This window comes from Pseudarthrobacter sp. AG30, from assembly GCF_003116525.1.
Lineage (GTDB): Bacteria > Actinomycetota > Actinomycetes > Actinomycetales > Micrococcaceae > Arthrobacter.
This window is the reverse complement of record NZ_QEHL01000009.1, coordinates 157,816-215,207: the sequence shown is the minus strand read 5'-3', so window position 1 is coordinate 215,207 and position 57,392 is coordinate 157,816. Positions and strand designations below refer to the sequence as shown.

The following is a 57,392-nucleotide window of genomic DNA, read 5'->3' as shown; positions in this document are numbered from 1 at the left end:
CCCCCAACACCGTTAGCCCGAAGGAGAACCACCATGGCTGAAATCACCATCACCGAAGCCGACCAGCGCCGCCACGCCGCCCGAATCCTCGATGTCCGCGAGGACTTCGAAGTCGCCGAAGGCATGATCCCCGGGGCCCTGCACATCCCCATGGGCCAGCTGCAAGCCCGCCTGCGCGAGCTCGACCCGGCCGTCCCGGTCATCGCGGTCTGCCGCAGCGGCAACCGCAGCGCCGCGGTCGCCGACGCCCTCAACGGGGCCGGCTACACAGCGGACACCATGGCCGGCGGCATGACCGCCTGGACCCGCGCCCGACTTCCCACCACCTGACATTCCGGGGGATATCTCTAGTTGTTGTATACCCCCCCTGGTATCTAAAATTGGTCCCAGGATTTCATATCTTTTCCCTTCGAAGGAGTACCAGATGCTGCTTGAACGCATATACGACGAAGACCTGGCCCAGGCCAGCTACCTGATCGGCTGCCAAGCCAAGGGCGAGGCAATCGTGGTGGACGGCCGCCGGGACATCGCTGTCTACCAGGACCTTGCCGCCAAGAACGGCATGAAGATCGTGGCCGTCACCGAGACCCACGTCCACGCCGACTACCTCTCCGGCACGCGCGAACTGGCCGCCGCCACCGGCGCGAAGATCTACGTGTCCGGCGAGGGCGGACCCGACTGGCAGTACGGGTTCGACGGCGAGCGGCTGCACGACGGCGACACCATCACCCTGGGCAACATCACCATCAGGGCAGTCCACACCCCCGGCCACACCCCGGAGCACCTGTCCTTCCTGGTGACCGACGGTGCGTTCAGTAAAAAGCCCGGCTACCTGCTCTCCGGAGACTTCGTGTTCTCCGGCGATTTGGGCCGGCCGGACCTGCTGGACGAGGCCGCCGGCGGCATCGACACCCGCTTCGAGGGCGCCAAGCAGCTGTTCGCCAGCCTCCGCGACAAATTCCTTGCCCTGCCGGACTACGTCCAGGTCCACCCGGGCCACGGCGCCGGCAGCGCCTGCGGCAAGGCCCTGGGCGCCATCCCTTCCTCCACGGTGGGCTACGAACGCCTGTACGCCTGGTGGGGCCCCTACCTGGCCACCAACGACGAACAGGGCTTCATCAACGAACTGCTCGACGGCCAGCCCGACGCCCACGCCTACTTCGCCCGCATGAAGCGCGAAAACCGGGAAGGCCCCGCCGTCATGGGCGAACGCGCCCCGCTGCAGGAACTGGACACGGACACCGTCGCCAAGGGCCTGGCCGGGGATACCCTGACCTTCATCGACACCCGCTCCAGCAGCGAAGTCCACCAGGGCACGGTGGTCCGGTCCCTGAACGTACCGGCCGGCAAGTCCGTTGCCAGCTACGGCGCCTGGGTGGTCAACCCGGAAACGGACACGAACCCGCTGGTGCTCCTGGCCAAAGACCAGGAACAGGCCCAGGACCTGTGGGACCATCTGGTCCGCGTGGGCATCGACAACGTGGCCGGCTACCTCACCGACATCAAGGGGTTGCCCACCTTCACGCCGAGCCTGATCCAGCCTGAGGAACTCGAGGGTTTCGAAGCGGCCATGGTCCTGGACGTCCGCAACAAGACCGAGCACAAGGCAGGACACATCCCCGGCTCCCACCAGCTCAGCGGCGGCCGCGTGATGTGGCACCTGGATGAGCTGCCCGCCGGCGGCACCATCGTGTCCTACTGCCAGTCCGGCGTGCGCAACTCCGTGGCCGCCAGCGCCCTGCGCCGTGCCGGGTACGACGTCGTCGAACTCGACGGCAGCTACGCCGCCTGGAACGCCCGGCGGAACAGCGTCCCCGCAGCCTGAGCAGGCAATTCCCCCCAGACCACCCGGGCAGGACCCCCCTCCTGCCCGGGCCCGGCCCGGACGCGTCCCCCGCGCGTCCGGGCCACCTTTCGCCTCCCCAGAACGGAGCCACCAGAACGGAGCCACCATGCAGGGCACCACCCTCCGCAGCACCAGGGGATCCACCCCGGCGGTGCCGGGCCTGCGGCAGAACCTGGCCCAGTTCATGCTGCTGGTGGCCGTGAACGCACTGGTGGGCGGCACCTTGGGCCAGGAGCGCACCGTCCTTCCCCTGCTTGCCGCCCGGGAATTCCACCTCGACCTGTACACGGGCGCACTGACCTACATCCTCGCCTTCGGCCTGTCCAAGGCCGCCATGAACTATTTCGCCGGAACCCTCTCGGACCGGTACGGCCGGAAACCGGTCCTCATCGCCGGCTGGCTGGCCGCGGTCCCCGTCCCGCTGATGCTCATGCTCGCTCCGTCCTGGGGCTGGATCGTGGCGGCCAACGTGCTGCTCGGCGTCAGCCAGGGCCTCACCTGGTCCACCGCCGTGATCATGAAAATGGACCTCGTGGGTCCTAAGCAGCGCGGCCTGGCCATGGGCTTCAACGAGGCCGCGGGCTATCTCGGGGTCGCCGTGACGGCGCTGGCCACCGGCTACCTCGCCACCGCCCACGGCCTGCGCCCGGCCCCGTTCCTGCTGGGAGCGGCGTACATCGCCCTGGGTCTGGGCCTCACGGTCCTGGCCGTCCGCGAAACCCACCACCATGCCCGGACCGAGGCCGCGCAGCATGCCACAGGCCGGGATACCGCCCGTGCCGGCCTCACCACCGGGCAGGTATTCACCCTCACCAGCTTCAGGGACCGCTCACTCTCCGCGGCCAGCCAGGCCGGACTGGTGAACAACCTCAACGACGGCCTGGCATGGGGCCTCTTCCCCGTCCTGTTCGCCGGCGCCGGGCTTGGCCTGGGCCAGATCGGCATCCTGGCCGCCGCCTACCCGGCGGCCTGGGGCGCGGCCCAACTGGTGACCGGAGCAGCCTCCGACCGTTGGGGACGCAAGTGGTTCATCGCCACCGGAATGCTGGTGCAAGCCGGCGCCTTGGCGACCATTGCTTCCGCGCACGGCTTCGCACCGTGGCTCGCCGCCGCCGTCGTGCTGGGCCTCGGTACCGCCATGGTCTACCCCACACTGCTGGCCGCCATCGGCGACGTCGCCCACCCGGCCTGGCGCGCCCGCTCCGTGGGCGTGTACCGGCTGTGGCGCGACGCCGGATTCGCCGTGGGTGCCCTGCTCTCCGGAGTTCTCGCGGACCTCTACGGCATCCCCGCGGCCATCGGCGCCGTCGCGGTCCTCACCGCACTCTCGGGCCTGGTGGTTGTGGTGCGGATGCGCGGGAATGACCACGCTGCGGGATAGCCCCCTTTATCCGTGCCCGGCCAGGTACTCCACCAGCCCGCCCACCGTGGCCACCGCCGGATAGTCGGCTTCCGGGATGTCGACGCCCGTGGACTCGGCGATGACCTCCACCAGGCGGAGGAAATCCAGCGAGTCCAGTTCCAGGTCCTGGCGCAGCCTGGCAGTGCCGTCCAGGTCGCCGGGCTCGACGTCGGGCGCTACTTTGCCGACCGCCGCCTCCACGGCCTGGCGCGCGTCCTCTTGGTTCACGGTTCCTCCTCGGTCACACGGGTCCGGATCACAGGTCCTCCGGCGTTTGCAGCAGTTCGTCGATCCTGGTTAGGAAGCGGCCGCCGCGCAGACCGTCGCTGACCCGGTGGTCCGCGGACAGGGTGGCGGTGGCGGCGTGCCGGATGCCGAGCATCCCGTTGTGCGCCCACGGCTGTTCGAGGACCTTGCCGAAGCCCACCATGGCCACCTGCGGCGGATAGATCACGCCGTAGACGCTTTCGACGCCGAGGTCGCCAAGGTTGGTGACGGTGATGGTGGGGTCTGCCATCTCCGCGCGCTGCAGCCGGCCGGCCCTGGCCCTGCTGACCAGGCCGCGCAGCTGCTCCATGAGGTCGTCCAGCGTCAGGGTGTCTGCGTCGTGCACGGCTGGGGCCACGATCCCGCCATGCCGCAGGGCCACCGCGACGCCCAGGTGCACCGCGCTGCTGGGCTGGAACGCGCCCCTGGTGAAGAAGCCGTTCATGTCCGGCACCTCTTTCGCCGCGAGGGCGGTGGCCTTGAGCAGCAGGGCGGAGGGCACCAGGCGGGCGGTGACGGGCCGCTGCTGGTTGGCCGCCTGCATCCACGCCATGGCCGCCGCAAGATCCAGGGTGGTGGCGAGGTAGTAGTGCGGGATTTCCTTCTTGGACCGGGACATCAGCGCGCCGATTGCCTGCCGCAGGCTCTCCGCCTTGCTGCCGGCTGCAGCCCGCTCCTGCCGGGGTGCTGCGGGCAGCGCCTTTTCCGGTGCGTTCCCTGGCGCCGTTGGCTGCGCGGGCGCCGGCGGGCGGGCTTCCGACGGCGGTGCTTCCGCCGGCTTGTCCGCGCCGGGTTCCCTGGCCGGCCGCCCCCGGGGCGGGACGGCGGCGAGCACGTCCTCCTCAGTGACGGCACCGCCCGGGCCCGTGCCCGTGACGGCCGGCAGGTCCACCCCTAGTTCCGCCGCCAGCCGCCGGGCCAGCGGCGAGGACCGCACGCGGTGCGCTTCGGGTGCTGTTGCCGGCTCCGGCGCCCGGGTGCCGGACGCCGCAGCGGCGCGTTCGACGTCGGCCCGGGTCACCTCTCCGCCGGCTCCGCTCCCGCTGAGGCGTCCGACGTCGACCCCCAGCGTGTGCGCCAGGTGCCGGACCGGCGGCGGAACCTTGGCGCCGGGTTCCGGGTGGCCGCCCGTGGCACCCGGGTGAGCGGGCGTTGCCTCTTTTGCTGTCAAAGGTGAGCGGGCGTCGGGGGGAATGCTGCCGGAAGTGAGCGGGGGTTGGGGCGCGGGTGGCGGCGGGAGTTCGGCGGGGGTGGCCGTGATCCGGGCGATGGGGGTCCCCACCTGCACGGTGTCTCCGATGTCCACCAGGAACTCGGCGACCACGCCGTCCTCGAAAGACTCGATGTCCATCACGGTCTTGTCTGTGTCCACGGCCGCCACGAGGTCCCCCTTGTGGACGTAGTCTCCCGGCTTGACCAGCCACTCCACCACCTTGCCGTGCTCCATGTCTGCGCCCAGGGACGGCATCCGGAATTCAGCCATGGGTCCCCACGGCCCTCCGGGCGGCCGCCATGACCCGCTCCACCGACGGCAGGGCTGACTGTTCCAGGTGCTTGGCGTACGGGACGGGCACCTCCAGGCTGCACACCCGTTCCACCGGGGCGTCCAGGTCGAAGAAGGCCTGCTCGCAGATCCTGGCGGCAATCTCCGCCGAGAGGCTGCCGCTGCGCCAGCCCTCGTCCACCACCACGGCCCGGTGGCTCCGGGCCACGCTGTCCATGATGGTGGGCGCATCCAGCGGCCGAAGGGTCCGGAGGTCGATCACGTCGGCCTCGATGCCTTCGGCGGCCAGCAGGTCCGCGGCCTCCAGCACCATCGGCAGCGTGCCGCCGTAGGTGATAAGCGTCAGGCCGTCCCCGTGGCGCACCACCGCCGCCTTGTCGATGTCCACGGCGCCGGCGTCGTCGTCGAGCTCGCCGGCCACGTTGTACAGCGAGCCGTGCTCGAAGACCAGCACCGGGTCCGGGTCCTGCAGCGCGGTCCAGAGCATGCCCCGGGCGTCGGCCAGAGTGGCGGGGGCCAGGATGCGCAGCCCGGGAATGTGCGCGTACCAGCCTTCCAGGCTGTGCGAGTGCTGGGCACCGAGCTGCCGCCCGGCGCCGGTGGTCATCCGGATGACGATGGGCACGTTGAACTGGCCGCCGGACATGTGCAGCAACGTGGCGGCGTTGTTGATGATCTGGTCCAGCGCCAGCAGGCTGAAGTTCACTGTCATGATTTCGACGACGGGCCGCATCCCGCCCAGCGCCGCACCGATCCCCGCCCCGACGAACCCGGACTCGGACAGCGGCGTGTCACGGATCCGTTCGGGCCCGAACTCCTCCAGCAGCCCCAGGCTCACGGCGAAGCTGCCGCCGTACCTGCCCACGTCCTCGCCCATGAGGAACACCCGCTCGTCGCGCTGCATCGCGTCACGGAGGGCCGCCCGCATCGCTTCCCGGTACGTGGTTTTCATCCTGCCGCCCCTTCTTTCCCGGCGCCGCCGCCGGCGGTGGCAACGCCGCTGCCGGCCTCCGGCGGGTCGCTGTACACAAACCGCATGAGTTCGGACACCGGTTCCGGCGTGCCGTTCTCGGCGAACCCGACCGCGGTGCTGATCTCGGCGTCCACGTCCGCCGCCAGCGCCGCCCAGGTCTCCTCCGGCAGCTGGCCCGCGGCCTGCATGGTTCCCTGCAACAGGCTGATCGGGTCCCGTTCCATCCAGCGGGACACCTCCGTTTTCTCCCGGTACAGCTCCGGATCGAACATGGAGTGGGCGCGGAAGCGGTAGGTGCGCAGTTCCAGGAAGTGCGGTCCGCCGCCGGACCGGACGGCATCCACCGCCCGCCGGGCAGCTTCCTCGACTGCGAGCACGTCCATCCCGTCCACGGCCCACGCGGAGATTTCGTACCCGGCGGCCTTGAGCGCGATGTCCGTCTGGGATTCGGAACGGCCCAGCGCGGTGCCCATGGCGTAGAGGTTGTTCTCGCAGCAGAACAGCACCGGGAGCTGCCACAGTGCGGCCAGGTTCATGCTTTCGTGGAACTCGCCTTCGGCCACGGCGCCTTCGCCGAAGAAGCAGGCGGTCACGCGCTGGCGCCCGGCCATCCGGTCCGCGAGGGCCAGCCCGACGGCCAGCGGCAGCCCCCCGGCGACGATCGCGTTCCCGCCGAAGAACCGGGTGGCGGCGTCAAACAGGTGCATGGACCCGCCGCGGCCGCGGCAGCAGCCCTCGGCGTGGCCGTACATTTCGGCGAGGATGGCACCGGCGGAGACGCCGCGGAGCAGGGCGTGGCCGTGCTCCCGGTAGGTGGCCACCACCGCGTCGTCCGGTGCCAGCGTTTCCATTACCCCGGCGGCCACGGCTTCCTCGCCGATATACACGTGCAGGAAGCCGCGGATCTTGGCCGCGCTGTACAGCTCAATGCATTTTTCTTCGAGCCGGCGGACCCGCAGCATCTGCCGCAACAAGTGCAGGGCGTGTTCCTGGTCGCGGATGGCCTGGTTCCGCAGGGTGCTCATGGCTGCTCCTTGCCGAGGCCCGGCGCAGGTCCGGCCGCCGCCTCCAGGGTTGAGGTGTCGCCTTCGGGCAGTCCCAGCTCGCGGGCTTTCAGGAGCCGGCGCAGGATCTTTCCGCTCCGGGTCTTGGGCAGCGTGCTGGTGAAGTCGAGCAGCCGGGGTGCGACGGCGGCGCCCAGCCGTTTCCGGGCGAAGCCGATGATCTCCAGTTGCAGGTCCTGGCTGGGCTGGTGGCCCGGCTTGAGTTCCACGAAGGCCTTGACCACCTCGCCGGCCACGGGGTCGGGTACTCCGATCACCCCGGCTTCGGCCACCGCAGGGTGCTCCATCAGGCAGCTTTCCACCTCGAACGGGCCGATCAGGTGGCCTGAGGACTTGATGACGTCGTCGCCACGGCCGACGAACCAGAAGTAGCCGTCGGCGTCCCGTTTCGCCAGGTCGCCGGTGAGGTACCAGCCGCCGGCGAAGCACCGCCGGTACCGCTCCTCCTCGTTGAGGTAGCCACGGAACATGGATGGCCACCCGGGGCGCAGCGCCAGCTCACCCATGGTGTCCGGTTCCGTGACCAGGACCGCCTGGCCGTCCGTAATGACCGCTTTACCGTTGGCGTCCCGTGCCACGAGCGCAGCCTCGATGCCGGGGAGCGGACGGCCCATGGACCCGGGGCGGACGTCCATGGCGGGATAGTTGGCGATCATGATCCCGCCGGTCTCGGTCTGCCACCAGTTGTCGTGCACCGGCAGGCCCAGGACCTCCTGGCCCCACACCACCGCCTCGGGGTTCAGCGGCTCCCCCACGCTGGCGACGAAGCGCAGCGCCGAAAGGTCATGCCCGGCTGCCCGTTCGGCCCCGGCCTTCATGAGCATCCGCAGTGCCGTGGGGGCGGTGTACCAGACGCTGACGTGCTGGTCCGCAAGGATCCGGTACCAGCGGTCGGCGTCCAGCTCCTCCTCGTCCACGATGGCGGTGACGCCGTGCACCAGCGGCGCGATGATGCCGTAGGACATGCCGGTCACCCAGCCGGGATCGGCGGTGCACCAGTAGACGTCCTGCGGGTGCAGGTCCAGGGCGAAGCGGCCGGTGGCGTAATGGGCGGCCACGGCGCCATGGACGTGGATGGCGCCCTTGGGCGTGCCGGTGGTGCCGCTGGTGAAGTGCAGCAGGGCCATGTCCTCCGGCTGGGTGCCTGCGACCTCCCCGATCGGGTCCGCCCGGGACAGGAGTTCGGCCAGGTCAAGGGTCCCGGGTTCGGGGGTGCCGTCCGCGTCCGCCAGCAGGATGTGGCGGAGTTCGGGAAGGCTGTCCCGCACCGGTGCCACCTTCTTGCGGTACAAAGCCCTGGTGGTGACCAGGGCCCGTCCGGCGCCGAGGTGCAGCCGCTGCCTGACCGGTTCGGGGCCGAACGCGGAGAAGAGCGGGCAGAAGACGCTGCCGTTCTTGAAGGTTCCCAGCACCGCGGCATACAGCTCCGGGCTGCGGCCCAGGAGGGAGAAGACCCGCTCACCGCGCCCCACCCCCAAGGTCCGGAGCACTGCCGCGAACCTGCCGGACTGCTCCGCAAGGTCACCGTAGCCAAGGGACCGGGTGCCGCCGTCGGCCCTGATGAAGCGCAGGGCTTCCTTGCCGCCGCGGCCTTCGGCCACGTGGCGGTCAACGGCCTCGTAGGCGATGTTCAGCCCCCGGCCCCCGGGCAGCCCGGCCAGTGCCTGCCGGGCTTGGTCCCAGCTGAAGTCGCGCCGGGCGGCGTCGTAGTCCGGCATGTTGGGCGGCACCGGGAAGGCAGCCACGTCCTTGATGATGGCGGGCCAGCGCGTGGAACCCTGGACGTCGGAGGCCGCGGTGCTCGGCTGGTCCATCATGCTCCTTTGGTTTGGCCTAGAACCCGCTGGGTTCGGTCTCGAGCTCAGGTTCGCCGGGCTGGTCCTCATGGTGCAGCGGGCGCAGCGCTTCAGTCCGTGGATGCCAGAACAACGCGTCGTAGCGATCCCCCATCCGGGTGGGCACGTAGTTGCCCCATTCCCGCCGCGGGTTGTAAACAACACCTATGGCCCGGTGCCCGCGCCAGGCCGCCAGCCAGGGACCGGTCCGGTCTGCCCCGAACACCAGCAGGGACCGTTCCCCCAGCACCTCGTTCAGCAGGTCCTCGTGACTGCCCGGCACAGCGGCCGGAACGTCCATCACCCGCTCCGGAGAGCCCCACGACTCGGCCGCCGTGACGGACCCTGAGTAGGACGCAAACCCCGCCAGCACCACTTGTCCCGCGTGGCGTTGGCGGAGCAGCTGTCCGACGTTGACCATCCCGCCATGCGCCATATCCGTAGCCCGGGCGTCGCCCACATGCGTGTTGTGCGCCCACACCAGCCCCTTGGATGCGGGCCCGTGGTGGCGTGCGATGCGGTCGGCGGTGTCGCTCATGTGAAGGGCGCGGATATTCCAGGACTGCTGGTCGCCGCGCACCATGGTCCGGTAGTAATGCTCGGCGTTGGCAGCGACGACGGCGTTCTGGAATGCGTCAAAAGCGGCGGGATCGTCCTGCATCCGGCCAAGTGCGCGCCGCCGGACTTCAGCCAGCAATGCCACCACGTCCGCTTCGCAGGACTGCGGAACCAGGCGGTTCCCCACGGCGTAGCGCTGGGGATCCTCACGGAAGGGAATGAAGCAATGCCAGGCCCGCAAGGCAGCCGGCAGGGCATCCGGGGCGTTGTTGTCCAGCCATGCGAAGATCTCCCGCAGGGAGTCCCACAGGGAGTAGACATCCAGGCCGTAGAAGCCCGTCCGCTGGTCTGCGGGGAGCCGGAGGTTCCACTCACGCAGCCACGTCAGGAAGTCGGCAACCTCATGGTTGGCCCACATCCAGGTGGGCCAGCGTTCAAAACCGGCCAGCAACCGCCGCGCATCGAGGTCCTGCCCGGATTCTCCCCTGACCCAACGGTTGATGCGCCAGCAGTCGGGCCAGTCGCCTTCCACGCCAACCCAGGTGAAGCCGTATTCTTCGATCAGCCGGCGGCTGAGAAGCGCCCGCCAGTGGTAGTACTCCTGGGTGCCGTGGGACGCCTCGCCGAGGCACACGAATCGGGCCGGAGCTGCGAGGCGGACCAACGGTTCAAGCCCGTCGGCGGTGGCCAGGGGGTGCGCGAGCCGGCGGATTTCTGCGGCCTCCGCCGCATGTTCCGGCTCGCGTTCCAGCGGCCGGCCTGCGTCGGCGGTCATTCCCTGGCCTCCGGTACGGTACGGCCCACCGGTGACGGCAGCAGGTAGTGGTGGAACCAGTCGGCAGCCAGGTTCGCGGCCAATGCCAGGGTTCCGGGCTCCTCGAACAGGTGGGTGGCCCCCGGGACAATCTCGAGCCGGGTGGGCGCCTGCATGCGTGCCATTGCCTGGCGGTTGAGTGCGAGGACCTGGGTGTCGGCACTGCCAACGATCAGGAGGGTGGGGGCCCTGACGGCGTCGAGCCGCGGACCGGCAAGGTCAGGCCGTCCGCCCCGGGACACGACGGCGGCAACTTCGGCGCCGGGCTCGGCAGCGGCCCACAGCGCTGCTCCGGCACCGGTGCTCGCGCCGAAGTAGCCGATCCGTCCGGCCGAGCCGTCATGCCGGACCTCCAGCCAGTGGGTGGCGGCCGAGAGGCGCCGGGCCAGGAGCGCGACATCGAAGACATTGGCACGGTTGACTTCCTCCTCGGGGGTCAGCAGGTCCAGGAGCAAGGTGCCCAGGCCCACCCCGTGCAGGACGGAGGCCACGAAACGGTTGCGCGGGCTGTGCCGGCTGCTGCCGCTGCCGTGGGCGAAGATCACCGTGCCGTCGCACACGGCCGGCAGGTAGAGGCTGCCCCGCAGCACGGCCATCCCGTCCGGGATCTCGACCTCGTCCACCAGGCTTCCGTCGCTCCCTTCGACGCCACCATGGGACGGCGGGGATGCGGCTGCATCCAGCAACTGCACCACCTCGCCATCCTCGGTGGGGGAAAAGTCGTGGTAGTAGTAGCCCACGGCCTGGAAGTCCTGGGGCGAGAGCAGGCAGACGACGTCGTCCGGTTCCTTGAGCTCCACGATGGCCCGGGCAGGGGCCACGGGCACGGCAAGGATGACTTTCGCGGCTCCCAGGTGCCGCGCCACCTGGCAGGCGGCCTTGGCAGTGGAGCCGGTGGCGATGCCGTCGTCCACGATCACCGCGGTGCGGCCGGTGAGGTCGAGCCTGGGGCGCCCCTGCCGGAACCGTGCCACCCTGCTCTCCAGCAGGGTGCGCTCCCGCCGTTCCACCTGCTGCAGGTCCTCCTGGGAGACGCGGGCCATGGAGATGGTGCGTGGATCCAAGACCCGGACGTTGCCCTCCCCGATGGCTCCCATGGCCACCTCAGGCTGGAACGGGACGCCCAGTTTCCGGACCACGATCACGTCCAGTGGCGCCTCGAGGGCCTTGGCGACCTCGAACGCCACGGGCACGCCGCCTCGGGGCAGGCCCAGCACCACCACGTTCTGTCCCCGGAGTCCGGTGAGCCGCTTGCCCAGCCGCCGCCCGGCGTCGGCCCTGTTCAGGAATGCAACCATCACGCTCACCCGCCATGTGGGAGTTCTTCCGCGGGGAGGATCGCCGCGGCCGCGGGGGTCCAGGACATCCGGAGGACGAAATGGGCCTCGGAACTGCTCCTGGCTATCATCGCCCCCGCGTCTCCCGCCAGATTCACGCCAAATTCGATTTCGATCTGTTCCGGGTACAGCTCCGCCATGGCCTCAAGTGCGGCGTGGGCCGCCGGTCGGACGCTGGCGAGTGCATCTTCCAGCCTCCTGCCGGTGTCCAGGATCCCCTGCTCGTTGCGCGCGGGGTGGTCCACCCCATAGCTGTTGTCGGCAGCCTCAACGAGCACGGTCCCGGATCCCACCTCATACCGCATCACTTCAGTCATGGCGGATGCTCCCCTGTCTAGTGCGAGATGCGCAGGTTGTGCTGGGCATCCGTGCTCGGCTTGATGGCCACCGCGGTGACCACCAGCGCCACTGCCCCCGCAATCCACGACGTCCACGCTGCGCCCGTCGCGCCCGTGTAGGACCCCAGCCACGGCGAGAGGATCAAGACTGCGGCAATGACAGCCTGGGCGTATTCCATGACCGGTGTTCCGGGCATGGCCAGGTTGATGATGCCGCTGACCACCAGGAGCCCGCCGAAGACGAGCATGAGGGTGGTGGACATGTTTTGCTGCTGCGTAAACAAGACCGCCACGGCGGTGAAGAGTCCAGCGGCAGCCGCTACATAGTCCTGCCACCGATACCACTTTTTCACTGATCTTTCCTTTCTGGTGTGGGCGGTACGCCAGTACGTCTCCGCCCTATGGGCCTCTGCTGCCCATGGTTCAAGTCAACGCCTGCGCTCATGCACCCAATAGGGCAGAAAGACCTGCCCAGGGGGTTGCGCGCCGACTACTCAGTGATACTATCTACTAGTAGTCAGCAACACTAGGTACCAAGGGGATTCCATGGGCAAGCAAATGACCGAAATGCTCAAGGGCACGCTGGAGGGCATTGTCCTGGCGCTCCTGGCCGTCCAGCCGGCATACGGCTACGAAATCACCGCCCGGCTGCGTGAACAGGGCTTTTCGGACATCGCCGAGGGCACGGTCTACGCACTGCTGGTCCGCATCGAACAGCGCGGCCTGGTGGACGTCGCCAAAGTCCCCTCGGAAAAAGGACCTCCCCGGAAGGTCTATTCGCTGAACGCCTCCGGCAGCGGTTACCTGGACGAGTTCTGGACTTCCTGGAGCTTCCTCGCCGAACGGATCGAGCAGCTCCACCACACCAACCACCAGCAGGAAAAAGGAGAATGACCATGACGCAGGGATGGCTCGAAAAAGTCACCGGATCCTTCGACGACAAGAAGCGCTGGCGCCAATACAAGGCCCGCAAAGAACAGCTCCCCGGCAGCTACCGGACCACCATCGACGCTCTGGAACGCTACTTCACGTATGCGGGTGCCATCGTCAAAGGCGACATCCTCATGCAGATGCTCGAGGACCTGGCCGACCTCATCGAGGGGGCCGCAGCGGACGGAACCCCGATCCGCGACATCGTTGGCGATGACCCCGTGGAGTTTGCCGAAACCTTCATCAGCAACTACTCGGACGGCCAGTGGATCAACAAGGAGCGCAAGCGCCTCACCGACACCATCAACCAGGCCGCTTCCGGCGAAGCCTGAGAAATCCCACAACGGAAGGACCAGCCGTGACCACAGACCAAGCCCTGCAACCCGCCATCCGGGTCCAGGGCATCGAAAAGTCGTTCAAGGACCTGCACGTGCTGCGGGGCGTCGACTTTGACGTGACGCCGGGAAGCATCTTTGCGCTGCTGGGATCCAACGGCGCCGGAAAAACCACGCTGGTGAAGATCCTGTCCACCCTGCTGAAGCCGGATGCCGGCACGGCCACGGTGAACGGTTTCGACACCGGCACGGACCCCGCGCACGTCCGGGAATCCATCAGCCTGACCGGCCAGTTCACAGCTGTGGACGACGTCCTCACGGGCCGGGAAAACCTGGTGCTGGTGGCCCGGCTGCGCCACCTGGCCAGCCCGGACGCGGTTGCCGGCGCCCTGCTGGACCGGTTCGACCTGGCCGAGGCCGCACACCGCAGGGCAGGCACCTACTCCGGCGGGATGCGGCGGCGCCTGGACATCGCCATGAGCCTGATCGGAAACCCCAGTCTCCTCTTCCTCGACGAACCCACCACCGGGCTGGATCCGCAGGCACGCAACGAGGTATGGCGGACCATCCGGCAACTCGCGGGCCAAGGCACCACCGTGCTGCTCACCACCCAGTACCTCGATGAGGCAGAACAACTCGCGGACCGCATCGCCATCCTGCACCAAGGCACCATCATCCAAAACGGGACGCTGGCCGAACTCAAGCAACTCCTGCCTGCCGCCACGGTGGAATACGTGGAGAAACAGCCTTCGCTCGAGGACGTCTTCCTGGCCCTGGTGGGTACCGCCCCGGACAACCGTCGCAGCGGCGCCTCGGCGCAAGGAAAGGACCACCGATGAGCACCCACGCCTTGCGGGATACCGGCGTTCTGACCGGCCGCTCGCTGCGGCACATCCTGCGCAGCCCGGACACCATCATCACCACCGCGGTGACGCCCGTGGCCATGATGCTGCTGTTCGTCTATGTGTTCGGCGGTGCCATCACCACCGGCTCAGGAGGCTCGTATGTGAACTACCTCCTGCCCGGCATCCTCCTGATCACCGTCGCCTCGGGCGTGGCCTACACCGCCTACCGGCTGTTCCTGGACGTCAAGGGCGGGATCGTCGAACGGCTCGGATCCATGCCGATCGCCAGGCCCAGCATCCTGTGGGCCCATGTCCTCACGTCGCTGGCCGCCAACCTCGCGGCGATCGCCATCGTGATCGGCGTTGCGGTCCTCATGGGGTTCCGCAGCGGCGCATCCTTGGCAGCGTGGCTCGCCGTCGCCGGAATCCTGGTCCTGTTCACCCTGGCCCTGACCTGGCTGGCGGTCGTTGCCGGCCTGACCGCCAAGACGGTGGATGGCGCCAGCGGCATGAGTTACCCGCTGATTTTCCTGCCGTTCATCAGTTCGGCGTTCGTTCCCACGGCCACCATGCCCGGCCCGGTCGCCTGGTTTGCCGAGAACCAGCCGGTGACTCCGATCGTGGACACCCTCCGTGCGCTGCTCGCGCAGGAACCCGTGGGCACCGGGATCTGGACGGCGCTTGCCTGGCTGGCCGGGATCCTCGCCGTGGCGTACGCGGCCGCTGCAGCCATTTACCGCCGGAAAGTGGGCTGAGGACGCAACCCGGACAGATTCACTGCGAACTCACAGGAAGTGCCCGTGCAAATCCGGGCCGCGGTATGCAAGAGTGTCCGCAACGCTGGGGAGCCGATACCTGCCGGCCGGGCTGCCACGCAGCCCGGCCGGCAGGCCCGCAGCGAGGAACAAGTGAGGCCGGGCGTGAAAAACAGCACTGAGCGCCACACCGGGGCGGCCCGACGCCGGGCCCCCGGCCTGCTCCTGCTTCCGGCCCTCCTGCTGCCCACCTTGGCGGCATGCACTCCGAATGGCCCCGCGCCCACGCCTGCCCCGTCGGTGTCCAGCAGCACGGCAGGCACCCCGGCACCCAGGCCCAGCGCCACCAAGGACCCTGCAAGCCACATCCAAACGCCCGGCCACGTGTTCGTCATCAACTTGGAAAACAAAGGATACGACTCCGCATGGGGTGACCATTCCCCCGCACCCTACCTCTCCGGAACGCTCCGCAAGAAGGGCGTCCTGCTCAAGAACTACTACGGCATCGCCCACAATTCACTGCCCAACTACCTGGCCCAGATATCAGGCCAGCGGCCCAACGACAGCACCATGGCCGACTGCCACACCTACACCGAGTTCAACGCCACCGGCACCGACTCGGAAGGCACCCTTCAAGGCGACGGCTGCGTCTACCCCCAGGACACCCAAACCCTGGCCGGGCAACTGGCCGCCCAGGGCAAGACGTGGAAGGGCTACATGGAGGACATGCAGGAGCCATGCGAACACCCGCCGCTGGGCGAGCCTGACAACCACATCAAGGCCAGCCCGGAGAGCCAGTACTCCACGCACCACAACCCCTTTATGTACTTCCGCTCCATCACCTCCTCACCGGACTGTGCCAGGAACGTGGTCAACTTCGCAGCGCTCGCGGGCGACCTGAAGTCCGTGGACACCACGCCCACCCTGTCCTACATCACACCCAACCTGTGCCACGACGGCCATGACGCCACGTGTGCCGACGGCACCACCGGCGGCCTGGAAGCGGTGGACGGATGGTTGAAGGAGCAGGTGCCGGCCATCCTGTCCTCACCGGCCTACAAGCAGGACGGGATGCTGGTGATCACCTTCGACGAGGCCGAGGGCGACTCGTCCGGTCCGCCTGAATCAGACACGGCAAGCCCGGCCGGCGGCGCCGCGGGGGGCAAGGTGGGCGCGCTGGTGCTCTCGCCGTTCAGCAACGCGGGCACGTCCTCGGACCGGGCCTACAACCACTACAGCCTGCTGGCCAGCATCGAGGACTTCTTCTTCCTCCCCCGGCTGGGGCTGGCCGGCGATCCCGGGGTCGCCACCTTTGGCGACGACGTATTCCGGAAGGAGTCCTAGGTGAAGCTTCCATGGAACGGCCGACGCCGGACAGTCCTGGCAGGCCTCGTTGCGCTGGCGGTCCTGGTGGTTCTCGCCGTCGTCCTTCCCAACGCGTTGCGCGCCGGCCCGCCGGCACCCACCACACCCTCCTCCGCCCCGGCCCAGGATGCGGGCGCTGCCGCCGGCCATGGCGCCTCTGCGGACGCCGGGATCTCCAAGATCAAGCACGTGGTGATCATCACCCAGGAAAACAGGTCCTTCGACAGCTACTTCGGGACCTACCCCGGCGCAGACGGCATCCCCATGAAGGACGGAAAGCCCGCCGTGTGCCTCCCGGATCCGGCAAATGGCGGCTGCATCGCCCCCTTCTACAACTCCGCGGACAGCAACGCCGGCGGTCCGCACAGCCACGCCGACGCCACCGGGGACATCAACGGCGGCGCCATGGACGGGTTCGTAGCCCAGGCGGAGAAGGGGCTCTCCGGCTGCAGCGCCGCCAGCACCAAGTGCACGTACAGCACCACCATGCCCACCGACGTGATGGGCTACCACGACGGGCGGGACCTGCCCAACTACTGGGCCTACGCGCAGAATTTCACCCTCGAGGACCACCTGTTCGCCTCGGCGGCGTCCTGGAGCCTGCCCGCCCACCTCTACCTGGTCTCGGAATGGTCGGCGAAATGCACCAAAGCCGGGGACCCGTCGTCGTGCGTGAACGCCCTGCAGGACCCGGACCCCGAACCCGAGCCGCAAATCATCAAGGACACCCTGATCGGCAAATGCCAGGCCGGCATGGACCTGGACCCCTGCCGTGAGGCCCTGGAAGCGGCGGGGATCGATCCGGGCCTCGCTGCCCAGATCGACCAGCTGATCGGAACCAGCTGCCAGCCCACCGATTCCTACGCCGTCTGCCAGGCAGCCGTGGACGCCGCCCCGGTGTCCGATGACCTGAAGAAGAAGCTCACCGACGCCGCCAAGAAACTGGAACTGCCCGACTACGCCTGGACGGACCTGACCTTCCTGCTCCACAAGCACCAGGTGTCCTGGGCCTACTACGTCTTCAACGGCACCGAACCGGACTGCCGGAACGACGCCGCCACCTGCGACCCCGTCAAGCAGGACGCCAAGACCCCCGGCCTGTGGAACCCGCTGCTGTACTTCGACACCGTCAAGGAAGACGGCGAGCAAGGCAACATCAAACCCCTCAGCGGGTTCTACGACGCCGCCCGGCAGGGCACCCTGCCGGCGGTCACCTGGGTGGCACCCACCGACAAGGTCAGCGAACACGCCCCCGCCAAGATCAGCACCGGGCAGGCCTACGTGGCCGGCCTCATTAACGCGGTGATGAGCGGTCCGGACTGGGACAGCACCGCCATCTTCCTCACCTGGGACGACTGGGGCGGGTTCTACGACCACGAAAACCCGCCGGTGGTGGACAACAACGGCTACGGCCTGCGCGTGCCCGGCCTGGTGATCAGCCCGTACGCCCGGAAGGGCTACATCGACCACCAGGTGCTGAGCCACGACGCCTACTTCAAGTTCATTGAGGACGACTTCCTGGGCGGCGAACGGATCGATCCTGCCACGGACGGACGGCCCGACGCACGGCCCGACGTCCGTGAAAACAACCCGCAGCTGGGCGACCTCGCCAAGTCCTTCGACTTCACCCAGGCCCCGCTGCCGCCCCTGATTCTGCCGAATGCCACCACCTACTGACGCCCGGCGTTTCCGGGCCGGTTAGGGGATGCAAACCTTTGTGGTAAACGGAACCGGGCGGTGGTTAACTGCCAGCATGTCTGAAACCGTGAAGCTCAGCCACAACGAACCCCACGACAGCAGCGTGGCCGCCCGCCTGAACTGGCTGCGGGCCGGTGTCCTGGGCGCCAACGACGGCATCGTCTCCGTCGCGGCAACCGTAGTGGGCGTCGCGGGCGTGACCAACGACCTCGCCCCGATCCTGGTGGCGGGAACGGCCGCCGTGGTGGGCGGCGCCGTGTCCATGGCCCTGGGCGAATACGTGTCCGTCAGCAGCCAGAGCGACAGCCAGCGGGCATTGATCGAAAAGGAACGCCAGGAGCTCCGGGACGATCCCGACGGCGAGCTGGCCGAGCTCGCGGAGATCTACCAGGCCAAGGGGCTCAGCGAAGCCACGGCCCGGACCGTCGCCGAGGAGCTGACGGCGAAGGACGCGTTGAAGGCGCACCTGTCCGCCGAACTGAACATCGACGAGGAGGAGGTGGTAAGCCCCTGGCATGCCGCGTTCGCCTCCGCGATCGCCTTCACGGTGGGCGCCGTACTGCCGATGCTGGCCATCATTTTCCCGCCGGAGCAGGCGCGCATCCCGGTCACGTTCGTCGCCGTGATCCTGGCGCTCGCCTTGACCGGCACCGTCAGCGCCAGGATCGGCGGAAGCTCCAAGCGCAAGGCAACCCTGCGGCTGGTGGTGGGCGGCGCACTCGCTATGGCTTTCACGTTTGCGGTGGGCAGCCTCCTGGGCACCACGGGCATCGCCTAGCGGGCCGCCGGGGTACCGGCGGGACCTTCGAGGCTAATTAGGCTAATTACGTCACGCCATGTTTGCGTAATTGATGTGAACCTCGTCACTTAAAGCGCTTTCCGGCTTGGAGCTTAGGTTTGCCTACCCTACAGTTTTTGAACATAGGCACCGCCTCCCGGTGCCCGTAAAGACTTAGGTTCACGCAGACTTTTCCCCACGAAAGCAGCCTCAATGAAGATCCGCAACAGCGCGCTGGCAGGCATCGCACTCGCCGCCACCGCAGCTCTCGGCCTGACCGCCTGCGGCGGTGGCACGCCCGCCGGTGACAGCTCCGCTTCCAACGGCGCCCCCTCCGGCGAGATCACTGTCTACAACGCCCAGCACGAGAGCCTGACCAAGGAATGGGTGGACGCCTTCACGGCGGAAACCGGCATCAAGGTGACCCTCCGCCAGGGCGACGACACCGAAATGTCCAACCAGATCATCCAGGAAGGCCAGGCGTCCCCCGCGGACGTGTTCCTCACCGAAAACTCCCCCGCCATGACGCAGGTGGAGAACGCCGGCCTGTTCGCCGACGTCAACAAGGACACCCTGGCCCAGGTTCCCGCCGAGTTCGCGCCGTCCACCGGCAAGTGGACGGGCATCGCCGCCCGCTCCACCGTCCTGGTGTACAACAAGACCAAGCTCACCGAGGACCAGCTGCCCAAGTCCATGCTGGACCTGGCCAAGCCGGAGTGGAAGGGCCGCTGGGCCGCTTCGCCCACCGGCGCCGACTTCCAGGCCATCGTCTCCGCGCTGCTGGAACTCAAGGGTGAAGGCGCCACCGAAGACTGGCTCAAGGCCATGAAGGACAACTCCAAGGCCTACAAGGGGAACAGCACGGCCATGAAGGCGGTCAACGCCGGCGAAGTGGACGCCGCGCTGATCTACCACTACTACTACTATGGCGACCAGGCCAAGACCGGCGAGAACTCCAGCAACGTCACGCCGTACTACTTCAAGAACGAGGACCCGGGCGCGTTCCTTTCCGTCTCCGGCGGCGGCGTGCTCAAGTCCTCCAAGAATGCCGCAGCTGCGCAGGCGTTCCTGAAGTTCATCACCGGCAAGAAGGGACAGGAAGTCCTGAAGAACGGAACGTCGTTCGAATACGCCATTGGCTCCGACGTGCCCGCCAACGACAAACTGGTGCCCATCAAGGACCTTCAGGCGCCCAAGGTTGACGCCGCAAAGCTCAACTCCCAGAAGGTCAGCGATCTGATGACCCAGGCCGGACTCCTCTAATTCCGTGACCACCGATCTATCGGCTCCCGCCAGGCGGGGCACGACGACGGCGGGCCGGGGCAACAGCCCCCGCCCGCCTTTCGGCGTTTCCGCGGTGTCCATCCTGGCGGTGCTGATCGCCCTCTTCTCCCTCGTCCCGCTGGGATACGTGGTCTACATGACGGTGGCAACCGGGTGGGACACCGCCGTCGCCCTCATCCTGCGCCCCCGGGTGGGCGAACTGCTGGCCAACACCCTGCTCCTGATGGCCGCCACCGTCCCGCTGTGCCTGCTGCTTGGCGTGGCGGGGGCATGGCTGGTGGAACGGACCAACCTCCGCGGCCGGCGGATCTGGGCTGTCCTGCTGGCCGCTCCCCTGGCCATCCCGGCATTCGTGAACAGCTACGCCTGGGTTTCGGCCATCCCCTCGCTCGGCGGCCTGGGCTCAGGAATCCTGATCTCCACCCTGTCCTACTTCCCGCTGGTGTACATCCCCGCGGCCGCCACGCTGAGCCGGCTGGACCCTGCCATCGAGCAGTCCGCCGCCGCACTGGGACTGGGCGCCTGGCGGGCCTTCTTCCGGGTGGTGCTTCCCCAGCTGCGGATCGCCCTGACGGGCGGCGGCCTCCTGGTAGGGCTGCACCTGCTCGCCGAATACGGCGCCTTCGCCATGATCCGGTTCGATACCTTCACCACCGCGATCATGACCCAATACCGTTCCACCTTCAACGGGGCCGCGGGCAACATGCTGGCCAGCGTGCTGGTGTTCTTCTGCCTGCTGCTGCTGATGGCCGAAGTCCGCAGCCGCGGCACCGCCCGGTACGCGAGGATCGGCTCAGGGGCGCAGGCACGGGCACTCCGCCTCCCGCTGCACGCCTACCAGATCCCGTCCCAGGCCTTCCTGCTGGCGCTGACGGCACTGGCGTTCGGCCTCCCGCTGTACTACGTACTGAAATGGATCGTGGCCGGCGGCGCGGACGTCTGGACCGCCGCCGAATTCCTCCCCGCCCTGCTGGCCACGTTCGGATACGGCCTGGCCGGCGCTGCCGCCACCATCGTGGTCGCGTTCCCCATGGCGTACCTCGCGGTCCGGAAGCCCGGCTGGTTCAGCAAGTCCCTGGAACTGTCCAACTACGTCACCAGCTCCATGCCCGGCATCGTGGTGGCCCTGGCGTTCGTCACCGTCAGCATCCGCGTGATGCCGGGCATCTACCAAACGGCCGGAGTGCTGGTGGCGGCGTACGTCCTGCTGTTCCTGCCCCGGGCCTTGGTGAACCTCCGGGCCGGCCTGGCGCAGGCTCCCAAGGAGCTTGACGAGGCCGCGCAGGCGCTGGGCAAGCCGCCGCTGCTGGCCTTCATCCGCGTCACACTGCGGCTGACCGCCCCGGCCGCTGCCGGCGGCGCGGCCCTGGTTTTCCTGGCCATCGCCAACGAGCTCACCGCCACCTTGCTGCTGTCCCCCAACGGCACCAAGACCCTGGCCACCGAGTTCTGGAGCAAGAGCAGCGAAATCGACTACGCCGGTGCGGCTCCCTATGCCCTGTTGATGATCCTGCTTTCCGCCCCGATGACCTACCTCCTCTTCCAACAGTCCAAGAAAGTAGCCGGACAGTGACAGCACCATCCACCCGTCGGCTGCCCGAACCACGGGTCTCCCCCTCCGTGGCGGCAACCACCAACAGCCACCTCCAGATCACGGACGTCACCAAGAACTTCGGATCCCAGGCGGTCCTGAGGGGCGTCAACCTGTCCGTGGCCAAGGGCGGGACCACCGCCATCGTGGGTCCGTCCGGCTCCGGCAAGACCACGCTGCTGCGCCTCATCGCCGGTTTTGAACACCCGGACACCGGCACCATCTCGCTCAACGGCACCACCGTGGCAGGCGACGGCGCGTGGCTCCCGGCGCACAAACGCCAGATCGGCTACGTGGCCCAGGACGGCGCGCTCTTCCCGCACCTTACCGTGGGCCAGAACGTTGCCTTTGGCCTGGATCCGGCCAAGCTGGAGGGCGGCCGGCGGGCTGTCGCGGCCCGGGTGGCGGAGCTCCTGGACATGGTGTCCCTGGATCCGGCCATGGCCAAGCGCCGCCCGCACCAGCTCTCCGGCGGCCAGCAGCAGCGCGTGGCCCTGGCCCGCGCCCTGGCACGGGAACCGGAACTGATGCTCCTGGACGAACCCTTCTCAGCCTTGGATGCGGGCCTCCGCGTTGCCACCCGCCGCGCCGTGGCCAAGGTCCTGGCCGAGGCCGGGGTTACCACCATCCTGGTCACCCACGACCAGGCCGAAGCGTTGTCCTTCGCCGACCAGGTGGCGGTCATGCGCGGCGGCAAGCTGGCCCAGATCGGCAACCCCTTCGTCGTCTACACCCGTCCCGCGGACCGGGCCACCGCCGAGTTCCTGGGCGATGCCGTCATCCTGGATGCCTGGCTCGAAGGGTCGCTGGCCACCTGCTCGCTGGGCGGCATTCCGGTGCGCCGGCCGCCGGCGCAGGGCAAGGTCCAGTTGATGCTGCGGCCCGAGCAGATCCGCATCGCCGAGGACGGCCCCATCCGCGGCGTGGTGGTGGACACTGACTACTTCGGCCCCGAAACCACGGTGCGGCTCAAGCTCAACGTGCCGCAAGAGGTGGCGGAGCACGCGGACCACCGGTACCCCGGCGGCGGCGAAGTGATCACCATCCGGCATTGGAACGCCTCAATTGCCCGGCCCGGGATGGAACTGTGCCTCCGGGTGGTCGGCGAAGCAGTCGCGTTCCCGATGGAGGACTGAGCTCCGGCCCCGGCCGCGCTCGGCGGCGTATCCGAAGCTTGTCCGCGCATCTGAAGCTAGGGGGCACAGATGGTCGAACAAGCTTCTGTCCGGTGCGCCCGCCACTGCTGACACAGAAAAAACACCGGGCCGAAACACTCCGGCAACCTCTTCACGGCAAGCTGTGCGTACGGGGATACAACAGCAGGAGGCAGCCCTCATGGAGGCACAAGGAATACGTACCGCCCAGCTCCGCATCGGGGACCAGATCGAAGCCTGGCACCGGGGCAAGCTTTTCCACAGCGGCCGGGTGACCGACGTCGTCCCGGCCCTTGAACTCTTCTGGATCCTGGATTCCAGGACCGGTGCGCGGAAGCTGCTGGACCCGGAGGCCCTGGAGATCCGGCACGTGGAGGTCACGGCCGTTCCACCGGCCGCCCAGGCGAAGCCGCTCGCGACGGCGTGAGCGGGGTTCCGGCCGGGCAGCCGGCAGGACCAGCGGCTTAAGTCCGTTCCTGGTAGACGTCCGGGATGCCGTCGTGGTCCGAATCCACTTTCTCGAGCTCTTCGGCGAGCCGGTACTGGCGGTTCCGGGTTCGCAGCACCACCGTCGCCAGCAGCGCGGCGATCAATGATGCGGCCAGGATGCCCACCTTGGCATGGTCATCATGCAGGCTGCCGTTGCCGAAGCTGAGCTCCGCCACGAGCAGGGACACGGTGAAACCGATGCCCGCCAGCAGCGCCACGCCGAACACGTCGATCCACGTGAATGAGCTGTCCAGGCTGGCCCTGGTGGCTTTGGTCAGCACCCAGGTGGTGGCAAGGATTCCCACCGGCTTGCCCAGGACCAGGCCCAGGATGATGCCCAGCGCCACCGGGTCCGACAACGCCGAAGCCAGGCCTTCCCATCCGCCGACCAGCACGCCTGCGGAGAAGAACGCAAAGATCGGGACCGCGACGCCCGCGGAAATGGGCCGGAACCGGTGTTCGAAGATCTCGGCGAGCCCCGGGCCCGCTTCCGGACCGCCGGAGGCCTGTGACCTGATCACCGGCACCGCGAAGCCCAACAGCACACCGGCCACAGTGGCATGGATACCCGAAGCATGCACCAGCGCCCACGTCAGTACCCCCAGCGGCAGCAGGATCAACCAGGCCGCGGCGGCATGGCGGCCGAAGAACCGGCGGTACTTTTGCGCGAGGAACGCGTAGACCGCCAGCGGAACGAGCGCCAGGAGCAGCGGGGTGCGCTGGATGTCGCTGGAGTAGAAGAACGCAATGATGGTGATGGCAATCAGGTCATCCACCACGGCCAGCGTCAGCAGGAAGATCCGCAGCGCGCTGGGCAGGTGGGAGCCGATGATGGCCAGGACGGCCACCGCAAAGGCGATGTCGGTTGCCGTGGGGATGGCCCAGCCGCGCAGGGTTTCCGGGCTGGCGAGGTTGACGACGGCGTAAATCACCGCCGGGACGGCCACGCCGCCCACGGCGGCGGCCACGGGGACGATCGATTTGCTGATCTGCCGCAGGTCGCCGGCCACAAATTCCCGTTTGAGTTCCAGGCCCACCAGGAAGAAGAAAATGGCCAACAGGCCGTCAGCCGCCCAGGCACCCAAGCTTAGCTCCAGGTGCCACGGCGCGTAGCCCACCGTGAAGTCGCGGAGGGCAAAGTAGCTCTCCGATGCCGGGGAATTGGCCCAGACGAGGGCGATGACCGCCGCGATGACGAGGAGGGCTCCGCCGACCGTTTCCTTGCGGAGGATTTCACCGATCCGGAGGGCCTCGGCGTAGCTGCCGCGGGAGAAGACGGTGGAGCCGAAAAACGTGTTCCGGCTGGGCGGGGGCGGTGTTGGTGCAGGCGGGGTGGAGGTCATGGAGGCATCCTTGTTTCCGGGTTCGACAAAGCCATGCCGACCAGACTTCCCGGCGCACCTGGGTCCATTCTACCGGGCGGGAGGGTCAGCCTGCGCGGCGTCCCCCGGTGTCCCGGCTCCGCCCGTGCAGTTGGATGGCCCGAACGGCGCGGTCCAGGTAGGTCCGCCCGTCAACGGAATTGGCCAGCTGCACCAGTTCGGCGGCCACCACCACGAGCTTGACGTTCCGGTGGCTGCTGGTGGCCACGAGCAACTGGAAGGCCTCGTCCGAGCCGAGCTTCAGCAGGCCCATGAGGATGCCGCGAGCCTGGTCGATCACCGTGCGGGTGGAGGTGGCGCCGGCAACGGCATCCCGCGCAGTCTGTTCGGTCTCGCGCTGCAGGGTCCGGGTGAGGTCCACCATCACGCCTTCGAGCGCCACCACTGATCCGTCGTCGCCGAGGATCGCCTCACCGGAGGTCATGACCCGGCGCGTGTGGCCTTTGGCGTCAATAATGCGGTGGTACATGCAGAAGAAGCCGCCGGTCTCCGCCACCCTGGCGGTGATTTCCTCGCATTGTCCGCGGTCATCGGGATGCTTGTGCGCAAAGACGAGTTCGAGGGTGGGCACCACCTCCCCGCGCTGGTAGCCGTGCAGCTGGTACATGCCATTGGACCAATGGAACGCCGGCCCGGCCAGGTCCACGCGGAACACCCCGGCGTCGCACTGGTCGTCGCCGAGGGCACTGGAGTAGGTGTACAAGTCGCTCAGCTCGGTCACGAGGCCCACTTCCCAGGTATTGGCCAGCCCCCAGCGGGCCGGCACCGTACTCGCTCCTCCCAGTATGGGCGAATGGAGCAGCGGAAAGTAGTGCGGGAGGTCCTATGGAACTCCCGCAGGAAATGGGCTAAAGACTTGAACGCACATACCCCTAGGGGGTATATTCAAGCTGTTGTCAGTGACGTGGTTTGTCCCGGCCGGTGCCTGCACCGGCCTTACAGCCGGTCAACCCCAGCGCCCCATGATCGTCTATGGAATGGAACTGACATGAGCCACGGGAACCACTCCCACCACCCGGCGGCGGCCGGCCCCCTCACGCACGCTCCGGCGGCCCCCACCGGGCACCCTCACCACGGCGGCCACGAGCATGACGATGACCACGCCGTGCACACCCACGGGCAGCACGCCGGCCACAGCACCGCCATGTTCAAGAACCGGTTCTGGCTGACGCTCGCCCTGTCCGTGCCGGTGGTCTACTTCAGCCCCATGATGGGCCACCTGCTGGGCTACATGCCGCCCGAGTTTCCCGGCGCCGCCTGGATTCCGCCGGTCCTGGGCACCGTGATCTTCCTGTATGGCGGCCAGCCGTTCCTCAAGGGCGGCCTCCAGGAACTCAAGGACCGCACGCCCGGGATGATGCTGCTGATCGCCATGGCCATCACCGTGGCTTTTGCGGCCTCCTGGGTCACCAGCCTGGGGATCGGCGGCTTCGACCTGGATTTCTGGTGGGAGCTGGCGCTCCTGGTGGCCATCATGCTGCTGGGCCACTGGATCGAAATGCGCGCCCTCGGATCCGCCCAGGGCGCCCTTGACGCCCTCGCGGCGCTGCTCCCGGACGAGGCCGAGCGCATCACGGAGGGCGGCACGGAAATTGTCCCCGTTGCCGATCTGGCCCCCGGCGATCTCGTCCTGGTCCGCCCCGGCGCCCGCATGCCGGCGGACGGGACCGTGGTGGACGGCCAGGCGGAGTTCGACGAGTCCATGATCACCGGCGAATCCAAAACCGTCCCACGCGGCACCGGCGATCCGGTGGTGGCCGGAACCGTGGCCACGGACAGCAGCGTCCGGGTCCGGGTCACGGCAGTGGGCGACCAGACCGCCCTGGCCGGAATCCAGCGGCTGGTGGAAGAGGCCCAGGCCTCATCCTCGCGCGCGCAAGCCCTCGCGGACCGCGCGGCGGCGTTCCTGTTCTACTTCGCCGCCGGAGCCGGCGTGCTGACCTTCATCGGCTGGACGCTGCTGGGAAGCGTCCCCGACGCCGTTACCCGTACCGTCACTGTCCTGGTGATCGCCTGCCCGCACGCGTTGGGGCTGGCCATCCCGCTGGTCATCGCCATTTCCACGGAACAGGCCGCCCGGGCAGGGGTGCTCATCAAGAACCGGATGGCACTGGAGCGCATGCGCACCGTCGACGTCGTCCTGTTCGACAAGACCGGCACCCTGACCACCGGCGAACCTGAGCTGAAGGACATCGCCGCCGCCGAAGGTGCCGAGGCCGATGCCGTGCTCGCCCTGGCCGCCGCCGTTGAATCCGACAGCGAGCACCCCGTGGCGCGTGCCATCGTCCGGGCCGCCGGAGCCCGGAACCTGGCACTCCCGGCAGCCACGGGCTTCACCGCCCTGGCGGGCCGGGGCGTCCGGGCCGTCGTGGACGGCCGCACTGTGCACGTGGGCGGACCCGCGCTCCTGCGCGAGCTCGGCGTCGTCGAGCCCGAGGCCCTGGCCGTCCGGACGCGGGCATGGATGGAACGCGGCGCCGCAGTCCTGCACGTGGTGGACGGCGACGGCACCATCCTGGGCGCCGTGAGCATGGAAGACGCCGTGCGGGCCGAATCGCGGCAGGCCGTGTCAGCCCTCCAGCGCCGCGGTATCAAGGTGGCCATGGTCACCGGGGACGCGCGCCAGGTGTCGCAGGCCGTGGCCGCCGACCTGGGCATTGACGAGGTATTCGCCGAGGTCCTTCCCGCGGACAAAGACAAGAAAGTTGCCGAACTGCAAGCCCGCGGCTTGAAGGTGGCCATGGTGGGCGACGGCGTCAACGACTCCCCGGCCCTTGCCCGCGCCGAGGTGGGGATCGCCATTGGCGCCGGGACCGACGTGGCCATGGAATCCGCCGGCGTGGTGCTGGCAGGAAACGATCCGCGGGCGGTGCTGTCCATGGTGGACCTCTCCCGGGCGAGCTACCGGAAGATGTGGCAGAACCTGGTGTGGGCGGCGGGCTACAACATCCTGTCCGTGCCGCTGGCCGCAGGCGTCCTGGCCTTTGCCGGCGTAGTGCTCTCACCGGCGGCAGGGGCGGTGCTGATGTCTGCCTCCACCGTTGTGGTGGCCTTGAACGCCCAGCTCCTTCGGCGCCTGAAGCTGAACCCGTCGGGGGTGCAGTGAACCGGGCACTGCACCAGGCCCTGCTGCTGGCCCGCACCCTGGCCGTTATCGCGGGCCTGCTCGGCATGCACGTACTGACCGCGGGCCACGCCTCGCACGGGCTCGTTGCGCAGGGCGTTGTGTCGCACAGCGCAGCCTCCCATACGGCGCCCGCAGGGCACACCGCCGTCGTGCATTCCACGGTTGGGGAACAGCCGGGCCATACCGGCCACGCGGTCGCAGCGGCCTCCATGGACGCGCCGGCTCTGGCGCCGTCCACGTGCGGCACCTCCTGCCCGGGAGCGCAGGAATCGGGGGCACCGTGCATCCCAACCGCACCGGGGAGTCCGGTCACCGGTGCCCCACCCCAGGCAACCTTTGCCGTCGTCTCGCTGCTGCCGCCGGCCGGCGACCCCAGCTCCTCCTATGGGTACCTGCCGCCCAGCCCCTCACACCCTGCGACCTGTCCATCAGCCGGACGTAAACCGGACTGTGCCCATCACCCCGGCCCAGTTCCACTACCTCCCTGAAAGACACCATGAACACCACATTCAAGACCCTGTCCATCACCGTTGCCCTCGCCGCGTCCCTCAGCCTCGCCGGCTGCGCCACAGGCTCCGGCAGCATGCCCATGGACCACGGCAGCTCCAACCCCATGTCGAGTACCATGCCAAGCGCCGGCACCATGCCCGGCGCCAGCGCCGACCATAACCAGGCGGACATCATGTTTGCCCAGATGATGATCCCGCACCACGCCCAGGCAGTGGAGATGAGCGGCATCATCCTGGCGAAGCCCGGGATGCCCGCAGAGGTGACAGCGCTCGCCACGAAGATCAAGGCCGCCCAGGCACCGGAGATCGAGCAGATGACCGGCTGGCTTAAAGCCTGGAACGTGCCCACCATGATGAGCGACCACTCGGGACACGGCATGACCGGCATGGTGGACGATGCCGGCATCGAGAAGCTGGAGTCCGCCACGGGGACCGACGCCGCGAAACTGTTCCTGGAACAGATGATCGGCCACCATGAGGGCGCCATCGACATGGCCCGGCAGGAGATCAGCGCCGGCAAATTCCCGGACGCCGTGAAGCTGGGCCACGACATCGTGGACGCCCAGCAGGCCGAGATCACACAAATGAAGCAGCTGCTGACCGTTCTGTAAGCTGCCAGGCGGGCGCCCGGCATCAAAACACGCAACGGCGCGGCAGCGGCACCCGGCCAGGGGGCCGCCGCCGCGCCGTTGCGTGTTAAGTTGAAAGGCACGGGCCCACCGGTCCTGCCACCAGCTGGGAAAGAGAACATCTCCTTGGACAATTCCGCGCCAGTCAAGATCCTGACCGTCTGCACCGGGAACATCTGCCGCTCGCCCGTGGCCGAACGGCTGCTGCAGGCGGGGCTGGACCAAGCCGTGCCGGGAGGGTTCCAGGTGGCGAGCGCCGGCACCCGGGCCATGGTGGGCGAACCCATGCAGCCCATTTCCGCGGAGATCGTGCGGACCTACGGCGGGGATCCGGAAGGGTTTGCCGCACGGCAGCTCACCCCCGCCATCCTGCGCGGCGTGGACCTGGTACTTACCATGACCTCCGGACACCGCGGCGAGGTCCTGCAGCTCGATGCCTCCCTCCTCAAGCGCACCTTCACCATCCGCGAGTTCGCCCGCATGCTCGACGTCCTGGACCAGAGGGACACGTCCGCGTCCACGGACAACGCGGCCGACGACGACGGCTGGCTGGCTGCCCACACAACCCGTTGGCGGGGATTGCCGGCGCGTGCCGCCGGGGTGCGGCACCTCTCGCTCCCCGCAGATCCCGCCGAGAACGACATCGTGGACCCGTACCGCCGGCCGCCGGAGGTGTACCGGCAGATGGAGGACCAGCTGGCCCCCGCCATCGTGTCCATCCTGCGCCACGCCCGCCTCAATTCCCCGGTCCGCGGGGACGCAGCCGGCGCGCCGTAACGAACCGTGGGTGCCCGGCGGCCCGGCGACACGCCGCAGGTGACAGTTTGGACAAGCCTGTAGCCAACAGGGGTATCACTGGCGGACACTGATCCCACCCGCAACACGATGAGGTGGAGGCACCGCATGAGCACGCCTGATCCAACCGGACCCGCCGGTCCCCCCACCCGCCCGTCCGTGCCCCACCGGCCCGACTGGCTTGCGGCCCTGGGCCGCCGCCGCTGGATCGCCGCCCTGCTGGCACTGGTGCTGGTGGCGGCCGCGGGGATCGCGGTGTTCAGCCTCAACCGCGCGGGCAGGGACGCCGCCCCCGCGGCCACGCAAACCCAGTCACCGAGCGAAACGCCCACGCCCACACCCACGCCGTCCGAATCACCTCCACCGGCGCCCGCTCCGCCTCCTCCGCCGCAGCCGATTCCGGACCTCCCGGCGGGCGAGATGAATGTGCTGGTCATCGGCAGCGACAGCCGGGGGATCGCCCGGAACGAGGCAGCCCACACCGCGGAGACCGGCGAGCCCTCGGACCAGCGCTCGGATTCGTTGATGCTGGTCCATGTGCCCGCGGACCGCCACACGCTCTATGTCATTTCGATCATGCGGGATCTGTGGGTGGACGTCCCGGGCGTGGGCGGCTCCAAGATCAATGCGGCCTTGGAGTACGGCGGCATCGACCTGACCACGCAGACCGTGCAGCAGTTGCTGGGCGTCACCATCGACCACACCCTGATGCTCGATTTCAACGGCTTCCGGGCACTTACGGACGGGCTGGGCGGCATCGACGTCAACGTCCCTTTTGCCTTCCAGTCCACTATCGAAACCCAGCATGTGTTCAGCCAGGGCATCAACCATCTTGACGGGCAGGCTGCCCTGGAGTTCAGCCGCGAACGCTACGCCTTCACCGACGGAGACTTCCAACGGGTACAGAACCAGCGGACCATGCTGCGCGCCATCCTGGCCCGGCTTACCGGCGGCGGCGCCCTGAACGACGTGAACGCGGTCCGGTCGCTGGTGGACTTCGCGGGCTGCTGCCTCACGGTGGACAAGGGCTTCGACCCCGTCCAGGCCGCCATCCTCGCCTACAGCCTGCGGAACCTGGACGTGAACGCCATCGGCACCATGACCCTGCCCACGGCCGGGACCGGCATGGCGGCCGGGCAGTCGGTGGTATTCCCCGATTATGGCGGCATCGCCGCCGTCGGTGCCGCACTGCGGGAGGGCAGGATCGCCGACTTCGCGGTCCCGTAGCCCTCCGCCCCAAGGCGGCCCCCCATCCTGGCCACCGCCTGTTCAGGACCGCCTCACCCCGGGTTTACCCGCAGGACCATGTCCGTGCGTCCGCCCGCGGGAACCTCAGGGTATGACTGAGAACTCCCGCACCACCGTTTCCCGCCGCACCGTCGTCAAAGGCTCGGTCCTGGCTGCCGCGCTCGCCTCCGTCCCCGCCGCCGCCCAGGCAGCCGAAACCGGCCAGTCTCCCGCCGGCGTCGCGTTGGTCCGCAACCGCCTCACCCTCCCCAGCGGCATCGCCACCGGGGACGTCACCTCCGATTCTGCCGTCCTGTGGTCCCGCGCCTCGGGTGCCGGCCGGATGACTGCGGTCCTGCGGGCGGTGGACGACGGCGGCCAGGTCCTTCGCGGACGCGGTGCCTTTGGGCGGGTCCTCCGTGGCCCCCGCGCCACCCAGGCCTCAGATTTCACGGCCAAGATCCATGCCGGCAACCTGCCGTCCAACACCCGGTTCGCCTTGGAAATCAGCTTCGAGGACGACGGCGGCGCGGCCAGCGAGACGGTCCTCGGCAGTTTCCGCACGGCCCCCGACACCGGGACGGTCAACGGCAAGGGCCGCACCGGTGGGGTGGGCAACAGCGGCGACGTCCCGGCGTCGTTTGCGCAGAGCTTCGTGTGGACCGGCGACACAGCCGGCCAGGGGTGGGGCATCAACGAGGAGGTCGGCGGCATGCGCGGCTACCGGGCCATGCACCAGACCCGGCCGGACTTCTTCATCCACTCCGGCGACACCATCTATGCCGACGGTCCCATTGCGGAGAACGTCACCGAAAAGGACGGCCAGGTCTGGAAGAACCTGGTGACCGAGGAGGTCTCCAAGGTGGCCGAGACGCTGACCGAGTTCCGCGGCAGGCACCGCTACAACTCCATGGACGCCAATATGCGCGCGTTGTTCGCCGACGTCCCGGTCATCGCCCAATGGGACGACCACGAGACCCACAACAACTGGTACCCCGGCCAGGTCCTGGATGACTCCCGCTACACGGTGCGGGACGTCAACACCCTCGCCGCGCGCGGCCGCCAGGCCTGGCAGGAAAACATGCCCATCGCGGACAGCTCCGCCCTGTGGCGGCCCGGCACGTTCGACGACGCCGGCACGTACCAGCCGGCCCGCATCTACCGGAAGATCTCCCGCGGGCCGCAGCTGGACATCTTCTGCCTGGACATGCGCACCTTCAAGTCCCCCAACACGGATGGCAAGGAGCCCTATGCCACCTCCATCCTGGGCCGGGAGCAGGTGGACTGGCTCATCAGCGAGGTGTCCAAATCCAAGGCAACGTGGAAGGTGATCGCCAACGACCTGCCCCTGGGCGTCGTGGTCCCGGACGGACCCGTGAATGAGGAAAGCGTCTCCAACCGCGACCCCGGCGCACCCTTGGGCCGCGAGCTTGAACTGGCCGGGGTGCTCAGCGCCTTCAAGCGCAACGGTGTGAAGAACACTGTGTGGCTGACCGCCGACGTGCACTACTGCGCCGCCCACCACTACTCCCCCGAGCGGGCCGCCTTCACCGACTTCGACCCCTTCTGGGAGTTCGTGGCCGGGCCCATCGCGGCGGGCTCGTTCGGTCCCAACGCCATGGACGGCACGTTCGGGCCGGAGGTGGTGTTTTCCAAGTCCGGCCGCTTCGCCGGGGAGTCCCCGCGGGACGGCGAAAACCAGTTCTTCGGGCACGTGCAGCTTGGGGAGGACAACAGCTTCACCGTGAGCCTCCGGAACGCCAACGGCGCCACCGTGTTCTCCAAGACCCTCACGCCCCAAAGGTAGGTGTTCCGGCCCCATCACCCTGGTGCCGGGCCGACGGCGGCTGCGCGCGCCCCTGGCGCCGGGACCGCCGTCGGCCGTTATTTTCCGACGTTCCCTGGGTACGCCGCACATAGTGGGGGCTTCGGCACGGCAAACGGACGGGGTGGTTCCTTGAACGGCGATTCTTCGAAGAAAGACATTTCGGGCGGCGGCCCGTCCGGCGACGACGGCTTGACAGCAGCGGTCAGGGCAGCCGGAGCGGTGGAGCTGCTCCTGGTCCGGCACGGCGAAAGCGAAGGCAACGTGGCCGCCACGGAGGCCCGGGACGCGGGGGTTGAGGTCATCGACGTGCCGGCCCGCGATGCCGATGTGGACCTTTCCGGCACCGGGAAGGACCAGGCAAAGGCGTTGGGTGTTGCCCTGTCCCGGATCGCGGAAGGGTTCCGTCCCGACGCCGTGGTCTCCTCCCCCTATGCGCGCGCTCGTCAGACAGCCCGGATCGCCGTGGAAACGGCAGGCTGGCCGCTGCAGGTTCGGATTGATGAACGGCTGCGGGACCGCGAACTGGGCATCCTGGACCGGCTCACCCGGCTGGGCGTGGAGAACCGCTACCCGGTGGAAGCCGAACGGCGGGACTGGCTGGGCAAACTGTACTACCGGCCGCCGGGCGGAGAATCCTGGGCGGACGTGGCGCTCCGGCTGCGGTCCGTCCTTGCAGAGCTGAATGGCCTGGGTGCCGGCCACCGGGTCATGCTGGTGTGCCATGACGCCGTGATCATGCTGTTCCGGTACGTGCTGGAAGGACTCACGGAGAGGGAGTTGCTGGACCTCGCGGCCACCGAAGCCATCCTCAATGCCTCGGTAACCAGGTTTGTGCGCCCCTCCGGTGAGGGACCGTGGACCCTGGAAAGCTTCAACGTGGCCAGCCACCTGGCCGAGCAGGGCGTCGCTGTCACCGAGCATGCGGGAGACACCAGTGTCCGGCCCCGCTGACTCCGGCGCCACCCTGGTCACCCCGTCGCTCCTGCGCGAGTGGCCCCTGCCGGCACCCGGCGCAGACAAATACTCCCGTGGGTCGGTGCTGGTGATCGGCGGGGCCCGGACCACCCCTGGCGCGGCGCTGCTGGCCGGCACCGCCGCGCTGCGGGCCGGGGCCGGTAAACTCACGCTGGCAGTGGCCGGGTCCGTTGCGGTGCAGCTGGGGGTCGCGTTGCCTGAGTGTGGTTGCATCGGGCTGCCCGAAACTGCGGAAGGTTCCCTCAAGGCGGAACTGGACCCTGTTGCCGCGTATTTGGACGGCGCGGACGCGGTCTTGGTCGGACCGGGCTTGGATGACCCGGACCTTGCGGCGGAACTGCTGGTGGCGATGCTTGACCGCGAGTCGCCCGGTACGGAACGGCCCGCCGTCGTCCTCGATGCCTACGCCTTGGGCGCCCTGGTGCCGCTGGAAGACCGGCTGGACCCCTGGCGCGGCCGGCTGGTCCTGACCCCGAACCCCACCGAAGCGGGAATCCTGCTGGGGCGCGACGTGGCGGACCTTGAAAAAGACCTGGCCGAGGTCTCCGCCCGGTTCGGCGCCGTTGTCAGTTGCCAGGGCCTGATCACGCAGCCTCCAGGCTTCGACGACGGCCCGGGCCCCTGGAAGATCACCACGGGATACGGCGGCCTTGGCACCTCCGGCAGCGGGGATGTGTTGGCGGGGACCATCGCCGGCCTCCGGGCGAGGGGAACCACCGGCGCCCAGGCGGCATGCTGGGGGACGCACCTGCATGCGGCCGCCGCGGACCGGCTGGCCAGCAGGCGGGGCCCCATGGGGTTCCTGGCCCGCGAACTAGCCGGGGAAATGCCTGCGTTGATGCTGGAACTCAGCACCTGATTCCTGATGCCGGGGCACCCGGCCGGTACGTGACCGGAACACAGGGAGGCCGGACGCGCGGATGGCCCCCGGGCGAAGCCGGGGGCCACCGTGTCGGGAAGTACAGGCCTCAGCTGCCGATGCGCTGTCTGGCGCTGTGGCGTGCACAGTGTGGCGATCCGCCCCATAAGGCAGTCAACAGGTTTGCCCGCCTCCCGAGCCTTTGTTGTCTAATACTGATTTTCTAGCACTCGGAGCGCGGGCCTTCAAGTGCCCGTGCGGTCAATCCCTGGTGGGGTCCGGCCGGAGCGGCGCCGGCCCGGGATCGGGAACGGGCAACGGTCCCGGCGACGGCGGTGCGGGGAACGGATGTGGCGACGGCGGCCCGGGCGGGCGGGGCTGGGTGGGATCCGGGGAGGTCGGCTCCGGTCCGGGTTCGGGCGGAAACGGCTCAGGTTCGTGCACTGGCGGGATGGTCATGGAACTTCCCCTCTCAGGCTGGGCAGATGTGCCTTGGACTGATCAGGATACGCCGGACATGCCCCGGCAACCACCCGTCAGGGCGGCAAGGCACCCACCAGCCGCAGCCAGTCCCCCACTTGCGCCGGGTCCGCCTCGCCGCAGCTGAAGCCGACATATCCGTCCGGGCGCACGGCCACCACGCCCCGGCCCGGATGGCTGCTGAGCCGGTGGACATGGACCAGGGGGCTGTGTCCCGCACGCGCCGGCAACGCCAGGGCATCCAAGGCGTCCGTGCCGGCATCCCGCTCCAGCAAGAGATGGACCCCCGGTAGGGCCGTCAGGTCATGCAGGCGCACTTCCCGTCCCGCCACCGAGGCCGGCGCGTCCGGCAGCCGGTCGCCGGGCCGTGGCCACCGGACCGACCGGGGTGTCCCGTCAATGGAGACAGCGCTGCTCCGGTACCGCACGAAAGGCTGGGCCAGGAGCCTGATGCCCTTGGACGTGAGCCACTGCCGGCGCAGCAGGAACGGCAGGACCGGCGCCAACGCAGGAAGAATGCTCCGGGCCAGCCGGGCGGCAGGGTGCGGCGAGGCCTCACCAAAAAAGATGACGTGCGTCAGGGCAAGGACCTGCCGGGCAGCAAGCCGGCGCTCCTGGTGGTAGGAGCTGAGCAACTCAGGGAGGAGCCCGCCGGCCGTCGAGGCGAAGCCGAGCTTCCAGCCAAGATTGAGGGCGTCGAGGATGCCGTTGTTCATGCCTTGACCGCCGGCCGGAGAATGTGCGTGCGCGGCGTCCCCTGCCAGGAAGACGGGATCGACGCCGAACGAACTGGCAAGACGGTGTTGAAGCGCGACCTGCGCCGACCACCGGACGTCCCGGACCGCGGCGCCCAGCCCCGAGACCCTGACGAGGCGTTCCACTTCCCCTGGCGGGACGGCCGGGCCCAACTGGCCGAACAATGCGGCGGGTTGCGGGTCCGCGGGCCGGGTTGCCAGCATGCGCCAGGTGGCTCCTTCCCCAAGGGCGAAAAGGAAGGTCAGCCCGGCGCTGCCGACGGCGACGTGCAGGACCCCCGGGTCCAGGGGCCCGTCAAGTTCCAGGTCGGCCAGGACAGCCTCCACCCGGTAGGGACCGCCCTCCCAGCGGGCGCCCGTGATGCTGCGGACGGTGCCGGCCTGCCCGTCGCAACCGGCCAGGAACCGGGCATCATGCTCTTCCCGGCCGCCCCCGTCGCGGTAAAGCTGGGCCCGGACCATGCCTCCTTCTGGTTGTACGCCGCCGCGGCCGAGCCCGCGGAACTCCACGCCCCAGTCCACGTGAACGCCCCGCTCCTGGAGTGCCTGCCACAGCACGGCCTCGACGTCGGCCTGCCGGACCAGGGTCAGGTGCGGGAAGGCCGTGTCCGGGAGGTCCGCGTGGCCCAGCCGGGCTTCGACGATACGCCGGCCCAGGTGGAGCCGCGCTTCCGGGGTGGTGTCGGCGCGGCTGAGCAGTTCTCCGGTGACTGCCAGCGGCCGCAGCCCTTCCAGGGCGCGGGCATGGAGCATCAAGGCCCGGGACGGGCGTGTCAGGTGCGGGCGGCGGTCCACCACCCTGACGGAGGCGCCATGGGCCTGTGCCTGGAGCGCGGTGGTGAGCCCGGCGGGACCAGCGCCGACAACGAGGACGTCGGTGTCCGGCGTCGGTCCTTGCCCGCGTCCCATGGCTGCCGGGCCCTCACGCTGCGGGGAGGAGCCGCCACCAGGCATGTTCGGGGTGGGCGGCAAGGCGCATCCGGGCGGGGTCGGCCAAGGCCTCGTCCCGGTGCAGGCCAGGGAGGATTTTGAAGCTGATGGATCCTGGGACGCTGACCAGTTCAAGGACCCGCCAGAGGGCGGCGGCGTAACGGCGCGCCTGCTCGGCACCGTCCCACTCGTACAACCCGCGGTAGGCACCGAAGGTATCGTGGGCGCACCACAGCTTGGACACGAACCCCGGGAACCCCACGAACAGCGGGGTGTTCAGGAGGCTCTCGGTCTCGAACAACCTGTGCGCCCGGCCGCGCACCAGGCGCAGGGTGAAGGTGACTACGAGTACGCAGGGCTCCGCGGCGGGAGGGCGGCCGACGGCGGTCTCCCGGTAGACCCGCGCGGCGCTCCCGTCCGCGAACCGCAGCATCCGGCCCACGTTCCCCGCAGGCAGGTGCACTTGCCTGCGGGCAAGCATCAGGGCGGACGTCCCCACGCATTTAGCCACGGCCAACCAGGCTTTGGCCCGGGGAGCCGGGCCGGATTCGAAGGACATGGCGCCCCCTTTCCTTGCGGTGTTCCCTCCAGCCTGACCGGAACCGCCGCAGGCGTCCCAGAGTCTTTCGTCCCGTGCGGTCCGGTCCGCCGCTCCCCCGTCAGCGAACGGCCTGCGGACTTGCAGGGACGGGTCTATATATTGAATCCATGACCTCCACCCCGCTGCAGGATTCCACCGGCACCTCCGTCCCGGCACCCCCGGTTGCCAAGAAGATTCCCACCGAACGCACCCACCACGGGGAGACCTTCGTGGACAACTACGAGTGGCTCCGGGACAAGGAATCCCCGGAGGTGGTGGCGCACCTGCGGGCCGAAAACGAGTACCAGGAAGCGGTCACCGCCGGCCAGGAGCCGCTCCGCGAGGCCATATTCCAGGAGATCAAGGGCCGCACCCAGGAAACCGACCTTTCCGTCCCGCACCGGAAGGACGGCTGGTGGTATTTCAGCCGCTCGGCAGAGGGCAAGGAATACGGCATCCACTGCCGGGTGAAGGCGCAGGACACCGGGGACAAGGTGGCCGACTGGACTCCGCCGGCCGTCGAGGCCGGCATGGGTATCCCGTGCGAAGAAGTCCTGCTGGACGGCAACGTCGAAGCTGAGGGCAAGCCGTTCTTCTCGGTGGGCGGCACCGCCGTGACCATCGATGGCCACCTTTACGCCTACGCGGTGGACAACTCCGGCGATGAGCGCTTCACCCTCCGGATCAAGGACCTTCGCACCGGCACGCTGCTGCCGGATGTCATCGAGAACATCTTCTATGGCGTCTCCTTCTCCCCGGACGGCACCCGCCTCTTCTACACCGTGGTGGACGAGTCCTGGCGCCCCTTCCAGGTCAAGTCCCATGTCCTGGGCACGCCCGTGGCCGACGACACCGTGGTGTACCAGGAGGACGATCCCGCCATGTGGCTGGGCTTCGAGCTCTCCGCGGACCGGCGCTACCTGGTGCTCGGCATTGGCTGCTCGGAGTACAGCGAAACCCGGCTGCTCCGTTTCGACGACCCCGCCGCAACGGTCAGCACCGTCATTTCGCGGGACGAACGCATCCTTTACGAGGCAGAACCCTTCCTGCTGGGCGGCGAAGAAAAGATCCTGCTCACCCACAACCGCGGCGCCATCAACTCGATGGTCTCCCTGACGGACCCGGCTGAGCTGCACAAGCCGCTGGCCGAACAGACCTGGCAGACCGTCGTCGAGCATTCCGACGACGTCCGCGTCAACGGCGCGGGCGTCACCTCCACCCACCTCATCGTCTCCGTCCGCAAGGACACCATCGAGCGGGTCCAGGTGATGGGGCTGGCCGGGCTGGGCACGCCCGCGCAGCAGGCCCCGGTGGAGCCTGCCTTCGATGAGGAGCTGTACACCGCCGGGGTGGGCGGCTCGGACTACGACGCCCCGGTGATCCGGCTCGGCTACACGTCCTACTTCACGCCGTCGCGGATCTACGACTTCGTCCTCCCCACCCCCGAACTGCCCGCCGGCGACCTGCTGCTGCGCAAGGAAAGCCCGGTACTGGGCGGCTACGACGGAAGCGACTACATCGCCACCCGCGAATGGGCCACCGCCGGCGACGGCACGCGCATCCCGCTCTCCGTCCTGCGGCACAAGGGCGTCAAGCAGGATGCGACGGCAGCGGGCCTGGTCTACGGGTACGGCTCCTACGAGATGAGCATGGACCCCGGATTCGGCATCGCCCGGCTGTCCCTGCTGGACCGTGGCGTGGTGTTCGTGATCGCCCACATCCGTGGCGGCGGCGAATTGGGCCGGCACTGGTATGAGGACGGCAAGAAGCTCACCAAGAAGAACACCTTCACCGATTTCATCGACGCCACGGACTGGCTGGCGAACTCCGGCTGGGTGGACCCGGCGCGGATCGCGGCCCTGGGCGGTTCCGCGGGCGGCCTGCTGATGGGCGCCGTGGCCAACATGGCGCCGGAGAAGTACGCGGCGATCGTGGCGCAGGTGCCGTTCGTGGATCCGCTCACCAGCATCCTGGACCCGGACCTGCCGTTGTCCGCCCTGGAGTGGGAGGAATGGGGCAACCCCATCACGGACCCCGAGGCCTACGCGTACATGAAGTCCTATTCGCCGTACGAGAATGTGCGGGCGGTGGCTTACCCCAAGATCGCGGCCGTGACGTCCTTCAACGACACCAGGGTCCTGTATGTCGAGCCCGCCAAATGGGTGCAGGAGCTGCGGAACAAGACCACCGGGTCCGAGCCCATCGTCATGAAGGTCGAGATGGACGGCGGCCACGGCGGGGCCTCCGGACGCTATGTGCAGTGGCGTGAGCGTGCGTGGGACTACGCCTTCATCGCCGACGCCCTGGGCGCCACCGGGCTGCTTCCAGGCGCCGGGCTGAAGCAGTAGCGCCTGCCAGCCACCGCCCTGTTCCCGGAAATGCTCATCATGCTTACCATTGTGGGGCACTTGTTTTCCGATCCGGGCAAAGGTCCGGGCTACCAAAAGGGGCAGGCATGTCATTAAGCAAGGGAACGCACGTGGAGTGGAACACTTCACAGGGCAAGACCCACGGCAAGATCGTGGAAAAGAAAACCAGCGATTTCGAACTCGACGGCAACACGCACCGCGCCAGCGAGGATGAGCCGCAGTATGTGGTGGAATCGGCCAAGACCGGCGCCCGCGCGGCGCACAAGGCATCCGCCCTGACCGAAAAGAAGTAGGCCCGTGGCTGCCCGCCACGAGGTTGTCATTATCGGTGGCGGCAACGCCGGCATCTCGCTGGCGGCCAGGTTGCAGCGCTACGGCGTCCAGGATGTGGCGGTGGTCGAACCCAAGGACCACCACCTCTACCAGCCGCTGTTCTCGCACATCGCAGGCGGCCGGGCGCAGGCCCGGGAAGCCGTCCGGACCCAGGAGTCGGTGACACCGGCGGGCGTCACCTGGATCCGGGATGCCGCGGTGGACGTGGACGCTAACGCGAACACGGTCACCCTGGCGTCCGGAGCCTCCGTTGGCTACGGGCAACTGGTGGTGTGCCCGGGCCTGCAGTATGACTGGGACGCCGTTCCGGGCCTTGCCGACGCCGTGCACTCGCCACACGGCGCCTCCCATTACGAGTTCGACCTTGCCCCCAAGGCCTGGACCCTGCTCAGCGGCCTGGCCTCCGGCACCGCCGTGTTCACCATGCCCGCCGGGCCCGTCAAGTGCGCCGGAGCCAGCCAGAAGCCGATGTACCTTGCCTGCGACTATTGGCGGGAGCAAGGCGTCCTGGACAAGATCCGGGTGGTGATGGTCCAGCCGTACCCCACCGTCTTCGGGGTACCGGAGGTGGACCGGGAGCTGGACCGGAAGATCGCCGAGTACGGGATCGAGTTGCGGACCAACAGCGAACTGGTTGCGGTCAACCCCGGCGAGCGCAGGGCAACCATCCGCGACCACGCCGCAAACATCACCGAGGAGCTTACGTACGACGTCCTCAACGCCGTCCCGCCCCAGTCCGCCCCGGACTGGCTGAAGGCCACGGACCTGCCGGCCGCCGGTGGCTCCGGCGGCTTTGTGGAGGTGGACCGCCAGACGCTGCGGCACCTGCGGCATGACAACGTGTGGTCTTTGGGCGACGCCGCGGGGACCAGCAACTCAAAGTCCGGCGGCGCCTTGCGAAAGCAGGCCACGGTCCTGGCGAAAAACCTGGTGGCCGCCCGCAAGGGAAAGCCGCTGCGCGCAAAGTATGACGGGTACTCGGTGTGCCCGTTCACGGTATCGCGGGACACCGTGGTGTTCGCCGAATTCGACGACCAGTACCGGGTCAAGCCCAGCATCCCGCACGTTCCCACCTGGAATGAGAGCAGGCTGTCCTGGGTGGTGGACCGGGACCTCTTCCCGAAGATCTATTGGAACCTGATCCTCAAGGGCCGGGCGTAGGTTCACTTTCCCGGCTCCATTCGTCGGCCAGGACGGCGTAGACCAGTTCGGTGGCCCACTGGCCTTTGTAGAACCACTTGTCCACATGCCGCGCCTCCAGCCGCATCCCCAGCCGCTGGCAGAGCGCCGCGGAGGCGGTGTTGAGCTCATCCAGCCGGGCCTCGATCCGGCGCAGGCCGAGGTCCCCGAAGCCGAGGTCCAGGACCGCCGCCGCGGCCTCGGTGGCGTACCCCTTGCCGCGCGCCTGCGGTGCCGTGGACCAGCCGATTTCCGCCTGCCCGCGGCCCGGGAGCCACTTCAGTACCACTTCGCCCAGGAGGCCCGGCTCATCTTTGGCCTCGATGGCCAGCGACAGCCAGTCGCCCTCCTTCTCGTACACGAAGTTGGCGTACTTGCCCACGTACTCCATGGATTTGGTGTAGCTTTTGGCCGGTCCCGGCAGGAAACGGGCAGTCTCGGCGAGTGAATGGTAGGCGTGGAAGGCGTCCAGGTCGCGGCCTTCGAAGCGGCGCAGGACCAGCCGGTCGGTGTGGATTGGCAGCAGGATCTCCGGCATGCCGGTTACCTGTTTGAACCGACGACGGCGGCCGTCGCCTCGGCGATCGCGCGTTCCTCATCCGTGGGAACCACCAGGACGGGGATCGCGGAGGACGGTGCGGATATCACGCGCGGCTCCCTTGACCGTTTGGCGTTCAGGCCGGCTTCGAGCTCGATGCCCAGGGCGCCCAGCCGGTCCGCAACGAGCGCCCGGAACTGGGAGGAATTCTCGCCAATCCCCGCGGTGAAGACCAGCGCCTTGGCACCGCCGACCGCCACATGGTACCCACCGATGTACTTGGCCAGCCGGTAGGACGCCACCGCCAGCGCCATGGCGGCTTTGGCATCCCCGGATTCGGCGGCCTCCACCACGGCGCGCATGTCATTGTTCCCGGCCAGGCCCTTCAGCCCCGATTCCCGGTTCAGCATGGAGTCGATGTCCTCCGGAGTCCACCCGGCGCGGCCCAGGAACACCAGGATGGAGGGGTCAAGGTCGCCCGAGCGGGTGCCCATCACCAGGCCTTCGAGCGGGGTGAAACCCATGGAGGTGTCCACGGACTGTCCGCCCCGGATGGCGGTGACCGACGCGCCGTTGCCCAGGTGGGCGATGACGCCGTCGAACTCCTCCGGGGGAAGGTCCAGCAGAGCGGCCGACCGGCGGGCAACGTACTCGTGCGAGGTGCCGTGGAAGCCGTACCGGCGGATCCCGTGGTTGGTGTAGAGCTCATCGGGCACGGCGTAGCGCCAGGCGTGCTCGGGCAGGGTCCGGTGGAAGGCGGTGTCGAACACGGCCACCTGCGGCATGTCCGGCCATTTCCTGGTGATGGCACGGATGCCCAGGACGTTGGCGGGGTTGTGCAGCGGCGCCAGCGGGTTGAGGCGTTCGATGGCACGGGTGATCTCGTTATCGATCAGCACGGGTTCGGCAAACCGCTCGCCGCCGTGCACCACCCGGTGGCCCACCGCGCCCAGTTCCAGGCCACCCAGTTCCTGGTGGATGGCGGCATCCACCAGCTCCAGGGCCTCCGCGTGGTCCCGCGGGCCCTCGATCTCGCCGTCCCCTCCGCCACCGTTGCCCATCCCGATCTTCTCGATCAGCCCCTCGGTCAGGACCGTCCCGGCGGCGACGTCGCGGACCTGGTACTTCAGCGACGACGAGCCGGAGTTGATGACGAGCACGAGCATGCGGGGCCTCCTCAGCCTGGCGTCAGCAGTTCAAACCCCACTATAGGTGGCGCCGCTAACGGTCAGTCAGCAGCAGCGTGTTCCCGTCCGGGTCCTGGGCCGTGAAGAAGAGGCAGACATCCGGCGAGCCCGTAATGGACCCCACCGGGACGCCCTGCTCCGCCAGCTCCGCGCGCTTGGCGTCCAGGTCATCGACTGTGAAGTTGCACGTCGCCCACGACAGCCCCGGAGAAACCTGGATGCCGCTGTCCGGGCCCATCAGCGTTACGGATGCGGTTCCGCTGCCGGCAAGGAGCGCCGAGAATCGGTTCGCGTCCGCGACGGTGAGTCCCAGCATGCGGCTGTACCAGTGGGCCGCCACCTGAGGGTCGCGGACGGGGATGAAGGCGGTGGTGATGGCTGTACCGGGCATGCCAGTGATGGTAACCGATGAGTGCACTCTTTCCTTGCGCATGCACCCCGGGTGTGCCTATGGTCGGCGGACAAGGCTGGACCACGGCGAGAGGACATTTCCATGACGAGCGAGCCCACTTCGATCGACGAAAACGACCCCACCAACACGGGATCCAGCAGCACCGCCCCGCTCAATGCGGGCTCCGGCTCCGGGAAGAAAGACCCCACCGTGGTGGAGGGGGCCAACCCCGCCCTGGACGATACGGGCAACCTCAAGGCCGCCGAAACCGGCGAGGCCCCGCAGGCACCGGAGCACCCGGAGGACCTTGACCTGACCCCGCAGGGCCTCTCCGACGAGCCTGCCAAGGAGGAAGATCCGGAGAGCATAGCCAAGCCGGACAACAGCTAGGCTCCCCCATTCCAAAGGACGACGACGGCACTTGCGAAAGTGCCGTCGTCGTCCTTTATCCGTAAAGACTAGGCGCGGGCGCCCTGTCCCTGCCCCGCCAGGTACTCGAAGAGCCGGCGGAGGCCGAAGGTCCATTCCGGCAGTTCCTCGCATGGACCGACTGTGTTGACCAGGGCGCCCAGGTGGCGGCTGCGGATGGTGACCACATCGCCGTGCTTGTGGGTGAAGCCCTGTCCCGGCTCGTCCCGGTCCTGGGTGGGCGCAAAAAGGGTCCCCGTGAACAGCGCGAAGCCGTCCGGATACTGGTGGTGCTTGCCGTGGGTGGCGGCCACGAGTTCCTCGAAGGGCCTGCTGATGCGGGCAACGCTGTTCCGGCCCTCCAGCAGGTACCCGTCCGGACCGTCCACGCGCAGCAGGATCTCCTCATCGCGCAGCGTCTCCAGCGTGAAGGTCCCGTCGAACAACCTGATGAACGGCCCCAGCGCGCTGGATGCGTTGTTGTCCTTGGCCTTGCCCAGCAGCAGGGCGCTCCTGCCTTCCACATCCCGCAGATTGACGTCGTTGCCCAGCGTGGCACCCACCACCCGCCCGCCGGCGGTGGCAATGAGCACCAGCTCCGGTTCCGGGTTGTTCCAGGACGAGAAGGCCGGGATGCCGATTCCATCGCCGAGGCCGACCGATGACAGGACGGGCGCCTTGGTGAAGACCTCGGGGTCCGGACCGATCCCCACCTCCAGGTACTGCGACCACAGCCCTTCGGCGACCAGGACCCGCTTGGCTTCAGCGGCTTCCGCCGAGCCGGGCCGGAGGTCTGCCAGGCTTCCGCCCAGCGCACGGCCCACCAACTCCCGCACCTCCGCAGCCCGCCCGGCGTCGCCCGCGCAGCGCTCCTCGATGACGCGCTCGATCATGCTGTCCACGAACGTCACGCCGCAGGCCTTGATGACCTGGAGGTCGATGGGCGCCAGCAGCCGGGTGCGGGTGTGGTCACCCTGCAGGGAGGCGTTGACGACGTCGGCGGTCGCCCAGCGCGGTTCGGCGAGGCCGGGATCCAGCAGGGCAGAGCGGACGGCAGCGGCAGGGTCCGGCAGTTCCATCAGCGCGGCAACGGTGGGGGCCAGACGGTTCAGGTCGAAGACGGTGTTCCCGCTGACGGCCACCACGCGCGGACCCGCCGTTTCCCCATCCCAGACCCGGCCGATGAGCAGCGCCGCGTCGGCGTCCTCGGGAAGGACGGAACGTGCTGCCCCGGACAGCGGGCTCACTGCTGCCCCTCCTTCCCGGCTCCGCCGACGCAGGTGCGTCCGGCCGGATGCTGCCATACGCCGTCGACCCTTTGCGGGACCCGCCAGGGGTTGCTGTCCTGCAGGGGTTCGGGCAGCCGGGACGCAGGGAACGACTGGTAAGCCACCGGGCGGAGGAAGCGGCGGATGGCGGCCGTGCCCACGGACGTGGTGTTTGAGGTGGTGGCCGGGTACGGGCCGCCGTGGTGCTGGGCGTAGCTGACCGTGACGCCCGTGGGCCACCCGTTCCACAGGACGCGCCCGCTGATGTCTGCAAGCCGGGCAGCGAGTTCGAACACGTCGTCGTCCTCCTGGGCCTGGAGGGTGGTGGTCAGCTGCCCTTGCAGCAGGTCCGCCAGCCCGGGCAGTTCGGCCTGGTCCCGGTACTCCACCACCAGGCTGGCGGGGCCGAACATCTCCTGCCGGAGCAGGTGCGGGTCCTTCCGGACTTCCTCCGCAGTGGTGTGCAGGACCGTGGGGGCCGGTTCCTCCGCAAAGTCGCCTGGCACCAGGACATCCACGCCGGCACTGTCCCGGAGGGTGGCCACGGCGTCCGCGTAACCGGCGTGCAGGCGGTCGCTCAGGAGCCGGGACGGAGCGAAACCGGCCAGGGCCTCCCCCAGCTGGGCGCGGATCCCCGCTGCATCCCCCGCGGGGACGAACAGCAGCCCCGGCTTGGTGCAGAACTGTCCCATGCCCAGGGTGAAGGAACCGGCGTACCCCGTGAGGATCTCCGCGCGCCGGGCCGCCCATGCGTTGGGTGCCACGAAGACGGCGTTGATGCCACCCAGTTCGCCGAAGAACGGGATGGGCTCGGGACGGGCGGCAATCCTGTCGAGCAGGGCACGGCCGCCCGCGGTGGAGCCGGTGAAGCCGATGGCCTTGACCAGGGGGTGGTCCACCAGCCCTTCGCCCGCCTGCCGGCCGGTCACCAGGGAGAACAGGCCCGACGGCGCCCCGGCGGTATCCAGGGCTTCGGCCACTACGCGGGCGGTGCGGGCGGCGAGTTCGCGGTGTGCGTCGTGTGCCTTGTGCACCACGGAGCAACCGGCGGCCAGGGCCGAGGCACTGTCCCCTCCCATCACGCTGAACGCGAAAGGGAAGTTGGATGCGCCGAAGACGCCCACGACGCCGAGGGGCACGTTGTACCGCCGGAGGTCCGGCCGCGGACCCATGCCCCAGGCCGGGTCCTCGTGGTCGATGGTGGCGTCAAAGTGCTCGCCCTGGCGGATTTCCGCCGCGAACAGCCGCAGCTGGAAGACGGTCCGCTTCAGTTCCCCCTCCAGCCGGGCGGTACCAAGGTGGGTTTCCCGGACGGCCGTTTCCACCAGTCCGCCGGCGTCCTGCTCCAGGCCGGCGGCAATCGCTTCGAGCCAGCCGGCACGGGTAGCCGGATCCACGCGGCGGCCCTGGTCAAAGGCAGCTGCTGCGGCTTCCACTGCCGCGTCCAGGGCACCAGGCGTGGTGGGCCCGGCGCTACGGTCCGGGGCGAGGCCGACGGCGGCACTTGCTCCGGCGGTCACCGGCCGGCTCCGGCAGGGGCCGGGGCTGCGCCGGTCACGGCGGCGCGGTTGCCCACTTCCTGCCACCCGGCACCGTTGGGGAATTCCCAGCGGGAGCGGGAGGCGCTGAACATCTCGGCGCCCGTGCCCGGGAGTTCGGGCGCGGCGTAGCGGCCGTTGATGATCCGGACGGGTTCGGCGAAGTGCTCGTGCAGGTGGTCCACGAATTCGATCATGCGGTTTTCCTGGCTCCGGCCCACCACTGCGTAGTCGAAGAAGGAGAAGTGCTGGACCAGTTCGCACAAGCCCACGCCGCCGGCGTGCGGACAGACGGGTACCCCGAATTTGGCGGCCAGCAGCAAGATGGCGATGTTCTCGTTGACGCCGGCCACCCGGGTGGAGTCGAGCTGAAGCACGTCGATGGCACGGGCCTGGAGCAGCTGCTTGAACACGATGCGGCTTGCCACGGCTTCACCGGTGGCCACCCGGACCGGCGCCACACCCCTGCGGATTTCTGCGTGGCCCAGGATGTCGTCCGTGCTGGTGGGTTCCTCGATCCAGTACGGGTTGAATTCCGCGAGCTGGTTGACCCATTCAACCGCCTCGGACACCTCCCACCGCTGGTTGGCGTCAATGGCGATGGGCAACCCGCCCACGGCGTCGCGGGCCAGGGCCATCCGCCGGCGGTCGTCGTCGATGTCCCCGCCCACTTTGAGCTTGATCATGGAGAAGCCGTCGGCTGCGGCCTCCTTGCTCAGCCGGACCAGCTTCTCGTCGCTGTATCCCAGCCAGCCCGGGGAGGTGGTGTAGGCGGGGAAGCCGCCGGCCTTGAGTTCGGCGATGCGCTGGTCCCTGCCTTCCTGGCCGGCGCGGAGGATCTCGAGGGCTTCTTCGGGGCTGAGGGCGTCGCGGATGTGGGTGAAGTCCACCACGCTGACCAGTTCTTCGGGTGTCATTTCGGCGAGAAGGAGCCAGAGCGGCTTGTTTTCCCGGCGGGCACGGATGTCCCACAGGGCGCTGACCAGGGCGCCGCAGGCCATCTGGGTGACGCCCTTCTCGGGTCCGAGCCAGCGCAGCTGGGAGTCATGGACCAGCAGCCTGGAGGCCGCGCCGAGGTCGCCGATGAGCTCATCGATGTCGCGGCCCACCAGCAGGCGGGCATAGGCGTCAATAGCGGACGTCAGGATGTCATTGCCGCGGCCGCAGCTGAAGATGAAGCCGTGGCCCTCGTCGCCCGCGTCGGTGCGGATGACCACGTAGGCGGCGGAGTAATCGGGGTCTACGTTGACCGCGTCTGAACCGTCAAGCTCAAGGGACGTCGGAAAGCGGACGTCCTGGGTGTTGATGGACGTGATGGAAGGCATGGATCTCAACTTTCGGAGCGGAACTGGCGGAGGGAAAGATTCGATTCCTATATGAATTTCTAAAATCATATAGGAAGTGCGATTCAGGTCAACCCCCATCAGCGGCAGGCCCGGCCCGGGAACCCAAAAAGCCCGGCCCTTGCGGACCGGGACTGTTCGCCGGATTCCTAGGATGTGATGATGCGCCTGCGCGGCGGGCCGCCGTCCTCCAGCGGCGGCAGCTCACCCTCGAAGGCCTGGGCGAAGCGGTCAAAAGAGTTGCGGATGTGGGTGGTCATGGCCGCCTCAGCCCGCTCCGGATCGCAGGCCTCGATGGCTTCCCGCACGGCCGTATGCTCAGCCACGGTAATGGCGCCGTCCACGTCCGCCGGGTACAGCCGGAAGGTGTGCAGGTGGCAGTGGGTCTGCGCAAAGGCATGCCGGACCACAGGGTTCCCGGAGGCGGCAAGGATGGTGTCGTGGAAGCGGGTGTCATGGGCCACCAGGTCCTGCCGCAGGTCGCCGGTCCGCTTCATGATGGCACGAAAACTGCTCAGCTCCCTTTCCAGCGAGCCGGCCGGATTGGCAAGGCGGTCCACGGCCGCGGCCCGGGCCGCCCACGGTTCCACAAGGAGCCGGAATTCAAACAGCGAGCGCAGCTCCGGCAGGTCAAGCAACGGGGTGGTGCTGTAGCCGCGGCCGGGGTTGTAGACCACCAGGTTGTCGCCTTCAAGCCGCTGCAGCACCTCACGGACCGGCGTCTGGGACACGCCCAGGCCGCGGGCTACGGCATCGATGTTGATCCGGGTGCCGGGAGCAATCTCCCCTTCCAGGATGGAGGCACGCATCGCCGAATACACATCGGGCACGGCTGCCTTGCCGCGGGAAGTTTCGGACGATTGACGTGGGGGCACGCGGTTACCTCTTGCACTGGATTGCTGGTACTGAACGGCGGGAAGCCGCTTGGGGGAATCATAAGCCACGGGGCGCCGCAGCCTTCATCGAAGCATTTTTTCGGCGGGGACTTGATCCGGGTCACACTTTCTATATGATTAACCCGATTCCTATATGATTTTGGCGCAGATGCCTTCCGCGCCTCCCCCTCCCGCCGTGCGCACCGCACCCGAAGCCATGTATATGTCGAAGGAGACCGCATGACTACGCTCGGAAGTAAAACCTCCATCACCACTTCATCCCGGCAACCCCGCCTCATGTCCCGCAAACGCTGGGTGATCATCTGGCTTGCCTTCATTGGCTTGAGCATCAACTACCTTGACCGCTCCAGCCTCAGCGTCGCCCTCCCGTTCATGGGCAAGGATTTTGAACTCAGTGCCACCCAGCAGGGCCTGATCTTTGCAGCGTTCTTCTGGGCTTATGACTTCTTCCAGCTCGCCGCCGGCTGGTACGTAGACAAGGTGGGCCCGCGCCGCTCGTTCTCGCTGGCCGCCGTGTGGTGGTCAGTCTTCACCATGGTCACCGCCGCAGCGTCCAGCTTCTGGTCCCTCTTCGCCGCCCGTTTCCTCCTCGGCGTGGGTGAGAGCCCGGCGCCCAGCACTGCAGCCAAGGTGGTGGCCACCTGGTTCCCGGTCCGCGAACGCGCCTTCGCCACCAGCATCTGGGACTCCGGTTCGCGGGTGGGAGCCGTGATCGCGCTGCCGATCGTCACCCTGATCGTCGCCTTCACGTCCTGGCACGCGGTGTTCATCATCATCGGCGTCCTTGGAATCATCTGGGCCGCCGTGTGGTGGAAGTACTACCGCAGCCCGGAGGAGCATGCCGGCGCCAATGCCGCCGAAGTCAGCTACATCCAGGAGGGCGGTGCCCGCGGAGCGGCCAGCGACGACGAAAACGCGGCCAAGCTCCCCTGGCGTTCGCTCTTCAAGTACCGCACCATCCTCAGCATGATGTTCGGCTTCTTCTGCCTGAACAGTGCCATCTATTTCTTCATCACGTTCTTCCCCAGCTACCTGGTTAAAGAACGCGGCTTCGACCTCCTCAAGCTCGGCTTCTTCGGCGCCATCCCCGGCATCTGCGCCGTCCTGTTCGGCTGGCTGGGCGGCTACCTGGCGGACCGTGCCGTGCGGGCAGGATCTCCCGTCAGCAAGGTCCGCAAGACGGCCATCGCCGGTGGCCTGGCCGGCGGCTCCGTCATCATGTTTGCCGCATTGGTCCCGGAGGCCTGGATGGCCCTGGCCCTGCTGTCCATCGCCTACTCCAGCCTCACGGTGGCCGCCACCGGCATCTGGTCGCTGCCGGCTGATGTCGCACCGAGTTCACGCCACGTCGGTTCCATCGGCGGGCTGCAGAATTTCGCCTCCAACCTGGCAGGCATCTTCACGCCCATCCTGATCGGCGTCTTGGTGGACCAGACCGGATCCTTCGTGGCACCGCTGGCCGTGATCGGCGCAATTTCCCTCATCGGGGCCGCCAACTACCTTTTCGTCATCGGCAAGATCCAGCCGCTGCAGGTCAAGGCAGCCGCCTAGGATTTCCCCGCCCCAAGCAAATGGACGACGACGGCACCTGCGAAAGTGCCGTCGTCGTCCTTTGTGCGTGGCGCCCTAGGACACCGGTGCCTCTGCAGGGACCTGCGCCCGCTCCGGCCCGGCATCGCGGGCCTGCGCCTGGATGGCAGTAATGGCCACCGTGTTCACGATGTCCTCCACCGTGCAGCCGCGGGAGAGGTCGTTCACCGGTTTCCGCAGCCCCTGCAGGACCGGCCCCACGGCGACGGCGCCGGAGCTTTGCTGCACCGCCTTGTACGTGTTGTTGCCGGTGTTCAGGTCCGGGAAGATGAACACTGTCGCCTGGCCGGCCACGGAGGAACCGGGCATCTTGGACGCGGCAATGGAGGCGTCGACGGCGGCGTCGTACTGGATGGGCCCCTCCACGGCGAGGTCGGGCCGGCGGGCACGCACCAGTTCGGTGGCCTGCCGCACCTCGTCCACCGCCTCCCCGGACCCCGAGCCGCCGGTCGAGTACGAGAGCATGGCCACCCGCGGCTCCACCCCGAACTGGGCGGCGGTCTCGGCCGAGGCCAGGGCAATGTCCGCAAGCTGTTCGACGTTCGGATCCGGGTTCACGGCGCAGTCCCCGTACACCAGCACCCGGTCCGGCATCAGCATCAGGAACACCGAGGACACGATCTTCACGCCCTCGCGGGTCTTCACGAACTCCAGCGCAGGCCGGATGGTGTGCGCGGTGGTGTGCGCGGCGCCGGACACCATGCCGTCCACCACTCCCAGCTGGACCATCATGGTGCCGAAGTAGCTGACGTCCTGCATGATCTCCAGGGCCTTGGCCAGGTCCACGCCCTTGTGGGCCCTCAGCTCGGCATACTTCTCCGCAAACTTCTGCCGCAGCTCCGAGGTGGCGGGATCGATGACGGTGATTCCTGACAGGTCGATGCCGTTGGCTGCGGCCAGCTCGCGGACGTCCGATTCGGGCCCCAGGAGGGTGAGGTCGCAGACGTCCCGCCGGTGCAGGATCTCGGCTGCGCGGAGGATCCGGACATCGGTGCCCTCGGGCAGGACCACATGGCGGCGCTGGGCGCGGGCGCGTTCGATCAGGTCGTGCAGGAACCGCAACGGGGTCATGCGTTCGGCCCGCGGAAGGTGCAGCCGCTCCACCAGTTCGGCTTCGTCCACCCGGCGGGACCAAAGGCCCAGCGCCGACGCTACCTTGCGGCGGTGCCCGGACCAGATCTCGCTGCGGACCTCGGAGACCCGGCGCGCCGTCTGGTAGGTGTCCTCGTCCGCTGCGAACACTGGAAACGGCGCTTGCGCCAGGAGCGGATAGATGTTGGCATCCGGCGCCAGGCCGCCCGTGAGGATCAGCGCGGACGCCACGGGGAACTCCGGCGAGAAGGAGGATGCCAGGCAGGCCACCATTACGTCCGCCCGGTCACCAGGCACGATCACCAGGGCCCCCTCGTCCAGGACGTTCAGGAAGTTGCCCACGTTCATGGCGGCAACCTTGATGTCCTTGACGTCGCGTTCCATATCCGGCGTTCCCGCGATCTGCCGGACACGCAGGGCCGTCGCCACCTCGCCCGTTGTGGGCCGGGCGATCTCTTCGAGTTCGGGCAGGATATACACGGGCCGGCCGGACGCGCCCGGCTTCAAGGCCGCCGCAATGGCATCCAGGTCAGCGGCGTCCGCCCTGTTGACCATGATGGCCAGCAGCGAGCAGCGTTCGGCGGCAAGTTCCTTGCGGGCAACTTCCACGGCGGCGGCAGTTTCGGCAACCGTCCGCCCCTTCGCGCCCACCACGGCCACCACGGGCGTGGCGAGGTTGTTGGCCAGCCGGGCATTCAGGTCGAATTCGACGGCGGAGTCCTGGCCCACCAGGTCCGTCCCCTCCACGATCACCACATCGCAGTGCCGGGCAATGTCGGCGTAGATCTCCACGCACAGGGCATCGATCTCCGCTCGGTTGCCTGCCGCGAGGAGTTCGCGGACCTCCGCATAGGTCAGGCCGCCGCGGCACAGGTCATCGTCCAGGGCAAACCGGGCCTTCATCAACGCCACCATGGGGTCGTCCGCGGCGGAGGGGCCGTGGACCACGGGCTTGAAGAAGCCGATCCTGTCCGCGTGCCGGTGCAGGGTGTCCGCCAGGCCCAAGGCCACCAAGGACTTGCCCGACCCTGGGGTGGTTGCGCTGACGTAGATGCCTTTGGCCATGGTCCGCCCTTTGCTGTGCTTGCTCGTGCCGGTCCTCCCATCCTTGCACTACACGCGCCCCGGGGGCACACGTGCGCGCGGCCCACCCTTGACACCGGCCCCCCTCATGGGATTACCTAATGAACATTCGGTAAATAAAGCTGGAGGCAATGACGCATGGCTGAAGCAACACTTTCCGGGGCCACCCACCCCATCCTGGAAAACGACTACGCCTCCGAATGGATGGGCATCGAGGTCCTCGCCCTCAGCGACGGCCACGCCACCATCCGGATGACCCTCCGGCAGGAAATGCTCAACGGCTTCGGCATGGCCCACGGCGGAATGATCTTCGCCTTCGGCGACACCGCCTTCGCCCTCGCGTGCAACCCCATCCAGCCTGCACCGGGCGAGGAAAACACCATCACGGTCGCGTCCGGCGTCGACATCAATTTCCTCAAGCCGGCATTCCGCGGCCAGGTGCTCACCGCCGTCGCGGACCGCCGCTCCAGCGCGGGGCGCAGCGGCCTGTACGACATCCAGATCTTCGCCGCCGACGCCGCCGCGGCCTCCGAAACCCACCCCAGCTCCCCGGGTGAGCTCATCGCCGAGTTCCGTGGACGCAGCCGCACCATCCCCAAGAAGTAGGAAAACCATGACCCTGCATGCCCCCGAAACCCCCGCCGCTGCCGGCATCGACCCAGGCCTGGACCGCGAAGAGACCATCTCCCGCGACGAACTCGAAGCCCTCCAGCTCAGCCGCCTGCAGCACACGGTGGCCTACGCCTACGACCGGGTCCCGCTGTACAAGCGCAAGTTCGACGACGCCGGCATCCACCCCAGCGACCTGCGCGAACTTGAAGACCTGGGCAACTTTCCCTTCACCACCAAGGACGACCTCCGCGCCGAGTACCCCTTCGGTATGTTCGCCGTGCCGCAAAGCGAAGTAGCCCGGATTCACGCCAGCTCGGGCACCACCGGCCGGCCCACCGTCGTCGGCTACACCAAGCGAGACCTGGCCGATTGGGCCAAGCTGGTGGCCCGCAGCTTCCGTGCCTCCGGCATCCGCCCCGGCATGAAAGTCCACAACGCCTACGGCTACGGCCTGTTCACCGGCGGACTGGGCGCCCACGCGGGCGCCGAAGCCCTGGGCTGCACCGTCATCCCCATGTCCGGCGGCCAGACCGAACGCCAGATCCAGCTGATCCAGGACTTCAAGCCGGACGCCATCCTGGCCACCCCCACCTACCTGCTGACCATCGCCGACGCGATGGCGCACATGGGCATCGACCCCGCCTCCACCTCGCTGAAGTTTGCAGTCCTGGGCGCCGAGCCGTGGACCCAGGAGATGCGGCACGAGCTCGAAGTGATGATGGACATCAAGGCCTGCGACATCTACGGCCTGTCCGAGGTCATGGGTCCGGGCGTCGCCGGCGAGGCGGTGGAAACCCAGGACGGCAGCCACATCTGGGAGGACCACTTCCGCCCCGAGATCATCGATGCCTTCAACCCGGTGGCCGGCAAGGAGAACGTCCTGCGCGACGGCGAACACGGCGAACTGGTCTTCACCTCGCTCACCAAGGAAGCGCTGCCGATCATCCGGTACCGCACCAAGGACCTCACCCGCCTGCTCCCGGGAACTGCCCGCCCCGCACACCGCCGGATGGGACGCATCACCGGTCGGAGCGATGACATGATCATCCTGCGCGGCGTGAACCTCTTCCCCTCCCAAATCGAGGAAATCGCCCTCCGCATCCCCGAACTCAGCCCGCACTTCCAGCTCGAGCTCACCCGGCCCGAGGGCCAGCGGATGGACCAGCTGACCGTCCGGATCGAACGCCGGGACACCGTCACCGTTGAACAGAGCACGACGGCGGCCCGCACCTTGAAGGAGCAGATAAAGATCCACGTGGGGTCCTCGTGCACCGTGGACGTAGTGGAACCGGGCTCGTTGGAGCGGTCCAACGGAAAGCTGCGCCGCATCTACGACCTCCGCCCGAAGGCTTAATGGTTCCGGTGGCGCTGCGCCGTCCCCGGACCTACCGACCGTTCGTGAGAAACTAGCCACTATGCCCAGCGCCAGCAGAACTGCCAGCACCGCCGATACCCCAGCCGCCCACGGAACAGCCGCCAACGGCACCAAGCGGGGCCGCCCCGGCTATGACCAGCAGTCTGTGCTGCGCATCGCCGTCGACGTCTTCAACCGGCACGGCTATGACGCAACCTCGATGGGCATCCTGGCCGAGAACCTGGGCATTTCCAAGTCCGCCATCTACCACCACGTGCCGTCCAAGGGCGACCTGCTCAAGCTCGCGCTGGACCACGCCCTGGGCGGGCTTGAAGCCATCCTGGAGCAGCCGGAGGCCACTTCCGGGGCGGCCGATGCCCGGCTCGAGTTCGTGCTGCGGCAAACGGTGGCCGTGCTCGTGGAGCGCCTGCCGTTCGTCACCCTGCTGCTGCGCCTGCGCGGCAACACCGAGATCGAACGGGACGCCCTGGAACGGCGCCGGACCTTCGATCACAAGGTGGCCGGCTTGATTTCGGCTGCCCGCGACGAAGGATCGCTGCGCGCAGACATTGATCCCCGGACCGTCTCGCGCCTGCTGTTCGGCATGATCAACTCCATCGTGGAGTGGTACAAGCCGGGCGGTTCGCTGTCGCCGGAGAAGCTCGCCGACGACGTCATCACCGTTGCGTTCGACGGCCTGCACAGCAAGGGATAGGAGCCTGGTCCAGCACGCATCACCGCTGATAATAAGCGTGCTTGGTATTTTCCCGGCTCCCCCGCTACGGTGGTAGGAAGCCACCACCCGCAGGGAGGTCCTGATGAGCCAGGCCAGTGATCGGCAGCGTTCCCGCCGCCTCCAGGCAGCAGCTGCCGCCGGAGTGCTCACGGCCGGCCTTGCACTGGGCGGCTGCACCGGAACGCCAAGTCCTCCGGTCCCCAGCAGTTCCTCCCCAAGCCCGGCACCGTCGTCGTCCGCGGGCAGTTCCGCCCCGGCTTCCGGGACGCAGGCACCGGGCGGCGACGCCGGCACCGCGGCGGGCAACCTGCCCCAACTCGTCGAGAACCTGTCACCGTCCGTCGTCACCATTTTCACGCAGAGCGGTCTTGGCAGCGGCGTGGTGTACTCAGCGGACGGGCTGATCCTCACCAACGAGCACGTCATCCGTGGTGCCACCACAGTGGAAGTGGGCTTCGCCGACGGGCAACGCGTCGAAGGGACCGTAAAGGCAAGCGACGCCGTCACCGACCTGGCACTGGTGCAGGCCAAACGCACCGGCCTGCCGAAACCGACCTACCAGACCAACCTGCCCAAAGTGGGCGAGGGCGCCCTGGTCCTTGGCTCACCCCTCGGGTTTGAGAACACGGCCACCGCCGGCATCATTTCCGGGCTTCACCGCTCCATCCCAGGCTCCGCCTCCAACAGCCTCTCCCTGGTGGACCTGATCCAGACGGACGCACCGATCAGTCCGGGCAACTCCGGCGGCGCCGTGATCAATATGCGCGGCGAGGTGATCGGCATCAGTGAGGCCTACATTCCGCCGTCCGCGGGCGCCGTTTCGCTGGGCTTTGCCATTCCCGCCGCTACCGCAGTGGACGTGGCGGAGGAACTGCTGGCCAGCGGCACTGCGAAGCATGCCTACCTCGGCCTGACTCCGGGCGAGCTTACGGCACAAATTGCGGACCAGCTGGGCATCCAGGGCGGATCCGGGGTGGTGGTGCTCGCAGCCGACACGGACGGACCCGCGGGACGGGCAGGAATCCGGCCCGGCGACGTCCTGCAGTCCATCGAGGGCGTGGAACTCAACACGCCTGAGAAGCTCCTGGCGGAACTGCGCAAGCGCAACCCCGGCGACACCGTAGGCTTCAAGGTCAAGCGCGGAGACCAAAGCCTGGACATCAAGGTGGACCTCACCGACAGGCCCGCCACCAATACCACCCGATAGGAAAGGAAAAGCAGATGAGCCACCCAAAGGAAGAACCCGAGGCAGGGTACATCGTTCCGGATCCCTCGAAGCTCCGCGAAGACATCGCCGGTGATTCAGGTGACGAGGCCAACGCAATCCGCTTCAGTGAGGAACAGGCCCTGATCGAGGAACAGTCCCACGGCATCCGTCCGGACACCTACAGCGTCCCGCCGGGAGGCCCCACCATGGACGAGGCCAGGGGCAACATGGACCTCTCGGACCGCAGCGAAGAAGGCCACGGTACCGGGCGCGAGGATGACAGCAGCGACGACGGCCTGCACGGCGGCGCCGAAAGCTGACACCAAGGTCAAACGTTCCATAAACCGCAGCAGGGGCGCCCCGATGAAACCGGGGCACCCTTGCTGCGGTTTTGTCCCTTGGCGCCTAGACCTGGTATTCCGGATTCGCCACGAGGTTCTGGTGGACGCAGAGGATGTTGTGCTCGGTGTCCGTGAACCACGCGCATTTTTCGGATTCCGTGGTGCAGATGTGGTTTTCCGTCCTCAGGGTGGGAAGGTCATAGTCCTGGAACATCACGCCCCTGGCCTCCATGTCACGGACGGTCCCCTCAATGTCGGCTACCTCGAAGCTCAGCGCTGTGTGCTCGGAGTGCTTGCCATCGGAGACGGGCATCAGCTGCAGCATGGGGCCGCCGTCGGTGCCGAGTAATTCGCTTCCATCGTCTGTCATTCCGCGGTGCGGGAGTCCGAGCTTTTCGGTGTAGAAGCTGCGGGCGCGGGCTGCGTCGTCGACTGGCAGGATGGTTGTGGCTGTGCTCATTCTAAGGTTCATGTGGCCACCTCCTACGGGCAGAATCTTACGCCCGGGCTGCCGGAAAAGCCCCTCCCCAATACGCCCGCTCACTTTCGACACCCAAACCCCAAACGCCCGCTCACTTTCGACGCCCAAACCCCAAACGCCCGCTCACCTTCGACACCCAAACCCCAAACGCCCGCTCACTTTCCCGAAAGAAGTGAGCGGGCGTTCCGGTGGAAGCCGCCAGAAGTGA

At 68.1% G+C, this 57,392-nt stretch carries 53 protein-coding genes; 31 read left to right on the top strand and 22 right to left on the bottom strand.

The genetic code is table 11. The annotated features are described in order from the left end of the window. Positions 1-33 precede the first annotated feature (33 nt). The 3 genes from DC347_RS09985 to DC347_RS09975 all read left to right on the top strand — a co-directional run bounded on the left by DC347_RS09985 (position 34) and on the right by DC347_RS09975 (position 3,227). Positions 34-330 carry a rhodanese-like domain-containing protein gene (locus DC347_RS09985; RefSeq protein WP_109045261.1) on the top strand — a complete coding sequence of 99 codons (297 nt, stop codon included), beginning with the start codon at positions 34-36 and terminating at the stop codon, positions 328-330. 94 nt (positions 331-424) lie between these two features. After that, the gene (locus DC347_RS09980; protein ID WP_109045260.1) at positions 425-1,825 is read left to right on the top strand and encodes a rhodanese-like domain-containing protein; all 1,401 of its coding nucleotides are present in this window, start codon (positions 425-427) and stop codon (positions 1,823-1,825) included. Positions 1,826-1,952: 127 nt separating this feature from the next. Next, positions 1,953-3,227 (top strand): MFS transporter, encoded by a 1,275-nt coding sequence (locus DC347_RS09975; protein WP_109045259.1) that lies wholly within the window; start codon positions 1,953-1,955, stop codon positions 3,225-3,227. A gap of 6 nt (positions 3,228-3,233) precedes the next feature. Here DC347_RS09975 and DC347_RS09970 read toward each other — a convergent pair whose 3' ends face one another. From DC347_RS09970 to DC347_RS09930, 9 genes are read right to left on the bottom strand one after another with little or no spacing between them, the layout of a single operon-like run. Continuing rightward, complete coding sequence (locus DC347_RS09970) at positions 3,234-3,476, bottom strand: acyl carrier protein (RefSeq protein ID WP_109045258.1); 243 nt, start codon at positions 3,474-3,476, stop codon at positions 3,234-3,236. Positions 3,477-3,504: 28 nt separating this feature from the next. Continuing rightward, entirely contained in the window at positions 3,505-4,998 is a 1,494-nt protein-coding gene (locus tag DC347_RS09965; protein ID WP_109045257.1) for a dihydrolipoamide acetyltransferase family protein, read from the bottom strand. Continuing rightward, the gene (locus DC347_RS09960; RefSeq protein ID WP_109045256.1) at positions 4,991-5,971 is read right to left on the bottom strand and encodes an alpha-ketoacid dehydrogenase subunit beta; all 981 of its coding nucleotides are present in this window, start codon (positions 5,969-5,971) and stop codon (positions 4,991-4,993) included. The genes DC347_RS09965 and DC347_RS09960 overlap by 8 nt, the downstream gene beginning before the upstream one ends. Next, positions 5,968-7,017, bottom strand: a complete 1,050-nt coding sequence (gene pdhA / locus DC347_RS09955) for a pyruvate dehydrogenase (acetyl-transferring) E1 component subunit alpha (RefSeq protein ID WP_109045255.1) — start codon at positions 7,015-7,017, stop codon at positions 5,968-5,970. The genes DC347_RS09960 and pdhA overlap by 4 nt, the downstream gene beginning before the upstream one ends. Then, positions 7,014-8,870: an acetate--CoA ligase gene (acsA, locus tag DC347_RS09950; RefSeq protein ID WP_109045254.1), complete on the bottom strand. Its 1,857-nt coding sequence runs from the start codon at positions 8,868-8,870 to the stop codon at positions 7,014-7,016. The genes pdhA and acsA overlap by 4 nt, the downstream gene beginning before the upstream one ends. A gap of 19 nt (positions 8,871-8,889) precedes the next feature. Next, positions 8,890-10,224 carry an erythromycin esterase family protein gene (locus DC347_RS09945; protein WP_109045253.1) on the bottom strand — a complete coding sequence of 445 codons (1,335 nt, stop codon included), beginning with the start codon at positions 10,222-10,224 and terminating at the stop codon, positions 8,890-8,892. Next, positions 10,221-11,561, bottom strand: a complete 1,341-nt coding sequence (locus DC347_RS09940; protein WP_109045383.1) for a phosphoribosyltransferase — start codon at positions 11,559-11,561, stop codon at positions 10,221-10,223. The genes DC347_RS09945 and DC347_RS09940 overlap by 4 nt, the downstream gene beginning before the upstream one ends. 5 nt (positions 11,562-11,566) lie before the next feature. After that, positions 11,567-11,917 carry a CU044_2847 family protein gene (locus tag DC347_RS09935; protein WP_018761691.1) on the bottom strand — a complete coding sequence of 117 codons (351 nt, stop codon included), beginning with the start codon at positions 11,915-11,917 and terminating at the stop codon, positions 11,567-11,569. Between the two features lie 17 nt (positions 11,918-11,934). Then, positions 11,935-12,291 (bottom strand): SPW repeat protein, encoded by a 357-nt coding sequence (locus DC347_RS09930; RefSeq protein ID WP_109045252.1) that lies wholly within the window; start codon positions 12,289-12,291, stop codon positions 11,935-11,937. Positions 12,292-12,484: 193 nt separating this feature from the next. On the opposite strand from DC347_RS09930, the gene DC347_RS09925 reads away from it, so the two are divergent. The 11 genes from DC347_RS09925 (at position 12,485) to DC347_RS09875 (ending at position 23,100) form a co-directional block, all read left to right on the top strand. Next, on the top strand, positions 12,485-12,832 hold the full coding sequence (locus DC347_RS09925; protein ID WP_109045251.1) for a PadR family transcriptional regulator: 348 nt from the start codon (positions 12,485-12,487) through the stop codon (positions 12,830-12,832). A 2-nt stretch (positions 12,833-12,834) separates the two neighbouring features. Continuing rightward, positions 12,835-13,200, top strand: a complete 366-nt coding sequence (locus DC347_RS09920; RefSeq protein WP_165838007.1) for a DUF1048 domain-containing protein — start codon at positions 12,835-12,837, stop codon at positions 13,198-13,200. A 26-nt stretch (positions 13,201-13,226) separates the two neighbouring features. Then, positions 13,227-14,042, top strand: coding sequence for an ABC transporter ATP-binding protein (locus DC347_RS09915; RefSeq protein WP_109045249.1), 816 nt, complete (start codon positions 13,227-13,229; stop codon positions 14,040-14,042). Continuing rightward, a complete protein-coding gene (locus tag DC347_RS09910) occupies positions 14,039-14,803 on the top strand; it encodes an ABC transporter permease (RefSeq protein WP_109045248.1) in 765 nt (254 codons plus the stop codon). The genes DC347_RS09915 and DC347_RS09910 overlap by 4 nt, the downstream gene beginning before the upstream one ends. Positions 14,804-14,968: 165 nt before the next feature. After that, positions 14,969-16,147 (top strand): alkaline phosphatase family protein, encoded by a 1,179-nt coding sequence (locus DC347_RS09905; protein ID WP_240617745.1) that lies wholly within the window; start codon positions 14,969-14,971, stop codon positions 16,145-16,147. Continuing rightward, positions 16,148-17,845 (top strand): alkaline phosphatase family protein, encoded by a 1,698-nt coding sequence (locus tag DC347_RS09900; RefSeq protein WP_109045246.1) that lies wholly within the window; start codon positions 16,148-16,150, stop codon positions 17,843-17,845. Between the two features lie 76 nt (positions 17,846-17,921). After that, on the top strand, positions 17,922-18,644 hold the full coding sequence (locus tag DC347_RS09895; protein WP_018761699.1) for a VIT family protein: 723 nt from the start codon (positions 17,922-17,924) through the stop codon (positions 18,642-18,644). Positions 18,645-18,857: 213 nt separating this feature from the next. Next, positions 18,858-19,907 (top strand): iron ABC transporter substrate-binding protein, encoded by a 1,050-nt coding sequence (locus DC347_RS09890; RefSeq protein ID WP_018761700.1) that lies wholly within the window; start codon positions 18,858-18,860, stop codon positions 19,905-19,907. A 4-nt stretch (positions 19,908-19,911) separates the two neighbouring features. Further along, positions 19,912-21,501: an iron ABC transporter permease gene (locus DC347_RS09885; RefSeq protein WP_206073910.1), complete on the top strand. Its 1,590-nt coding sequence runs from the start codon at positions 19,912-19,914 to the stop codon at positions 21,499-21,501. Continuing rightward, positions 21,498-22,655, top strand: a complete 1,158-nt coding sequence (locus DC347_RS09880) for an ABC transporter ATP-binding protein (protein WP_018761702.1) — start codon at positions 21,498-21,500, stop codon at positions 22,653-22,655. Before DC347_RS09885 ends, DC347_RS09880 begins: the two co-directional genes overlap by 4 nt. Positions 22,656-22,854: 199 nt before the next feature. Continuing rightward, entirely contained in the window at positions 22,855-23,100 is a 246-nt protein-coding gene (locus tag DC347_RS09875; RefSeq protein ID WP_018761703.1) for a hypothetical protein, read from the top strand. A 37-nt stretch (positions 23,101-23,137) separates the two neighbouring features. Here DC347_RS09875 and nhaA read toward each other — a convergent pair whose 3' ends face one another. Further along, complete coding sequence (gene nhaA / locus DC347_RS09870; RefSeq protein ID WP_109045244.1) at positions 23,138-24,505, bottom strand: Na+/H+ antiporter NhaA; 1,368 nt, start codon at positions 24,503-24,505, stop codon at positions 23,138-23,140. 85 nt (positions 24,506-24,590) lie between these two features. Continuing rightward, a complete protein-coding gene (locus DC347_RS09865) occupies positions 24,591-25,310 on the bottom strand; it encodes a PAS and ANTAR domain-containing protein (protein WP_018761705.1) in 720 nt (239 codons plus the stop codon). Positions 25,311-25,532: 222 nt separating this feature from the next. Between DC347_RS09865 and DC347_RS09860 the strand changes: the two genes are divergently transcribed. The 7 genes from DC347_RS09860 to DC347_RS09825 all read left to right on the top strand — a co-directional run bounded on the left by DC347_RS09860 (position 25,533) and on the right by DC347_RS09825 (position 34,493). Further along, positions 25,533-27,650 (top strand): copper-translocating P-type ATPase, encoded by a 2,118-nt coding sequence (locus DC347_RS09860; RefSeq protein WP_109045243.1) that lies wholly within the window; start codon positions 25,533-25,535, stop codon positions 27,648-27,650. Between the two features lie 517 nt (positions 27,651-28,167). Further along, positions 28,168-28,791, top strand: coding sequence for a DUF305 domain-containing protein (locus DC347_RS09850; protein WP_109045242.1), 624 nt, complete (start codon positions 28,168-28,170; stop codon positions 28,789-28,791). 144 nt (positions 28,792-28,935) lie between these two features. Then, positions 28,936-29,586 (top strand): low molecular weight phosphatase family protein, encoded by a 651-nt coding sequence (locus DC347_RS09845; RefSeq protein WP_109045241.1) that lies wholly within the window; start codon positions 28,936-28,938, stop codon positions 29,584-29,586. Positions 29,587-29,712: 126 nt separating this feature from the next. Further along, complete coding sequence (locus DC347_RS09840; protein ID WP_109045240.1) at positions 29,713-30,831, top strand: LCP family protein; 1,119 nt, start codon at positions 29,713-29,715, stop codon at positions 30,829-30,831. A gap of 112 nt (positions 30,832-30,943) precedes the next feature. Next, positions 30,944-32,638 carry an alkaline phosphatase gene (locus tag DC347_RS09835; protein ID WP_109045239.1) on the top strand — a complete coding sequence of 565 codons (1,695 nt, stop codon included), beginning with the start codon at positions 30,944-30,946 and terminating at the stop codon, positions 32,636-32,638. 150 nt (positions 32,639-32,788) lie between these two features. Beyond that, a complete protein-coding gene (locus tag DC347_RS09830; RefSeq protein WP_240617744.1) occupies positions 32,789-33,610 on the top strand; it encodes a histidine phosphatase family protein in 822 nt (273 codons plus the stop codon). Beyond that, positions 33,594-34,493 carry an NAD(P)H-hydrate dehydratase gene (locus tag DC347_RS09825; protein ID WP_240617743.1) on the top strand — a complete coding sequence of 300 codons (900 nt, stop codon included), beginning with the start codon at positions 33,594-33,596 and terminating at the stop codon, positions 34,491-34,493. Before DC347_RS09830 ends, DC347_RS09825 begins: the two co-directional genes overlap by 17 nt. Positions 34,494-35,029: 536 nt before the next feature. Here the strand turns inward: DC347_RS09825 and DC347_RS09820 are convergent. Next, positions 35,030-36,637: an FAD-dependent monooxygenase gene (locus tag DC347_RS09820; RefSeq protein WP_109045382.1), complete on the bottom strand. Its 1,608-nt coding sequence runs from the start codon at positions 36,635-36,637 to the stop codon at positions 35,030-35,032. A gap of 13 nt (positions 36,638-36,650) precedes the next feature. Further along, positions 36,651-37,217 carry a hypothetical protein gene (locus DC347_RS09815; RefSeq protein WP_018761715.1) on the bottom strand — a complete coding sequence of 189 codons (567 nt, stop codon included), beginning with the start codon at positions 37,215-37,217 and terminating at the stop codon, positions 36,651-36,653. A 149-nt stretch (positions 37,218-37,366) separates the two neighbouring features. Between DC347_RS09815 and DC347_RS09810 the strand changes: the two genes are divergently transcribed. The 3 genes from DC347_RS09810 to DC347_RS09800 all read left to right on the top strand — a co-directional run bounded on the left by DC347_RS09810 (position 37,367) and on the right by DC347_RS09800 (position 41,101). Then, the gene (locus DC347_RS09810) at positions 37,367-39,586 is read left to right on the top strand and encodes a S9 family peptidase (protein ID WP_109045237.1); all 2,220 of its coding nucleotides are present in this window, start codon (positions 37,367-37,369) and stop codon (positions 39,584-39,586) included. 107 nt (positions 39,587-39,693) lie between these two features. Continuing rightward, positions 39,694-39,900: a DUF2945 domain-containing protein gene (locus DC347_RS09805; protein WP_026264575.1), complete on the top strand. Its 207-nt coding sequence runs from the start codon at positions 39,694-39,696 to the stop codon at positions 39,898-39,900. Positions 39,901-39,904: 4 nt separating this feature from the next. Then, positions 39,905-41,101, top strand: coding sequence for an NAD(P)/FAD-dependent oxidoreductase (locus tag DC347_RS09800; RefSeq protein WP_109045236.1), 1,197 nt, complete (start codon positions 39,905-39,907; stop codon positions 41,099-41,101). Here the strand turns inward: DC347_RS09800 and DC347_RS09795 are convergent. From DC347_RS09795 to DC347_RS09785, 3 genes are read right to left on the bottom strand one after another with little or no spacing between them, the layout of a single operon-like run. Next, complete coding sequence (locus DC347_RS09795) at positions 41,085-41,657, bottom strand: GNAT family N-acetyltransferase (RefSeq protein WP_109045235.1); 573 nt, start codon at positions 41,655-41,657, stop codon at positions 41,085-41,087. The two genes, DC347_RS09800 and DC347_RS09795, sit on opposite strands and share 17 nt — an antisense overlap. A 5-nt stretch (positions 41,658-41,662) precedes the next feature. Further along, complete coding sequence (locus DC347_RS09790; RefSeq protein ID WP_109045234.1) at positions 41,663-42,823, bottom strand: acetate kinase; 1,161 nt, start codon at positions 42,821-42,823, stop codon at positions 41,663-41,665. A 55-nt stretch (positions 42,824-42,878) separates the two neighbouring features. Further along, positions 42,879-43,235 (bottom strand): VOC family protein, encoded by a 357-nt coding sequence (locus DC347_RS09785; protein ID WP_018761721.1) that lies wholly within the window; start codon positions 43,233-43,235, stop codon positions 42,879-42,881. Between the two features lie 102 nt (positions 43,236-43,337). Between DC347_RS09785 and DC347_RS09780 the strand changes: the two genes are divergently transcribed. After that, positions 43,338-43,625 (top strand): hypothetical protein, encoded by a 288-nt coding sequence (locus DC347_RS09780; RefSeq protein ID WP_018761722.1) that lies wholly within the window; start codon positions 43,338-43,340, stop codon positions 43,623-43,625. A 68-nt stretch (positions 43,626-43,693) separates the two neighbouring features. Here the strand turns inward: DC347_RS09780 and DC347_RS09775 are convergent, their stop codons facing one another. The 4 genes from DC347_RS09775 to DC347_RS09760 all read right to left on the bottom strand — a co-directional run bounded on the left by DC347_RS09775 (position 43,694) and on the right by DC347_RS09760 (position 48,667). Then, positions 43,694-44,890, bottom strand: coding sequence for a fumarylacetoacetate hydrolase family protein (locus DC347_RS09775; protein ID WP_109045232.1), 1,197 nt, complete (start codon positions 44,888-44,890; stop codon positions 43,694-43,696). After that, positions 44,887-46,431, bottom strand: a complete 1,545-nt coding sequence (locus DC347_RS09770; RefSeq protein WP_109045231.1) for an aldehyde dehydrogenase (NADP(+)) — start codon at positions 46,429-46,431, stop codon at positions 44,887-44,889. Before DC347_RS09770 ends, DC347_RS09775 begins: the two co-directional genes overlap by 4 nt. Beyond that, the gene (locus DC347_RS09765) at positions 46,428-47,774 is read right to left on the bottom strand and encodes an enolase C-terminal domain-like protein (RefSeq protein WP_109045230.1); all 1,347 of its coding nucleotides are present in this window, start codon (positions 47,772-47,774) and stop codon (positions 46,428-46,430) included. Before DC347_RS09765 ends, DC347_RS09770 begins: the two co-directional genes overlap by 4 nt. Positions 47,775-47,941: 167 nt before the next feature. After that, positions 47,942-48,667, bottom strand: coding sequence for a GntR family transcriptional regulator (locus DC347_RS09760; protein ID WP_255414775.1), 726 nt, complete (start codon positions 48,665-48,667; stop codon positions 47,942-47,944). A gap of 240 nt (positions 48,668-48,907) precedes the next feature. Between DC347_RS09760 and DC347_RS09755 the strand changes: the two genes are divergently transcribed. Then, positions 48,908-50,239, top strand: a complete 1,332-nt coding sequence (locus DC347_RS09755; RefSeq protein ID WP_109045228.1) for an MFS transporter — start codon at positions 48,908-48,910, stop codon at positions 50,237-50,239. 75 nt (positions 50,240-50,314) lie between these two features. Here the strand turns inward: DC347_RS09755 and pta are convergent, their stop codons facing one another. After that, complete coding sequence (gene pta / locus DC347_RS09750) at positions 50,315-52,435, bottom strand: phosphate acetyltransferase (protein WP_018761728.1); 2,121 nt, start codon at positions 52,433-52,435, stop codon at positions 50,315-50,317. Between the two features lie 156 nt (positions 52,436-52,591). Here pta and DC347_RS09745 point away from each other — a divergent pair, with 156 nt between their 5' ends. The 5 genes from DC347_RS09745 to DC347_RS09725 all read left to right on the top strand — a co-directional run bounded on the left by DC347_RS09745 (position 52,592) and on the right by DC347_RS09725 (position 56,682). After that, a complete protein-coding gene (locus DC347_RS09745) occupies positions 52,592-53,059 on the top strand; it encodes a hotdog fold thioesterase (protein WP_018761729.1) in 468 nt (155 codons plus the stop codon). Positions 53,060-53,066: 7 nt separating this feature from the next. Next, positions 53,067-54,419 carry a phenylacetate--CoA ligase PaaK gene (paaK, locus tag DC347_RS09740; protein WP_109045227.1) on the top strand — a complete coding sequence of 451 codons (1,353 nt, stop codon included), beginning with the start codon at positions 53,067-53,069 and terminating at the stop codon, positions 54,417-54,419. A 61-nt stretch (positions 54,420-54,480) separates the two neighbouring features. Then, a complete protein-coding gene (locus DC347_RS09735; RefSeq protein WP_018761731.1) occupies positions 54,481-55,134 on the top strand; it encodes a TetR/AcrR family transcriptional regulator in 654 nt (217 codons plus the stop codon). A 103-nt stretch (positions 55,135-55,237) separates the two neighbouring features. After that, on the top strand, positions 55,238-56,362 hold the full coding sequence (locus DC347_RS09730; RefSeq protein ID WP_109045226.1) for a S1C family serine protease: 1,125 nt from the start codon (positions 55,238-55,240) through the stop codon (positions 56,360-56,362). Positions 56,363-56,376: 14 nt separating this feature from the next. Further along, the gene (locus DC347_RS09725; RefSeq protein ID WP_018761733.1) at positions 56,377-56,682 is read left to right on the top strand and encodes a hypothetical protein; all 306 of its coding nucleotides are present in this window, start codon (positions 56,377-56,379) and stop codon (positions 56,680-56,682) included. 85 nt (positions 56,683-56,767) lie between these two features. On the opposite strand, the gene DC347_RS09720 is transcribed toward DC347_RS09725, so the two are convergent. After that, the gene (locus DC347_RS09720; protein ID WP_240617742.1) at positions 56,768-57,163 is read right to left on the bottom strand and encodes a VOC family protein; all 396 of its coding nucleotides are present in this window, start codon (positions 57,161-57,163) and stop codon (positions 56,768-56,770) included. Positions 57,164-57,392: the final 229 nt, after the last annotated feature.

Excerpts from the sequence above, each read along its gene's own strand:
- DC347_RS09910 (WP_109045248.1), top strand. The coding sequence starts at position 14,039 with ATGAGCACCCACGCCTTGCGGGATACCGGCGTTCTGACCGGCCGCTCG.
- pdhA (WP_109045255.1), bottom strand. The coding sequence starts at position 7,017 with ATGAGCACCCTGCGGAACCAGGCCATCCGCGACCAGGAACACGCCCTG.
- DC347_RS09820 (WP_109045382.1), bottom strand. The coding sequence starts at position 36,637 with ATGGGACGCGGGCAAGGACCGACGCCGGACACCGACGTCCTCGTTGTC.
- DC347_RS09745 (WP_018761729.1), top strand. The coding sequence starts at position 52,592 with ATGGCTGAAGCAACACTTTCCGGGGCCACCCACCCCATCCTGGAAAAC.
- DC347_RS09730 (WP_109045226.1), top strand. The coding sequence starts at position 55,238 with ATGAGCCAGGCCAGTGATCGGCAGCGTTCCCGCCGCCTCCAGGCAGCA.
- DC347_RS09895 (WP_018761699.1), top strand. The coding sequence starts at position 17,922 with ATGTCTGAAACCGTGAAGCTCAGCCACAACGAACCCCACGACAGCAGC.
- DC347_RS09975 (WP_109045259.1), top strand. The coding sequence starts at position 1,953 with ATGCAGGGCACCACCCTCCGCAGCACCAGGGGATCCACCCCGGCGGTG.
- DC347_RS09785 (WP_018761721.1), bottom strand. The coding sequence starts at position 43,235 with ATGCCCGGTACAGCCATCACCACCGCCTTCATCCCCGTCCGCGACCCT.
- DC347_RS09945 (WP_109045253.1), bottom strand. The coding sequence starts at position 10,224 with ATGACCGCCGACGCAGGCCGGCCGCTGGAACGCGAGCCGGAACATGCG.
- DC347_RS09795 (WP_109045235.1), bottom strand. The coding sequence starts at position 41,657 with ATGCCGGAGATCCTGCTGCCAATCCACACCGACCGGCTGGTCCTGCGC.
- acsA (WP_109045254.1), bottom strand. The coding sequence starts at position 8,870 with ATGGACCAGCCGAGCACCGCGGCCTCCGACGTCCAGGGTTCCACGCGC.
- DC347_RS09765 (WP_109045230.1), bottom strand. The coding sequence starts at position 47,774 with ATGCCTTCCATCACGTCCATCAACACCCAGGACGTCCGCTTTCCGACG.
- DC347_RS09875 (WP_018761703.1), top strand. The coding sequence starts at position 22,855 with ATGGAGGCACAAGGAATACGTACCGCCCAGCTCCGCATCGGGGACCAG.
- DC347_RS09835 (WP_109045239.1), top strand. The coding sequence starts at position 30,944 with ATGACTGAGAACTCCCGCACCACCGTTTCCCGCCGCACCGTCGTCAAA.
- DC347_RS09890 (WP_018761700.1), top strand. The coding sequence starts at position 18,858 with ATGAAGATCCGCAACAGCGCGCTGGCAGGCATCGCACTCGCCGCCACC.
- DC347_RS09840 (WP_109045240.1), top strand. The coding sequence starts at position 29,713 with ATGAGCACGCCTGATCCAACCGGACCCGCCGGTCCCCCCACCCGCCCG.
- paaK (WP_109045227.1), top strand. The coding sequence starts at position 53,067 with ATGACCCTGCATGCCCCCGAAACCCCCGCCGCTGCCGGCATCGACCCA.
- DC347_RS09980 (WP_109045260.1), top strand. The coding sequence starts at position 425 with ATGCTGCTTGAACGCATATACGACGAAGACCTGGCCCAGGCCAGCTAC.
- DC347_RS09725 (WP_018761733.1), top strand. The coding sequence starts at position 56,377 with ATGAGCCACCCAAAGGAAGAACCCGAGGCAGGGTACATCGTTCCGGAT.
- DC347_RS09805 (WP_026264575.1), top strand. The coding sequence starts at position 39,694 with ATGTCATTAAGCAAGGGAACGCACGTGGAGTGGAACACTTCACAGGGC.
- DC347_RS09940 (WP_109045383.1), bottom strand. The coding sequence starts at position 11,561 with ATGGTTGCATTCCTGAACAGGGCCGACGCCGGGCGGCGGCTGGGCAAG.
- DC347_RS09850 (WP_109045242.1), top strand. The coding sequence starts at position 28,168 with ATGAACACCACATTCAAGACCCTGTCCATCACCGTTGCCCTCGCCGCG.
- DC347_RS09815 (WP_018761715.1), bottom strand. The coding sequence starts at position 37,217 with ATGTCCTTCGAATCCGGCCCGGCTCCCCGGGCCAAAGCCTGGTTGGCC.
- DC347_RS09920 (WP_165838007.1), top strand. The coding sequence starts at position 12,835 with ATGACGCAGGGATGGCTCGAAAAAGTCACCGGATCCTTCGACGACAAG.
- DC347_RS09935 (WP_018761691.1), bottom strand. The coding sequence starts at position 11,917 with ATGACTGAAGTGATGCGGTATGAGGTGGGATCCGGGACCGTGCTCGTT.
- DC347_RS09755 (WP_109045228.1), top strand. The coding sequence starts at position 48,908 with ATGACTACGCTCGGAAGTAAAACCTCCATCACCACTTCATCCCGGCAA.
- DC347_RS09965 (WP_109045257.1), bottom strand. The coding sequence starts at position 4,998 with ATGGCTGAATTCCGGATGCCGTCCCTGGGCGCAGACATGGAGCACGGC.
- DC347_RS09790 (WP_109045234.1), bottom strand. The coding sequence starts at position 42,823 with ATGCTCGTGCTCGTCATCAACTCCGGCTCGTCGTCGCTGAAGTACCAG.
- DC347_RS09780 (WP_018761722.1), top strand. The coding sequence starts at position 43,338 with ATGACGAGCGAGCCCACTTCGATCGACGAAAACGACCCCACCAACACG.
- DC347_RS09925 (WP_109045251.1), top strand. The coding sequence starts at position 12,485 with ATGGGCAAGCAAATGACCGAAATGCTCAAGGGCACGCTGGAGGGCATT.
- DC347_RS09735 (WP_018761731.1), top strand. The coding sequence starts at position 54,481 with ATGCCCAGCGCCAGCAGAACTGCCAGCACCGCCGATACCCCAGCCGCC.
- DC347_RS09720 (WP_240617742.1), bottom strand. The coding sequence starts at position 57,163 with ATGAGCACAGCCACAACCATCCTGCCAGTCGACGACGCAGCCCGCGCC.
- DC347_RS09960 (WP_109045256.1), bottom strand. The coding sequence starts at position 5,971 with ATGAAAACCACGTACCGGGAAGCGATGCGGGCGGCCCTCCGTGACGCG.
- nhaA (WP_109045244.1), bottom strand. The coding sequence starts at position 24,505 with ATGACCTCCACCCCGCCTGCACCAACACCGCCCCCGCCCAGCCGGAAC.
- DC347_RS09810 (WP_109045237.1), top strand. The coding sequence starts at position 37,367 with ATGACCTCCACCCCGCTGCAGGATTCCACCGGCACCTCCGTCCCGGCA.
- DC347_RS09860 (WP_109045243.1), top strand. The coding sequence starts at position 25,533 with ATGAGCCACGGGAACCACTCCCACCACCCGGCGGCGGCCGGCCCCCTC.
- pta (WP_018761728.1), bottom strand. The coding sequence starts at position 52,435 with ATGGCCAAAGGCATCTACGTCAGCGCAACCACCCCAGGGTCGGGCAAG.
- DC347_RS09985 (WP_109045261.1), top strand. The coding sequence starts at position 34 with ATGGCTGAAATCACCATCACCGAAGCCGACCAGCGCCGCCACGCCGCC.